Raw genomic sequence first — 57,671 nt, 5'->3', positions numbered from 1 at the left:
GCCAATGCTTGAAGCATTCCGTGAAGCAGACAATGTCTTGCGTCAAGGGGTTCAAGGGATCTCAGACTTGATCACTGCACCTGGCTATGTCAACTTAGACTTCGCTGATGTGAAAACAGTGATGGAAAATCAAGGCACCGCTTTGATGGGAATCGGCGTTGCTAGCGGCGAAGAACGCGTGATCGAAGCAACGAAAAAAGCAATCTCTTCACCATTGCTAGAAACATCGATCGATGGTGCTGAACAAGTGCTATTGAACATCACTGGCGGATTGGACATGACTTTATTTGAAGCACAAGATGCTTCTGATATCGTCGCTCATGCGGCAACAGGTGATGTAAATATTATTTTAGGTACATCAATCAATGAAGACTTAGGCGATGAAATCCGTGTGACTGTCATTGCAACCGGCATTGACCCTTCTAAAAAAGAACGTGGGTCTCGCTCTAGCAGACAAAGTCAAAGCCAAATTCATTCTATCCCACAAAAACCAACCTTAGATATGGACCAAGCGCGTCCTGCACAAGCAGAAGAAAGCAATGGTTTTGGTGATTGGGATATCCGTAAAGAACAAAATGTACGACCTAAAGTAGAAGAAAACACATTTGAAAATGTAGAAAAGAAAGAATTCGACACCTTCAGCCGTGATGAAGTACGCTCGAATGATGACGACGAATTAAGCACACCACCATTTTTCCGTCGTAAACGCTAGGGGGCAGAGCACATGATTTCTGAGAACTTGCACAAGATCCAGCAAGAGATACAGGACTCCTGTGCTCTTGTTTCTAGAAATGCCAGTGAGGTCTGTTTGACAGCTGTGACAAAATCCGTCGATACAGAAACGACAAGAGAACTTCTAGAAAATGGTGTGCGTGATTGTGCAGAAAATCGAGTAGAAAAGCTACTTGAAAAAAAGGCAGCATTAACTGATTACCCAGATGTCCGTTGGCATTTTATTGGTAATTTACAGCGCAGAAAGGTAAAATCAGTTATAAATGAGATTGATTTTTTCCATGCGTTGGATTCAATCAAACTGGCACAAGAAATTCAAAAACGAGCAGAGCATCCGATCAACTGCTTTGTGGAAGTGAATGTTTCGCAGGAAGCAACGAAACAAGGGATTTTCGTAGAAGAGGTGGTGGCTTTTATTGAAGCACTCGCTTCGTTCGACAAAATTCGTGTTGTTGGATTGATGACGATGGCCCCGCTCACTGCTTCCAAAGACGAGCAGCATCAGATTTTCAAAGAATTAAAAAGGATTCAACAACAGATCGCTGACCTGCATCTTACACATGCCCCTTGCTTAGAAACGAGTATGGGAATGAGTAATGACTTTCCCATTGCGATTCAAGAAGGCGCAACATTTATTCGTGTAGGAACAGCATTATTTCAATAAAAAAGGAGGTTGACCGATGTCGCTCAAAGAGAAACTGACCAATTTTTTTGGATTGACTGACGAAGAAGATTATTATGAAGAAACATTTGCCACTGAAGAACCTGCACGCACGGCAGCGAAACCAGCTGTGAACCAAGGAGGAGCTTTTACCGCCCCTAGAACAACAGCGAGTACGCGTGCTTCTAGCCAAGCGGCTTCTTATACAACAAGTCAACCACAAAATCAAGCCTATCAATACAGACAGCAGCCTCAAACTGCTACCTATCAACAATCCTCAGCGGCGGCTGAACGAGTAAGATCGGTGCCTAAGACGGAAGAAAAAGTCGTTCCAATGGCGCAACAAAGAACTAATACGAGAGTCAAAGACACAAAAGCAAAAGAAACCTCTCCACAAATGGCTGGAAAAATAACGATCGTAGAACCACGCGTTTATTCAGAAGCTATGGGGATTGCGAAGCAAGTCATCAATGGAGATGCTGTACTTGTTAATTTTCATTTAATTGAAGAGTACCAAGCTCGTCGAATAGTTGATTTTTTAACAGGAACAGTGTACGCTGAAGATGGTGATATCAAGCGTGTTGGCGATGAAATTTTTCTTTGCACGCCTAAGGGTATGGAAATTGAAGGCACTGCCCAAACATTAGCAGATACCAATTTTTTTGATATCTAAAGTGAGGAGGAACGCCAATTTTATTCTTGAGATTCGTTAAATTACTGAGTGATGCTGTTTATCTGTATACCATTTTATTAGTGATCTATGCACTTTTGTCTTGGTTTCCAGGAGGGTATCAGTCCGCTTTTGGCCGTTTCTTAGCAAAAGTGTGTGAACCGTATTTGAGTTTATTTGATCGATTGAAATTAAGTTTTGCTGGTATCGATTTTACGATTGCATTTGCAATTATTGTCTTACAGCTAGCATCACAAGCATTGATATTGATCCTACAGTCAATTTTATTTTAACGTAAGGGGTGGTTATCGGTGAACGCAAATGTCTATCAACATTTTCGAAACGATGAACGCCCTTTTATTGATTCCGCTCAAGGATGGATCGAACAAGTGCAAATGCAGTATGCGCCTTACTTGACTGATTTTTTAGATCCGAGACAAGCGTATATCTTAGAAAGCTTGATTCGTCAATCAACGGATTTAAGTTTCCGCTTTTTTGGTGGATATGAAGCTGCTGAGAGACGACGTTGTTTGATTTATCCCGATTACTATGAGCCCACCACCGATGAGTTTGACATGACTTTATTTACGATTCAATACCCGAAAAAATTTACGGTGTTGAGTCATGGAAAAGTTTTAGGCACATTAATGGGGACTGGAGTCAAGAGGGAATACTTTGGAGACATTCTTTCCGATGGTGAAATATGGCAAGTATTCGTTGCCACTGAAGTCAGTCATTTTATTCAACTCCAAGTGGATAAAATCGGCAACGTATCCGTTCGATTGGAAGAAACAAAATACACCGAGTTGATCGTGCCTAAAGATGGCTGGACCGAGGAAAGAGAAACGGTTAGCTCATTGCGTCTTGATACAGTGATCTCTGCCGTATACAACATCTCACGCCAGCGTTCGAAACAGTTGATCGAATCAGGAAAAGTAAAAGTAAACTGGACAGAAGCATTACGACCAGATTTTGTTCTGGATTTACTGGATATCATTTCGGTAAGAGGATTTGGTCGGATTCAAATACAGGGGTTAGAAGGAACCACGAAAAAAGAAAAAGTTAGATTGTTATTAGGTGTATTACGTAAATAAATCAAAGAGGTGTATAGAATATGGCATTAACTCCATTAGACATTCAAAATAAAAACTTTTCAGTAAAAATGAGAGGCTACAACCAAGATGAAGTCGATGACTTCTTGGATATGATCGTTCGTGATTATGAAGAAGCCGTTCAACGCAATCGTGAGTTAGAAAAATCGTTGAAACACGCAGAAGAAAAACTTGAATATTTCAATGAATTGAAAGATGCCTTGAATCAATCCATTATCGTGGCTCAAGATACGGCGGATAAAGTAAAAACAAGCGCAAGCAAAGAATCAGAAGTAATCGTTACTTCTGCTCAAAACCGTGCGGATGAAATGGTTGCTACTGCAGAAAAACATGCGCATGCCTTGATGACCTCAGCGGAAGAAAAAGCCAAAGAGATTTTGACGGATGCAACCGACAATGCCCGTCAATTGGCAACAGAAACAAATGACTTGAAGAAGAAAACCAGAGTCTTCCACAACAACTTATTGGTTATGTTACAAACCCAATTAGAACAAGTGAAGAGCCCCGAGTGGGAAGAGATTTTGGCGCCATTTTCAAGCTACGTGCAAGATTCCCATCAAGTAATCAGAGAAGTTTTATCAAAAGAACTTGACAGTGAAAATGGTTCTGGAGTAAACTCAGAAGCAGTGGACACATTTGATGTGGACGTTGTTGAATCAGATGAAAAAATCGTTGATGTAAGCGAAAGCCCTGAAGTGAAAACATTAGATGATGCGAGAAACTTATTAGACGAATTGAACAAAACAGATAACAACTAAGACACAGAACAGAAAAATTTCTTATATTTTTCAAGCGAGTTTGGGAGAGTGGAAGCCAAATAAAACCCTGTAAGAAATCAGATCATCTGTGAGTTGCGTTCTTTAAAGAGCCGATTATCCAAAGACTCAAGTAGAGAACGACGCCTGATCCCGTTACCGATCATCAAAGAATTGTCTAACGACAATAAAAATTTGGGTGGTACCACGAACACGTTCGTCCCTTGCCAGGGACGGACGTGTTTTTTGCTGTGAATCACTATGATTGGCTTGCGAAGCAAGACAGAATAGATGATGAACAGTACTAGGCGACCATAAGGAGCGTAGTAACCCTACTAGGAATCACTAGGATTGATTTTTAAAATCAGTGAGACCTAAACACAAGGAAGTCATGGCAACCAATCCATTTTGATACGTTCAATAGAAGCAATTGATTGGTCGAGTCAATGGATTTAGAAATTATACGGAAACGTAGTGAGACGAAAAGGAGCGAAACAAGAATGAAAATGAAAGAAACACTGCATCTTGGAAAAACCGCTTTTCCAATGCGAGGCAACTTGCCGAACCGCGAAGTGGATTGGCAAAAAGAATGGGAAGAAAATCGATTGTATCAACGCCGTCAAGAATTAAATGAAGGCAAGCCAACCTTTGTCTTACACGATGGTCCTCCTTATGCAAATGGGAACATCCATATCGGACACTCATTGAACAAAATCAGTAAAGACATTATCGTACGTTCCAAATCAATGTCAGGTTTCCGTTCCCCTTATGTACCTGGTTGGGATACCCATGGTTTGCCGATCGAGCAAGTGTTGACAAATAAAGGAATCAAGCGCAAAGAAATGAGCTTGGCAGAATACCGCAAAAAATGTGAAGAATATGCTTTGACACAAGTGGATACACAAAGAGCTGACTTCAAACGTTTAGGGGTTTCTGGTGACTGGGAGCACCCATACATCACACTGACGCCCGATTATGAAGCTGCAGAAATTCGCGTGTTCGGAAAAATGGCAGAAAAAGGCTATATCTACAAAGGATTAAAACCAATCTACTGGTCACCATCTAGTGAATCATCACTAGCAGAAGCCGAGATCGAATACAAAGATGTGAAATCACCATCGATCTATGTTGCTTTCCCAGTCGCAGATGGCAAAGATTTGCTTGATTCAGATACATCTTTTGTTATCTGGACGACGACGCCATGGACCTTGCCAGCGAATCTAGGAATCTCTGTGAATCCAACCTTTGCCTATGTTCAAATCTTGGCTGATGGTCGTAAATTTGTCGTGGCAAAAGATTTATTAGAAACCGTGACGAATGAGATTGGTTGGGAATCTGTCGAAGTATTGCAAGAATTGGCAGGCGATCAATTAGAAAAAATGACGGCGCAACATCCTTTCTATGACCGTACGTCTCTGTTGATGTTAGGGGATCATGTGACATTGGATGCCGGTACTGGTTTGGTCCACACTGCACCAGGACACGGGGAAGATGACTACATCGTCAGCAAAAAATATGGACTGGATGTCTTATCACCAGTCGATAGCCGTGGGGTCTTCACAGAAGAAGCACCAGGATTTGAAGGGGTCTTTTATGACAAAGCCAATCCAATGATCACTGAGCTTTTAGAAGAAAAAGGGGCGCTATTAAAACTAAACTTCTTTACTCACAGCTATCCACATGATTGGCGGACGAAAAAACCAGTCATCTATCGGGCAACGCCACAATGGTTTGCTTCAATTGATAAGTTCCGTCAAAACATTTTGGATGAGATCGAAAAAGTAGATTGGATCATTCCATGGGGCAAAACCCGTTTATACAATATGATTCGCGATCGCGGCGACTGGGTGATCTCTCGTCAACGTGCGTGGGGTGTACCATTGCCAATCTTTTATGCAGAAAACGGCGAAGCCATCATCACGCCTGAAACGATCGAGCATGTGGCAAACTTGTTTGCTGAACATGGTTCAACGATTTGGTTTGAAAAAGAAGCCGAAGAATTGCTACCGGCTGGCTTTACGCATCCAGGCTCACCAAACGGTAAATTCTCGAAAGAAACTGACATCATGGATGTTTGGTTTGATTCAGGTTCTTCTCACGAAGCCGTGTTACGTCAACGTCCAGAATTGACGTTCCCAGCTGACATGTACTTGGAAGGTTCTGATCAATATCGCGGGTGGTTCAACTCAAGTATCACAACTAGTGTTGCGATCAATGAAGTCGCACCATACAAAGCCGTCTTGTCTCAAGGCTTCACCTTAGATGGCGAAGGCCGTAAGATGAGTAAATCTCTTGGAAATACCATTGCACCAGAAAAAGTGATCAACCAAATGGGTGCGGATATTTTGCGCCTTTGGGTCAGCAGTGTTGACTACGAAGCGGATGTTCGAGTGTCTATGGATATCTTGAATCAAGTATCAGAAGTCTATCGGAAAATTCGCAATACCATGCGTTTCTTATTGGCTAACACGAATGATTTTGATCCAGCAAAAGACAGCGTACCATTTGAAAACTTGCGTTCTGTTGATAAATACATGATGGTTCGTTTGAATCAAACGATCAAAACGATCCGAGAAGATGGTTATGAAAAATACAACTTCTTGCATATTTACCGAACAGTCATCAACTTCTTGACAGTCGATATGTCATCCTTCTATTTGGATTTTGCGAAAGATGTCGTTTATATCGAAGCTGAAAATGATTTCCAACGTCGCGCCATGCAAACCGTCTTTTATCAAACAGCGGTTGCGTTGACGAAATTACTAACGCCGATCATTCCGCATACTGCAGAAGAAATCTGGTCACATTTGAAAGAAGAAGAGGAATATGTCCAATTAGCGGAGTTCCCTGGCTATGATACATTTGCTAACCAAGAAGAGCTGCTTGATTTATGGCGTGCTTTCCTTGATTTCCGTGACAATGTCTTAAAAGCATTGGAAGAAGCGCGTAATGCAAAACTGATCGGGAAATCGTTTGAAGCAAAAGTGACTGTCTATTCAAGCGAACCGGTTGCAGCATTACTAAAAGCCATTGATTCAGATATCGCTCAGTTGCTGATCATTTCACCGGACTTCTTAACGATCAAAGAAGCAGGTGAAGCAGCACCAGAAGCGGCCTATCAATTCGAAGACGTGGCGATCTTAGTGGAAAAAGCTGAAGGTGAAGTCTGCGAACGTTGTCGTCAAGTCCGTGTGGATGTCGGTGTAGAAGAGCAACTACCAACACTTTGCGGCCATTGCGCAGCTATTGTCAAAGAAAACTATCCTGAAGCGGTTGCAGAAGGCTTTGAAAAATAAAAAAACGGAAAAAGATGATCCCATTGCGGGTCATCTTTTTTTTTGAAATCAATCAAGCTTGTTCCTTGAAAATGGGACATAAGCAGCTATTTGTGACATCCAAATGAGAAAATCCGCGTTAATTGATAACGATTCTCATTTGTTTGCAATAATTTTACGATAGTTTATTGTATAATAAAAAAACCTTATTAGACGAAGACTCCTGCCTGTGATTTACAAGTAACTACTTGTTCAATGGATGTAAGTAACCCTTGAAGGAAGAAAGCAACGAGATCGGATCAAGTAAAAAAAACTTGCCAGATAGAAAATCAGGTTGTAAACTGTTAAAAATCGGAATATTCAGAAAATTGAAAGAAAGTGTGATTCCATGAGTGATTTAGAGATGATGAAAACAACGAACCAAACGATGTACGATGCCGCTTTTGAAAAAGATGCTTGTGGGATGGGGTTCATTGCTCAGAAAAATGGTCATTATTCCCGAGAGCTCGTCCAAAATGCCTTAACGATGTTAGAACGGATGAATCATCGAGGGGGAACAGGCGCTGAACCTGACACGGGGGACGGAGCAGGAATCTTGATGGCGATGCCAGATCCTTTTTTTCGGCAGCGGGCAAAAGAGGCAGGAATCCCATTGCCTGAAAAAGACGCCTATGCTGTTGGGATGTTTTTTTTACCGAAAGAAAAGCTCCGAGCAGCACAGGTCCAAGAAGAAGTAACTAAAGACATTCAACAAATGGGTTTTACGGTTTTATGGCAGCGCGACGTTCCATATGATTATTATCAGTGTGGGCCGGGGGCGCAAAAAGTCATGCCATCTTTTGTGCAAGTCTTTATTGAAAAGCCTGTCGATGTAGCTGCTGGCCGTCCCTTTGAAGATCAGCTTTATCGGCTACGGCGTAAACTGGAAAAAACATATCATACCGATGAGCTGTCTATCTGCAGCTTGTCCAGTAAGACAGTTGTTTATAAAGGGATGCTGCATGCCTATCAAGTTGGCTTGTTTTTCAAAGATCTTCAAAGCCCAGAAATGACTTCGAGTATTGCTTTGACTCATTCTCGTTTTTCAACGAATACCTTTCCAAGCTGGAGTCGGGCGCAACCTTTTCGTTTCTTAGCCCATAATGGCGAAATCAACACGTTACGCGGGGCGGAAAATTGGATGCATGGACATCAGATCGAAGTCTACGATGACGAAAACTCCGATTCTGCGAAGCTGGAAAATTGTATGGAATACTTGTATCGTCAAGGTCGAGACATTCCCCAAGCACTGTTGATGATGGTGCCAGAAGCGTGGTCTAAAGAAGCTGGCTTGACGCCAGAACTGACGGCTTTTAATGAATACAATGCAAGCTTTATGGCTCCTTGGGATGGACCAGCAGCTTTATGCTTTACCGATGGGGAGATGGTGGGAGCTGCCCTTGATCGTAATGGATTGCGACCATCTCGCTACTCAATCACGAAAGCTGGTTTTGTTGTCGTGGCCTCTGAGTCAGGAGTGGTGGATTTACCAGCGTCAGAAGTGATTGAAAAAGGGGTGCTTGGACCAGCAAATATGTTTTTGGTGGATACCCAAAAAGGGATGATCTTACGAAATCAAGAAATCAAAGCGCATTATGCGAATGCCCATCCTTACCAGGAGTGGCTAGCGGAACACCTATTGACACCAGAGCTGCTTCCTGGGACTGAGAAGCAGGAGGAAACAGCAGACGATGCGATCCAGACCCTTTGGAAACGAAATGGCTACACGGATGAGATCATACGCACGTTGATTTTACCAATGGCTCAAACGGGAGAAGAACCAGTGATCTCCATGGGGTTTGATTCACCCTTAGCTATTTTGAGCGAACGTCCCCAATCCTTGTTTACGTACTTCAAGCAACAATTCGCCCAAGTGACCAATCCACCCATTGATGCGATTCGCGAAAAATTAGTAATCGGTACCGAGCTGTTTTTAGGTCGAGATGGGGATGTTTCAAAGGACATCCGAATCAATTGTAATAAGCTGAAGATTGCTAGTCCTGTGTTAAAAACGAGTGAATATGAAAAGATCAAACAGTTAAATCAAAATGGTCAAAAAGCGGTTTTACAGTCGATTCTTTATGATTATGTACCAGAAAACGGGGTAGCTTTGCAACAAGCGTTAGAAGCGCTTTTTAAAGAAACGGAGCAAAAAATCGATGCTGGGGCAACGATCGTCATTTTAAGTGATCGGGAAGTCATCCAAGCGCAAGAAGGAAAAGTGGCGATTCCGATTCTCTTGGCGGTATCAGGCCTGCACAATTATTTGGTGCGAAAAGGCAAACGTTCCTTGGCATCGATCGTTGCGGATACAGCGGAAGTCTGTGAGGTCCATCATTATGCCATGTTAGTCGGCTACGGAGCAAGTGGGGTCCATCCTTATGGGGCTTACCAGACATTGGCGCATTTTGAGCTTTCAGAGAAGATCGAAAGTTACCGCAAGGCATGTGAAAAGGGCATTGTCAAAATCATGTCACGAATGGGAATCTCAACGATCGCCGGTTACCACGGGGCACAATTGTTTGAAGCGGTTGGCATCTCTGAGAAAGTCATCGCTGAATATTTTACCGGCACGGTTACCCGTATCGGTGGTCTCTCGTTAGCGCAAATCGAGCAAGAATATCTGACGCGTTATGAGGCCGCATATGGTGAAAAACGAATGGATTATCTTGATTCTGGCGGTAGTTTCCAGTACAAAGCCGATGGGGAGCATCATTTGTTCAATCCAAAAACGATCTATGGGTTCCAAAAAGCCGTTCGCACAGGCAGTTATGAGCTTTATAAAGAATATGCGGCGGAAATGAATCAAGAGGCATTGGACAATCCAACGACGTTACGGTCTATGTGGACCTTTGCGAACACAAGACGCAGTATTCCGTTAGCTGAGGTGGAGCCTGTCGAAACGATCGTCAAACGATTTAAAGTCGGGGCGATGTCCTATGGCTCACTAAGTGAAGAAGCGCATCGCTGTATTGCTGAAGGAATGAATGCGATCGGGGCAAAATCCAACAGTGGAGAAGGTGGAGAAAACCGAAATCGTTTCAAACCAGTGGATGGCATTAATTATAATAGTCGCATCAAACAAGTAGCTTCTGGCCGTTTTGGTGTCAACGCCGAATATTTAATGAGTGCAGATGAACTCCAGATCAAAATGGCGCAAGGGGCGAAACCTGGAGAAGGCGGTCAATTACCAGGCAATAAAGTCTTCCCGTGGGTCGCCGAGATTCGAGGGTCTACGCCTGGTGTTCGATTGATTTCACCGCCACCACATCACGACATTTATTCGATTGAAGATCTAGCCCAGCTGATCTATGACTTAAAAGCCATCAATCCATATGCACGGATCAATGTCAAATTGGTTTCTAGTACGGGCGTGGGTACGATCGCTACCGGTGTCGTCAAAGCCGGCGCAGACGTAGTCGTGATCTCAGGCTATGACGGTGGGACCGGTGCTTCTCCGAGAAATTCGATTCGGGATGCTGGCTTGCCTTGGGAGATGGGGCTTGCAGAAGCCCATCAAACGTTAGCTATGAATCATTTGCGGCAGCGAATGACCTTAGAGACAGATGGAAAATTGATGACGGGGCGTGACATCGCCATTGCTGCTCTTTTAGGAGCAGAAGAATATAGCTTTGCCTCTTTAGCGCTAGTTGCGATTGGTTGTGTCATGATGCGGGTATGCAGTATCAATACATGTCCTGTTGGCATTGCTACACAGAACCCAGCGTTGCGAAAATTTTTTGCTGGAAAACCTGAGCACATCATCAACACGATGTACTTTTTAGCAGAAGATCTACGGGAAACGATGGCTGAGTTAGGATTTCGTACCATCGATGAGATGGTAGGACATGCGGAATTGTTGACACCACGCTTCGTTGCTAAAGGCAAAGCAAAGTCATTAGACTTTTCGAAAATGATTGGGACGACGATCCCAATCGAACGCAAAGTGACCGATCCATTCCTTGAGAAACGTCAATGGCCAGAATTAGATGCTTTTGCACAAGCTGCTATCGACAACAATCAAGAAATCGTGACGAATCATACGATCAATAATGTTCAACGCTCAGTCGGCGCGCGTTTAGGAGGCTGGATCGCGGAACGTTTTGGCAATTATGAAGTTACCCCAGGTCTGTTGCAGTTTACGTATCGAGGTATTGCTGGACAAAGCTTTGGGGCTTTTGCCACCCAGGGCATCCAGTTGAAACTGATCGGTGAGGCCAACGATTATGTAGCCAAAGGGTTAAGCGGTGCCCGCTTGATCATTGTGCCACCTGAAGATGCCGCTTATGACGCAGAGCATTCACCAATTGTTGGTAATGTAGCGTGCTTCGGGGCAAATCGAGGCGAAGGCTATTTCCGAGGCATTGCTGGCGAACGCTTTTGTGTTCGTAACAGTGGAGCCAATGTCGTTGTCGAAGGTGTTGGCGATCATGGCTGTGAGTACATGACTGGCGGTGTCGTGGTGATATTAGGAAAAACCGGCCGCAACTTCGGTGCTGGAATGTCCGGTGGCGTGGCGTATGTTTACGACCCCGATCAAACCTTTGCCGATAAATGCAATCGGGAAATGGTTGATTTATATCGGATTGGCGAAAGCGGCGATGACCACCAACTAAAAGAGATGATCCAGCAGCATTTCGCCTATACAGATTCATTGAAGGCGGCTGAGATCCTAGAAGATTGGGAAAATCAGCAGCACCATTTCATCAAAGTCTATCCGACAGAATACCATCAGATGATCCAAGCGACGGAGACCTTGGCGGACCAAGGGTTTGTCGGAGATGAACTTGTGACGAAAGCCTTCGAAGCTGTCGTCGGTCCACAATTGACCATCCCAGGAAAGGAGCGTGACTAATATGGCAGATCCATTTGGTTTTTTAAAGTACCCAAGAGTAGAAAATCCTACCCGACCAGTGGCAGAACGAATCGAAGACTGGCAAGAATTACAGACGCCATTGCCTGAAAATGAGCGTCAAGAGCAAGCAGCACGCTGTATGAACTGCGGGATTCCTTTTTGTCATACCGGTTCTTTTTACGGGGGGCAACGAGCGGTTTCAGGTTGTCCCAATGACAACCTGATTCCTGAATGGAATGACTTGGTTTATCAAGGGCGTTTCCAAGCCGCTTTTGAGCGTCTTGCCAAAACCAACCCATTACCTGAAATGACTGGTCGTGTTTGTCCAGCTCCTTGTGAAAAAGGCTGTACCGAAGCACTGAATGGCTCGGGTGTCACGATCCACGACAATGAACGCTTTATTATCGATACTGCTTTTGAAAATGATTGGGTCAAAGCCTCGGGATTGCCTCAAGAAGCGACTGGGTTCAAAGTTGCCATCGTCGGCAGCGGACCAGCTGGTTTATCCGCTGCATGGCGCTTGAATCAACTAGGGCATCAAGTGACGGTCTATGAACGCAGTGATCGCTTTGGCGGTTTACTGATGTACGGTATTCCAAATATGAAATTAGATAAAGACGTCATTCAGCGACGGATTGACTTGATGGCAGAGCTAGGCGTGACCTTTGTCGCTAATACGGAGATCGGTCGTGACTTGTCAGCAGAAGAATTGGCCGCTCAGTATGATCGGGTCATCTTGGCAACAGGAGCTAGTGTTCCTCGTGACTTGAAGATTCCAGGGCGTGAATTGACTGGGGTGCAATTTGCAGTCGATTATCTGACGGAAGCAACCAAAGATGTGTTAAAGCATGGCAAAGCGGCAACAAGTAAAAAACTTGCTGGCAAACATGTTATCGTGATTGGTGGCGGCGACACTGGAAATGACTGTATTGGTTCAGCGATTCGGCAAGGAGCCGCTTCTGTGCGTCAATTGGAGATCACGCCCCAACTGCCATTGACACGGACCGACAGCAATCCTTGGCCAGAATACCCAATGACAGCTCGAACAGGATATGGGCAAGAAGAAGCGGCTGAAGTGCTACAAACACAAGTGACGTATCATGGAGTGTCCACAACGGCCTTTATCGGCGCCGAACGCGGCCAGTTGATCGCCATCGAAACGGTCTCAGTGGATCAACAGTTTCAGCCGATCCCTGGCACAGAGCAAGTGATCAAGGCGGATTTGGTCTTGTTAGCAATGGGCTTTGTTGGTGCAGAGACCCAACTCTTCGATGCCTTTGGTGTGCGAGAAGTGTACGATGATTACACGACGAACAATGAACGAGTGTTAGTCGCAGGAGATGCCAAACGAGGACCGAGTTTAGTTATCTGGGCGATTCGTGAAGGACGCTTAGCGGCAGAAAAAGTCGATCAAGCATTACGATCTTTGGTGTATCAATAAGCAATCAATAAAAAACAACCTGAGCAGCTATTCCTCCTTCTGAATTAGAAGGGGAGCAGCGAAATGCTCAGGTTGTTTGCCTGTTAAGCGGTTGGTTCAGATGGATGGGGCTTAGACAGCTGTTCATTTTTTTCCATTGCTGCCTTCGGTAGGCGAATCGAAAAGATGATGGTTTCATCACGGCTTTCCGCCCAGATCTTTCCACCTAATGCTTCAACGATTTCTTTGGCGATCGGCAAACCAAGACCCGTCCCACCCGTCGCTGTTGCTCGGGAAGCATCCATGCGGTAGAAAGGCTCAAAAATCAAGCCGATCTTTTCAGCTGGGATCGTTTTTCCTTGATTGGTCAAACGAATCAGGATATCATCAGACTCGCTGATGGCTAATCGCAAAGGGGAGTTAGGATAGCTATAATTGATGGCATTGCGGATCAAGTTGTCAAAAACGCGTTCCATTTTCTCCGTATCAACGGTCGCAAAGACTTTTTTCTGTAGCTGAAGTTGCCAATGGAGATTTTTTTCTTCTAACAGCGGCAAAAATTCAAACGTCAACTGTTCCAGCATCAAGCTCAGATCCGTGGTTTCAGTTTGCAAGGCGATCGTTGTAAGATTAAAGCGGGTGATTTCGAAAAATTCGCTGATCAATAGTTCCAGCCGTTGGGCTTTTTGCAAGGCGATCTTCGTATAGCGTGCGCGTAGTTCGGTAGAAAGCTGCGGTTCCTCTTCTAAAAGCGTCAAATAGCCGATCACACTGGTCAAAGGCGTTCGTAAATCATGTGCGAGATAGACGATCAAATCATTTTTTCGTTGTTCCGCTTCTTTGGCGGCTCGTTGATCCTGTAAGTTTTTCTCCCGCAACTGGTTCATTTCTTCTTGCACATCAATCATATTGCTGGAAAGAACGATTCGCTTCGTGGGTTCGGCAATCAGTTGGTTTGTGGCTTGGATCGTTTCATTCAAATAACTGATAGCTTTACTCATATAATAAATCGTTGTACTCACCCAAATCAGTAAGGCCCCGATGGCTAAGCAAAGAAGCCAATAGTCAGCAAAAAGTCGTAAAATTTGATAAATGGGTTCATAGCCATACCAGACCCTCATTCCAGCAACGAAGCGTACTGCGAAAGGAATGATGATCAAGATCGCCATCAAGATGCCCGTGGTGATAAAGTATTGGGTCAAGAGCTTGCGGATCAATGGACTTCTATTTTTCAATGATATAGCCGACCCCCCATACGGTTTTGATTAATTTCGGTTTGCGGGGTTGTTCGTTCAGTTTTTCCCGCAAACGGGCGATATGTGCCATCACTGTGTTATTGTTGTCTAAATACTTTTCTTTCCAAACTGCTTCAAAAAGGGTTTCCGAGGCAACGACCGATCCTTGGTGTTCAAATAAGTAAAGCAAGATTTTAAATTCGATGGGGGTCAAGAAAACCTCTTTGCCATAAAGAAAACATTGGTGGCTGTTGATTTTCAACAGTAAGCCTTCCTTTTCGTATTCTTCAATCTTCTGGGGATTCGCTGACTGGTTGTAACGCTGGTATCGCCGCAGCTGCGTTTTGACCCGAGCAACGACTTCTAAAGGATTGAAGGGCTTGGTCACATAATCATCTGCCCCAAGGCTTAGACCGGTGATTTTATCCAAGTCTTCCCCTTTTGCCGTGAGCATCAGTACTGGGAAAAAGTGGGTCTTACGAATTTGCTGCAACAGCTGGAAGCCGTCGATATCCGGCAGCATCACATCTAAAACCGCCACGTCGACCGTTTCTTTTTCAAGATAGGCCAAAGCGCTCGTTCCATCATAAAAAGGTTCTACTTGGAAGCCTTCATTCCTTAGAAACGTCGTGACTAACTCCGCGATTTCTTTTTCATCATCAACAACAATTATTTTTTCTGCCATCCTTGATTCACTCCAACTATCTACGATCATTTTTCATTTACACTACCATTTACTCTACACCCATCATACCGTAATCGGTAAGCGAATGCATTCGTTTTCTACTTTGAACTAGAGGTGATGCGGGAACCTAGGCGGCTGATCAATTCATTGGTAATGGTTTGTGCTTGATCAGCGGTAGTCGTCCAATCGCTGATTACTTCGAGCGAACTTTCGACCGCCAGTTCTGGATAGTCCGTTAAATCGATCAAGAGCATATCCATACAAACCAACCCAATCTGCGGGAGTAAAGCACCCTGATAAGAAAGTTGGAACCCTTGGTTTGATAGGGCACGTGGAACCCCGTCGCAGTAGCCGATGCTAACGATCCCGATCGTGGCTGGTCGATCAAAAACAGTGCCTAATCCATAGCCGATCGCTTCACCAGCGGCAACTGTTTTTTTGTCTACCAGTAAGGCTTTGAGTGTCAAAATTGGCTGTACGTTTATCTTCTGCTTCGTTGGTTCGTTCGGGACGCTCAATGAACCAGTTAGAAGAATACCTGGACGTACATAATCATAGTGTTTCTCTGGGTAATTTAATATTCCGTAGCTGCTTTGCAGATGTGTCAGTCCATAGGCGATATTTCTAGCGGATAAGCCAGCCAACAGATCATCAAAACAAGTGATTTGGGCTTGTGTCCGCAAGATACTTGTCGTATCCAGCTGATCTGAAGAGCCTAGATGGGAAAAAATGCCCGTGATCTCGAGAGATGGCAAGGCGTAAAGTCCAGTAACTGTCTCAAGATCAGGTGCAACGCCTAAGCGGTGCATACCAGTATCTACCGCTAAATGGCATTCGATCGGAATGGTTGTTTGGGCTAAAGCATGCCCATGGGCCTCACTAACGATGGTTTGAATCAAGGAATAATGTTTCAGCTCTTTGGCACTTTGGGCAGAAGTGTACCCTAAAATCAGTAAGCGACTTTTGATGCCAGCTCGCCGTAATTCAATGGCTTCTTCAAGGGTAGCAACGGCAAAGAAATCAACGCCGGCTCTTTCTAGGGTACTGGCGACCGTCTTCGCATCACAACCATAAGCATCCGCTTTAACCACCGCCATCACTTTTGTTGTTGCTGGGATCAATCGCTTGATTTCCTGCAGGTTGTGCAACAAAGCGGGGGCGGAAAATTCTTTGGCTGCTCGCTGCAATTTGGGCGGCGTTTTTTTCGAAAACGGGAACAGCTTTTGCAAAGCAAAGAGACCTTGCACCACCCCAATGGTCAGTCCTAAGACCACGAAGAAATTGATCAGATTGTTTTGCAGCAAGGGCAGCTTTTGACTAAGAAAATGGGTCACTGCAATGGTATAAGGATGGAGCAAATAGAGCCAAAGGGACAGTCGACCCGCTTGTTTCCAGATTATGGGTGCTTGCCATTGCTGGATGATCGGAAATAAAAACAACAGGACGAAGGGCAAAAAAACATACATGCTGTCATGTTTCGGCGTGGTAAAGTGATGCAAAAGGTAACTTTCCAAAAGCAAGCAAATCAGACTGATCAGCAGATAACTATAGCGATGGGGAGAAGCTGGTTTCTTGGCAAATCTTCTGGCTAGTACCCCTAAGATCAAAAACAAAGGAGCAAAGAAAATGCCGTTGCGAGTTCCATCCAATAGTTGAAAAATCAGTGAATAGAGTGGCGTAATGGGTGTTTGTGCAGCCAGGCCAGACCAACTGTCCCCACCTAAACCAACCACATACAAACCGACAGCAATGAAAAACACCTGCTTGAAAGAAAGCCGTGTCAAGAGGCCCATCACTAGTAGACTGCCGGTAATGATCGCAGGAAAATACCAAAGATGGTAAAGAATGCCAGTGACCAACAATGTTTGGATAAAGGTGCCCAGCGGCATGTTCAACCCAAGCATGCCGCTGTACCAAGCAAGCGGCCAAAAGAGCAGTGTGGCTATGAGGTAGACTTGCAGCTGCTTTTTAATAAACTGCCAGACACGCTGTCTGGCAGGATAGCTGTTTTGGGTGGCTAAGTCGCTGAACACGTAATATCCGCTGATCATAAAAAAGAAGGGAACGGCAATTCTGAAGAACGTCAACGTGATCAGGATATCGCCGTCAGGCCATAAGCGGTGAAGAGGCAGACAGTGGATCGCCACCACCATCATCGCCAAAATCACCCGGAATTGCTCGATTCCTGGATTCTTCTTCATGCGAACTGCCTCGCAGTTTGTTCAAGGTATTGATGGTATTCTTCCAAGGTCCACTGTTGACTGGCGATGATTTGACTATGAGGCAGACCGACATAACGAAAATGCCATGGTTCATAGCCAATCCCTGTAATTTCCTGTTTGTCTGCGGGATAGCGTAAAATAAACCCATAGTTCATCATTTCCTGGGTAAATAAATCAGCGGCTGCGCTGTCACGAAATCGTGGGCAGATCAAATCATCCTGGCTGCCCTTTAAACCAACATCGATCGCTAAGCCTAACTGATGTTCACTGCAACCGGGCAACGCCACAAATTGTTTCGTATAGGCTAGCCCATTTTCTTTCAAGGAATATTCCCATAAATACCGTTGCTGCTTATCGGTTCGGTAGCCATCTAATAAGCAGATCTCGTCTTCAAGCTTTAAAGCTTTGACGAGCCGTTCCCATTGTTTGGCTGCTTCTGGCTGCAAGTAAACCTCGTCTTCGCTGAAGGCAGCAAGGACTAAATGAGGGGGTTCTTGGTTTTTTTCTAACGGAAATTCTTTGCTAACTAACTGTAGATAGGGATTCATTTGACTTCCTCCTTTGCTAAGACAAGCAGTTTTTGTAGTAGTTCTTGATAGGATAAGCCGACCGCTGCCATCATGGCAGGATAGCGGGAGTGACTCGTAAAGCCCGGCATAGTATTGATTTCATTCAAGTATAGTTCTCCTTGATCCGTGACAAAAAAGTCGATGCGAGCAAGACCTTTAAGACCAAGACTACGATAGAGCAGCTGAGCTTGTTCTTTGATCTTGGTTTCAATCGTTTCAGGCAATGGCGCAGGGACGGTGATTTTGGCGCTGATCAGCTGGTACTTTTCTTCAAAATCGAAAAAGCCGTCTACTAATGAAATGGCGTCACAAGCACCGACAGTCAAAGAGTCGTTGCCCAAAATACCGCAACCGATCTCAACACCGGCAATATTTTTTTGTAGGAGCACTGCGGAACAATAAGTAAAGGCTTCTTTTAAGGCAGAAGCGATTTCTTCAACGCAGGTGACTTTAGTGATCCCTTTTGAGGAGCCCGCTTCATTAGGCTTAAAGAAAACTGGAAAGCCATGGGTCTGGATAAAAGCTTCGATTTGTTCTTGCTGGTTGGCTTGATTTGTCAAGAGAATCGTAGGAGCACTTTGTACGCCAATGGCTGCTGCAGCTTGATGCAGCAGCCATTTGTTCATACATAAGGCAGAACCTGCCACCCCGCAACCTACATAAGGCAGCTTCATCAATTCAAACAATCCTTGGATACTGCCATCTTCCCCATATTTGCCATGCATAATGGGAAATAAAACATCAGGTACCAACGTTTGCTGTTCTTCACTTAGCCAAAAGCCGTTTCCTTCAAATAGCGGCTGTATTTTCTGTTTATGTTTCGTATCCAACAACCACGTGTCTTGTCGGATGTTTTCCAGTTCTCCTGTATACAAGTACCAATCCATAGCATCTGGGGCGATCCCGATCAAAGAGAGGTCGTAGTCATAGGGAGATGATTGGAGTGCTTCGATTGCGCTAGTTGCTGAAGCTAAAGAAACGGTGTATTCCGGTGAATTGCCTCCAAAAATAATGGCGATTTTTTTCATGTTTTTCTTCCTTCCGCTTTTCGATTCTTACTACATTCAGTCTATCAAGGAAAGAAAAAAGAAATTTGCGGGCTTACTGGTATCTTTCTTTTCTTTTTGTGATGAAATTCTGACGAATTTATGACAAAAGGAAAGCGACAGCTGCCGCTCCTTTTACACCAGAAAGAAACTTGCCTTTGAAGTAGAAAAAGCTGCCATAAGATGGAGTGGAAAAAATAGTGAAAAAAGAGCACTCTGAAGGAAAGGGGGAGGCAATAGCAGGAACGGTGACACAAAAAAAGCACGCAAAAGCATGCTTTTTCTTTTTGATGAGGGCTTTTCGATTATTATACGATTCGCTTATTGTGCGTAATGCGCACGAGGACCACCAATATATTTGGGCCGTGATCCCAGAGCTGTGACATGGGCAGCGCCGAGGGACTTGATAGAGGGACGGATCGGGATTTGAACATGTTTGACATGCATGCCGATTGCTGTGTCGCCAATATCGATGCCAGCTTTTGCTACTATGTGCTCCACTTCAATAGGCTCATCGAACAGCTGGAAAGCGGCAACTGAGCAAGCACCGCCTGCATGCAACTGGGGCACTACTGCGACTTCTTCTAATTGATATAGTCGAGCCGTTTCACGCTCAACAGCTAAAGCCCGATTGAGATGTTCACAGCCTTGAACGGCTAAATGAATATTTTTGGGACGCAAGATCGCTCGTAGTGTTTCAACGATAACCATGCCTACTTCTTGACTGGAATTTTTGCCAATCAAGCCGCCCACGACTTCACTTGTTGAACAACCAAGGACAAAAAGATCATTTTCACCAACATTCGCTGTCGTAATGACTTCTTCAACGATCGTAGTTAAATCCGTTTTTAATTGATTGATATCTGTCATAAGAATCACCTTTCATTTAAAGAAAACTTTTTCGTGCGGCGCAAGGCATGCGTCAGGGGTAAAGCAACGATGCTGCCAAAGACCGTTTGGATCAAATTACTTGGGATCGAGGCGATCCCAGCGCCTAAACCGAATAGCAAAACCGTTGCTGCTGCATAGCCGGCGATCATGATTAAACTGCCGACAATGACGGCTGCTAGTGGCCGATGGCTCATTCTACCTACGATCCAGCCTTGCACACCATGGATCACGATGGAAAAGAAGGCCCATTCAGGGTAACCTGATAGAAAATCAATGATGCCGCCGCTCATTCCACCGACGAAGGCACCCGCGCTAGGTCCGAACAAAAGGGCCGAGATATAGATCCCTGCTTCACATAAGGTCACAAAGCCCTTCGTTTGCGGAACAGGAATGATAAAGGTCAAAGAAAGTGCACACGTGAGTGCCGTCAGCATAGCGATCGTCGTTAGGTTTCTTACTTTCATAGGTGTTCCTCCTTTTTAAAATAGGCGAGCTGATTGACGTTGCCAGAGGTACCTAAAGGCAAACCGTCTTCAATCCCTGCCCAAACAAATGCTTTTGCGGTTTGGTTAGCTGCTTCCAACGAAGTGCCTTTAGCAAGCATTGCGGCAATCGCTGATGAGAGGGTACAGCCAGCACCGTTGGTTGTGGTTCGCGTACTTTTTTCTGCCTCAAAAACGGTAAATTGTCCTTCTTGATACAAAACATCATAGGCTGTTTCCCCAGTTAGTCGACTGCCACCTTTGATCAGAACATTTGGGGCACCAAGCGCATGGATTTTTTTTGCCGCCGTTTTCATCTCTGCTAAAGAGGTAATGCTTTGTCCAGATAAGTGTTGTGCTTCGAGCAGATTAGGTGTCACTAATGCTGTGTAAGGAAACAATGAGATCAATCCTGCTTGATAGGAGTGGTTAAAGGCAGTATCTCCTTCTTTGAAGGCGAGAACGGGATCGAGCACGATCGGTCCGGTAAATGTTTGTAAAAAATCTCGCAGCAATTCAATGATGGCCGTTTGATGAAGCAGCCCGATTTTGATTGCATCTAGGGATACGACCGAACGCAGTGAATCCAGCTGTGCTTGGATCACGGGCTCAGGGAGATCATGGAACATAAGATCATCCTTGATGGCGACCACACATGTTAATAGGGCATGGCCAAACACCCCGAATTCCTCAAATGTTTTCAAATCAGCCGTCATGCCGCCACCTGCCAAACTGTCGAGACCGGCGATCGATAAGACTTGTTTCATGTCTGCTGCTCCTTTCATTTCTCATTTCTTTCTATTATAAACAGTCGGTAAAAAAGAAAAACGGCCAATTGGATGTTTTTTCCTCATCCAATTGACCATTTGCTTATTTCTCATTTAGTAAATCTCGCTCACGATACCATTCATCGGGACGCCAGATCCATTCAAAGCCATCGGCAGCTAAGAGATCATAGGCTGCTTGGGGGCCCATCGTTCCTGCGGCATAGTTTGGAAAATCAGGTGTTTCTTGGTCCCAAGCGTGACGGATCACATCAACGATGCGCCAAGATTGGGCAACTTCATCCCAGTGGGTAAAATTAGTGCCATCACCGTTCAAGGCATCTAGAATCAGTTTTTCGTAAGCTTCAGGGGTGTTTTCGACGATTTCAGTACTATTTCGGTAATCGAGCTTCACTGGCAATGTCTCAAACCCTTGACCAATTTCTTTTCCGTTCAAGGAAAGAGAGAAGCCTTCCGTCGGTTGAATGTAAATCGTCAGCACATTCGGTGCCAAACTCTCGATTTGCTTTTGTTCATTCAGGTCTTGCTTAAAGACATTGACTGGGACTTGTTTAAAGACAATGTTGATGCGAGTGCCTTTTTCCGTCAACCGTTTCCCAGTGCGCACATAAAATGGTACGCCGGACCAGCGGAAGTTATCGATCAAAAATTTCCCAGCAACGAAGGTTTCCGTTGCCGATTCTTCATCCACATTGGCTTCTTCACGGTAGCCAACAAATTTCTTGTCTTCTAATTGTCCTTTATCGTATTGCCCACGAACGAAGTGTTGTTTCACTTCTTCTTCGGAGTAGATACGGATCGCATTTAAGGCTTTGATTTTTTCTGTCCGTAATTCTTTTTCAGAAAAAGCCACTGGCGGTTCCATGGCTAATAAGGAAAGAATCTGCAGAATATGATTTTGGACCATATCCTTCAAGGCACCGCTCTTATCATAATAGCCGCCGCGTTCTTCTACGCCTAAGTTTTCTGCGATATTGATCTGAACATTGTCAATGTAACGATTGTTCCACATTGACTCAAAAATATTATTGGCAAAACGAATCGCAGAAATATTTTGGATCATTTCTTTTCCTAAATAGTGATCGATTCGGTAGATTTCTTGTTCCGTAAAGACTTGATTGATCTCTTCATTCAATTCTTTTGCTGAATTATAGTCGCTTCCAAACGGTTTCTCGATGATCACCCGATGGTAGCCGTCAGTATCCAGCATTCCTTGGGATTTCAAGTGAGAAACGATCGTCCCAAAGAAATTAGGGGACATTGCTAAGTAAAAAATCTGATTGCCTTCTAAATGGTATTTCTGATCTAAGGTTTCCGCCAAATCCTTTAATGAATCATAATGGCTCGTATCTGTTACATCATGTGATTGGTAGTAGAAATGAGAAGCGAATGTCTCTGCTTGTTCTTGTGAGTCACTCAACTCTTTGATTGTACCTATCACCACTTCACGATAGTGTTCATCCGACCAAGGACGGCGTGCAGTACCAATGACTGCAAAATCTTCTTTCAAATCGCCTTTTTTGTACAACCGAAACAAAGAAGGATATAGTTTGCGTTGGGCAAGGTCGCCCGTACCGCCAAAAATCGTAAAAAGGACCTTTTTTTCCATCATCTTCACTCCTTACAGTTTATCGACAAAAATCGTGCTGGCGGCTTTGTAGCTGACAGCAATTTCTTTTGTGTCATTTTTGATCGTAATCGGACCCTCGTATGCTGCCGCATCGATGATCTCGTATTCTTCATGAATATTCAATTTGATCGAAACGAGATAATCCAGCAGTTCTCGTTCGTCAAGGACACGGGCGATACGAATCTTGGTTCCTACCGGATAAGAACTCATGGTGTTTTTTTCGCCTTCGTGAATGAGTTCTCCTTGTTCAGGAATCATTCCCCCATGTGGGCAATACCGAGGATGATCAAGGTAGGCTTCTAAGCGGCTCGCCAACGTTTCTGAGGTGACATGTTCTAAAACTTCTGCGTCATCATGAACTTCATTCCATGAATAATGCAGGTGCTCCACAAGAAAGACTTCCCATAAACGATGCTTACGAATGAGGGCACTTGCAGAAGCTAAACCAGTTTCAGTCAACTGTACCCCTTGATAAGGTGAATGTTCCACTAAGCCTTCTTTTAATAATTTTGAAATCATTTCACTTACTGAAGCTGCTGAGACGTCCAGACCTGACACGATTTGTTTGTTATTGATCTTCTTTTGGTCACCACCAAGCTCTAAGATGAGCTTTAAATAATCTTCACGATTTGGTGTCATCGGATCCATCCTCTCTTATCAAAGACTATCAAAGTAGATTTTATCAAAAAAGCCAGCTGATTACTATGAAAAAAGCCGCCGGTTCTCAATATTCTATGTAAAAAGAAGACCGAGGGGAGCTACTCCACCTCAGCCTTTTTTTATTAAGCCCAATCACCATTGCGGAAGACAGGAACTGTGGTGCCATCTTCTTTGATGCCATCGATGGACATTTGGTCAGAGCCGACCATGAAGTCTACGTGGGTTTGGCTGCGGTTTAAACCAGCCGCTGCCAGTTCTTCTTCACTCATCTCAGTGCCGCCTTGTAAGCTGAAGGCATAAGCAGAGCCTAAAGCCAAGTGGTTTGAGGCATTTTCATCAAACAACGTATTGAAGAAGATGATGCCAGATTGTGAGATAGGGGAAGGGTCAGGGACTAAAGCGACTTCACCTAAAGATTTCGCTCCTTCATCGATCGCTAGCAATTTGCCTAACACTTCTTCGCCTTGTTCTGCAGAAAAGTCCACGACTTTACCGTCTTTGAAGGTGAATTTCATGCCAGAAATAATCGTTCCTGCGTAGCTCAATGGTTTCGTACTTGAAATATAGCCATCGATGCGACGATTATCTGGGGCAGTAAAGACTTCTTCTGTCGGCATGTTCGCCATGAATTTTTCATTGCGGGTGTTGTAGCTGCCAGCACCTTCCCACAAGTGATTTTTTGGTAGGCCGATGATCAAATCGGTACCCGGTGCTGTATAGTGTAATGCGCTGAATTGTTCTTTGTTCAATTCTTCTGCCTTGACTTGCAGTGTTTCATCATGTTTTTTCCAAGCAGCAACAGGATCTTCTTCGTAGATACGCGTCGTTTTGAAAATTTGATCCCATAGCTTGTCTTGTGCTTCTTCTGGGGAAGCATCAGGGAACACTTTTTGTGCCCAATCTTGACCTGCAGCAGCAACAACGGTCCAGCTGACTTTGTTGGCTTGTGTTGCTTGACGCAGTTTCATCATCGCCTTACCAGAAGCTGCTTGGAAAGCGGCGACCCGATCTGAGTCAACGCCCGCTAACGCATCGGGATTGGCAGAAACGACACTGATGCGGCTCGCACCTTTTTCGACCCAATCTTCTGTTTGATCAATTTTGTGTTGAGGGATCGTAGACAAACGATCCTCAGCTGCATGCGCAAGAAATTCTTTTTGAACCACATCGTCGGTCCATTGAACGATTACTTCATCAGCGCCTAGCTCATACGCTTTTTTTGTCAATAGTCGAGCTAACGGTGCTTGGTCCACGGCGATTTGGATGACGATGGTGTGCCCTTTTTGGACATTTACACCAACTTCTGTGATCAGTTGGGCATATTTTTCAAGGTTCTGATTAAAGTTTGGTAAAACCATTAAAATTCCTCCATTTATTCTAAAATTATAACTGTCTTCATGATAGCACTAAGTATTTTTGAAAACAAACGAAAAAGAGAGCAAAAAAACAGAGGTCTTCAAATTGAAAAACTGGAAACACTAGGGGCAATAATTTTAAAAGTTTTTTTGCAAACTTAAAAAAACATGATACAATAAGTAAAAGGTATTTCTGAAAGCGATGTATAGCAGAATTAAGGAGATTAAAAAATTATGGCAAGAAAGAAAACTATTACTAGAGACCAGATTTTAAAAGCTGCCTATGAAGTTGTCGCAACCGAAGGATTTACACGTTTTACCGCACGCAATATCGCAGCGAAGATGAAATGTTCAACGCAACCGATCTACTTAGAATTTAAAAATATGGATGACTTAAAAAATGCATTGATCAATCAGATTTACGACTACTTAGCGACAGAAGTTTTTCCAGTTGAAAGACGGGGAGATGTCATCGTTGACTTAACGTTAAATTATATTGGCTTTGCAAATAAAGAAAAACGATTATACCGAGCGCTATACTTAGAAGAGCATGGTGGTGGGGATTCCATGCAGCAGTTTTCATTTGACCTTTTTGTGAAATCAGTGAAAAAAGAACCAAAGTATCAAGATCTATCGGACGTGAAATTACAGTCCTTGCATACTGGTGTCTGGATCGTCGCTACTGGCTTAGCGGCATTGATGTCTTCGGGGATCATTCATCCCACAGAAGATCAGATTGCTAAGCTGATGACGGAAACCACCGATAATATTTTAGCAAGAGAAACACCCATCGATATCAGTTATCATTAAGCAAACAAGAAAACCTCCGACAGAATCAAGTGATTTTGTCAGAGGTTTTCTTGTTTTATTCTGCAAATGCTTCCGCTAGCTTTTTGGCAAAGGCTTCTAAGTTTTGAATATCGTCTTCTTCCGCAGCCAAGTCGACCTTGACGCTATCTGCCCCTTTTGTTGCACCTGTCTTACTAAAGACGGCTTCAAAGTCATCGACGGACTTACAAAAGTCATCATAAAACGTATCGCCAGAGCCACAGACCCCAAAGATTTTGCCACTTAAATCAAGTTCTTGCAAATCTTCGTAAAAATCGACGATCTCATCAGGCAATTCACCGTCACCGTATGTATAGGTTGCGACGATACAGATATCGGCGTCTTCAAACTCATCGGCATCCACTTGGGTACACTCATTCATTTCAACTTCCATGTCAAGATTTTCAAGGGCTTCAGAAACGATATCTGCAATTTCTTCCGTATTCCCCGTCATACTCGCATAGACGATTTTTGCTAAAGCCATGGGCTTTTTCCTCCAATCTCATTCCTATTCTCAAGGAAAACTCTCTTACAGATTATAGCAAATGCACGAAAGATTGAAAACAAAACTTGAAAAACTCTTTACAATGTCTGTGAATTTTGTAAAATAAGGGATTTCTATGGTAAAATAAGAGGAATTTAATTAAGGGAGACGAGAACATGATTACATTAAAATCTGCCAGAGAAATAGACCGCATGGCCGAATCCGGCGCGCTGTTAGCAGATGTCCACAAACAATTACGCAGCTTCATCAAACCTGGTATCACCAGTTGGGATATCGAAGTGTTTGTCAGAGATTATATTGAAAGCCATGGCGGAATTGCCGCCCAAATTGGTTTTGAAGATTACAAATATGCCACTTGCTGCAGTATCAACGATGAGATTTGTCACGGGTTCCCCCGAAAAAAACCATTGAAAGATGGCGATCTGATCAAAGTTGATATGTGTATTGATTTAAAAGGCGCCATTTCTGATTCTTGCTGGAGTTATGTGGTAGGAAACTCGATGCCTGAGATCGATCGTTTAATGGAAGTAACCAAAAAAGCGTTGTATCTAGGAATCGAACAAGCCCAAGTTGGCAACCGAATCGGTGACATCGGTCATGCCATTCAAACCTATGCGGAAAAAGAAGGCTACGGTGTCGTGCGCGATTTCGTTGGACACGGCATTGGTCCAACGATCCATGAAAGTCCGATGATTCCTCACTACGGAGAAGCCGGCAAAGGGTTACGTTTAAAAGAAGGAATGGTTATTACCATCGAACCTATGATCAATACAGGGACGTGGAAAATGAAAATGGATCCTAACGGCTGGACCGCCTATACTCTAGATGGTGGCTTAAGTTGCCAATACGAACATAGTTTGGCGATCACCAAAGAAGGGCCACGCATTTTGACTTCTCAAGGAGAAGAAGGAACCTACTAAATTTTGGCGGTAGGAGACTTCTGATTGTTACGTATGACAAAGAAAAAAAGGCAGATGATTCGCTGGCGGAGGAAGAAACATGAAAATCGTTGATAAAGTAAAAAGCAATCAAAAGCTGATGCGTTTCATTGAAACAACGCAAAATAGAATAACCGATTCAGAGATGGGGACCACATCGGTCGTCGTCGCCTACTATTTATTGCTTTCACTTTTCCCGTTAATGATTGCGCTGGGAAATCTGTTGCCTTATTTATCGATTGATCCGAACACGGTTTTATCTTATGTACAAGAATTGATCCCTAGTCAAATCTATGACTTTATCGGACCAGCGATCGAAAACCTCCTCACCACAAGCTCTGGCGGGTTGTTATCGATTTCCGCCTTGGCTGCGTTGTGGTCTGCGAGTCAAAGTATCAATGCCTTGCAAATTGCGATGAACAAAGCCTTCGGTGTGGACCAACGTTCCAATTTTATCGTGGTGCGCGCAGTATCATTTGTGATCATCCTGCTCTTTATGATTGCGATCGTTGGTGTTACGATGGTATTTGGGCTTGGAAAAATCATTCTTGATTTTTTGCAGCCGATTTTTAAGTTTCAAGACAATCTGATCGATACGTTCCAAACAGTCAAATGGCCAGTCACGATCGTTGCTTTGCTGTTTATCATGATGCTGATCTATTGGTTAGTGCCGAATGCAAAGGTCAAGTTGCGTTCGACTTTGCCAGGGGCGATCTTTGCAACGATTGGCTGGATGTTGCTGTCACAAGTGTTTGGCTTATACGCCCGTTACTTTGCTGCGAAAATCATTGGCTATCAAATTATTGGAAGTTTTATTGTTTTAATGATCTGGTTGAATCTTGCTGCGACGATTATTATCTTGGGTGGAATCATCAACGCAGTGGTAGAAGAGTATGTGTCGGGACAAGAGATCAAAGAACGAACAGATCCTGTTCAGCGGATTTCTTCGAAAATCGAAGATACATTTACCAATAAAGAGAAATAACGGAAAGCGAGAATAAACGATGGATTTTGCATTCAAATTTGTAATGCGCTTATTTATAACAATGATCGTGTCTTTAATCCTAACACCGATCATTAAATTGATCTCTTTTAAGATCGGCGCAGTCGATCGACCAGGAGATCGCCGAATCAACACCAAGACAATGCCGACCGCAGGGGGACTGAGTATTTTTCTTTCGTTCTCTTTTGCATTGCTTTGGGAATTCCGTGCAATGATTCCTTTTGACTATGTCTGGCCGATGCTTTTAGGTGCAGCCATCGTCGTAGTTACTGGATTATTGGATGATATCTTTGAGTTGACGCCCCTGCAAAAAACACTGGGTTTGACGTTAGCGGCTTTGGAGATCTATTTTGTTGCTGGTATCAAAATCAGCACGGTTTCGATCCCTTATCTCGGGGTTTTTGACTTGGGCTGGTTAGGCTTACCTATGACGATCCTATGGATTTTGGCGATCACGAATGCGGTCAACTTGATTGACGGTTTAGATGGTCTAGCGAGTGGGGTCTCCATTATCAGTCTGACAACGATTGGGATCATTAGTTACTTCTTTTTACCAAACTCCGTTGAAGTACCGATGGTGATTTTTACATTGATTGCCGCGATCGTAGGCTTCTTTCCTTACAATTTTTATCCAGCCACGATTTTTTTAGGCGATACTGGGGCACTTTTTCTAGGTTTCATGATTTCCGTCCTATCGTTGCAAGGCTTAAAAAATGCGACCTTCATTACAGTGATCACCCCAATGTTGATTTTAGGGGTACCCATTACCGATACCGTCTATGCGATGATTCGTAGAAAATTCAATAAACAAAAGATCTCTTCAGCAGATAAGATGCACTTGCATCATCGCTTACTTTCATTAGGGTTTACCCACCGTGGCACGGTCTTGACGATCTATGCCTTGGCGATGGTTTTTTCATTTATTGCATTATTGATGAATTATGCCAGTAACACCGCAATCATCTTGCTGATCATTAGTACAGGTTTTGGCATCGAATTGTTTATCGAGTTGATTGGTTTGGTGGGAGAAAATCGTCAACCACTCATGTGCGCGCTGAAGTTTCTTGGAAACCGTCGATTCAGGCAAAAAGTCTTGAAGGCGCGAGCGGAAAAGAGAAAAGACAAGCAAGAAGAGGAAAGCGAAGATTTAGCTGCTAGCGCTTCTCAAATCAAGGAAAAGCGACGAAAGAGAAAACATTACCAAGCAAAACACAAAAAATAAACGATACAGTTGCGGCAAAGGTGTCCAACAGGTGAGATGAATACGAGTGATCGTTGAAGGTCAGGAGGAGTCAGTGCTTCTTCTAGCGCGTTCTCTTACGATCAGCTGTCGATGATTCGATCAATCCGTTGGCGATGCTTGCCGCTTTTTGTTTGTTTGAAAATGGTCAGACAAACAGTATTTCCTGTCGAATTCTTCCGTCTTGAATTGACGGATCTAGCCCTAAACGTCTATACTTAAAAAGAGCAGCAGACTAATCAAAGAAAGAAGGATATGAACGAATGCCAAATGTGAAACAACTGACGTCAGAAAAAATGGGAACAATTTATGAGCTTTCCAATGATAGCGGTACCATCGTAAGGCTAAGTCCTGAAGGCGCACGCTTATTGGATTGGGTCGTTCCAGTAGAAGAAGGTCGCGACATCGTGGTCGGTTATGACACGATCGAAGGACATCGCCAAGCACGTTATTATGGCGCAACGATCGGCCCTGTGGCGGGAAGGATCGCAGGTACTCGCTTTGAGATCGACGGACAAGAATACCAAACGGAAGACAATGATGGCGGCAATACGCTTCATGGCGGTTCAAAGGGGCTGGATACTGATACATGGATCACTGAAACCTTTGAAGAAGCAGACAAAGCTGGGGTGATTTTTACTACCACACGGCAAGATGGCGATGGCGGGTTTCCTGGGAATGTTCGTTATCAAGTCACCTATACGTTGACGAATGACAATGAACTATTGCTTGCTTATGATGCCAACACTGACAAAGCGACTTTATTTAACCCAACGAACCACGGTTATTTCAATTTGACAGGTGATACCCAACAGCCGATCGATGACCACTTGGTTCAAATCAATGCCGAACATGTGGCTGAAACGAATGACGATGTGACGACGACCGGTGAAAAAACGCCTGTCGCAGGCACAAAGTTTGATTTTAGACAAGAACGCCCGATGGGAACGACGATGTTGGATGATCCGTTCTTATTAGACCATACGCAAGAGCGGGATCTAAAAGTAACCAGTCCCGATCAAAAAGTGCAGCTGACTGTAACTACTGACCGTCCTGCCGTTGTTATTTACACAACGGGTGAGGGAGAAGCTGGTGCATCAATGAAGACTGGTCCTTTTGCCAATCATGGCGGGATGGCGATCGAAACACAAGGTGTTCCTGGCTCTGAGAAATTTACCCACTTTGGTGAGATCGTGTTGCGTCCAGAAGAACCCTTCCACTCTGTGACGACGTATCAGGTCCACTTTTAAGCATAGGAACCAAATCATTTTTAATGAAATAGAAAAAAGCATTGTCAAAACGCAGAAAGTTTGGCGATGCTTTTTTTTGACAAAATCCGATTACAGATGTAAACTTAAAAATGTGAATCACTTATGAAAGGAAGTGGACAAATGCAATCTGTGGTCGAATCAATCAAAATCAGCGATTCTGAATGGGAAGTCATGCGTGTGATCTGGACATTAGGACAATCCGACGCAAAAGAGATCACCGCTTTATTGAGCGAAAATAAAAATTGGAAAGCAGCAACGGTCAAGACGCTTTTAGGACGACTCGTCAAAAAAGGCGTATTGAAAACAGAAAGCCAAGGGAAAAAATTTGTTTATTCGCCGCTTGTTTCCGAAGAAGCAACCGTTCGCAGCGCAGCTGAGAATCTTTTTTCTCATATTTGTGCCAAAAAAGTTGGGCAGACATTAGCAGAAATGATCCAAGAAGCAGCATTGACGGCAGAAGATTTGGCGATGCTCCAAGCAGCAGTCGACCAAAAAGTGCCAGTAGCAGCGATCTCATGTAATTGTATTCCTGGTCAGTGCCAATGCAAAACCCATGCAACAAAATAAGTAGCCAACGAACTGTTAAAAGAAATGAGGAATCGTAATGAAAAAAAACATGCAAATCAGCGGAATGAATTGTGCCCATTGTGCCGCAAAAGTTGAAAAAGCGCTTAGTGAAGTACCGGGTGTGAAAAAAGCCAAAGTGGACTTGAAAAAAGCTCGCGGAACAGTCAAGTTTGACGAGTCGCAAGTGACAGAAACAGCCTTAGTCAATGCGGTCACCGAAGCGGGTTATCAAGGGGTATTTGAGTAAGCAATGGAATTGCTAAAGTGAAAATGAAAAATCAAAACAAATGAAAAGTGTCCAGCCGCTTGAAGCTTTTGTATGAAGGAGCAAGACTGTACGCACATTCAGTGAAATAGGAAGGGGAATACTAGGATGAATCAGAAAAAAACGTCTTCCGCAAGTAATAGTCAGACGTCAAGCCATCATAGGCATGAACCTGCTTTGAATGAGCGGGATAATGGTACACAGGGAAAAGAGCAACATGCGCAATCACAAGTGACAGAAGTCCCTGAGCCTAGCCATGAGATGAATGGGATGGATCATCACAAGGCGACATCAAAACAGCAGGAGCATGAAAGTTCCGATAGTAACCATGGTCCTATGGATCATGAAGTGTCTGGCATGGATTATAGCCATAAGGGTAATGAGATGTCTGGCATGGATCACGGCCACAAGGGCCATGAGATGTCTGGCATGGATCACGGCCATAAGGACCATGAGATGTCTGGTATGAATCATAGTCACATGAATCATGAGATGTCTGGTATGAATCATAGTCACATGAATCATGAGATGTCTGGTATGGATCATAGTCATATGGATCATGGAATGGGTGGCATGGATCATAGTATGCATATGGGAAATTTTAAGCAAAAGTTTTGGCTATCCTTGGTTTTGGCGATTCCAATCGTCATTTTATCACCAATGATGGGCATCGAATTGCCCTTTCAGTTCACGTTTCCTGGCTCAGATTGGGTCGTATTGCTTTTAGGAACGATCCTGTTTTTCTATGGAGGGCAGCCGTTTTTAAGTGGTGCGAAAATGGAATTGAAACAAAAAAGCCCAGCCATGATGACGTTGATTGCTATGGGGATCACGGTTTCTTATTTTTATAGTCTTTACGCATTTATCGCCAATCATTTTCTTGCTGTTCCTCATGTAATGGATTTCTTCTGGGAACTAGCGACTTTGATCGTGATCATGTTGTTGGGGCATTGGATCGAGATGAATGCCATTTCTAATGCTGGCAATGCATTACAGAAATTAGCAGAACTATTGCCAAAAGAAGTGATTCGGAAAAATGCGGATGGATCAGAAGAACAGATTCCATTAGAAGAAGTGACCAACAAAACACAGTTGATCGTTCGCTCAGGAGATAAGATTCCTACCGACGGAACGATCCTTGAAGGAGAAACAACAATCGATGAGTCGGCAGTGACTGGTGAATCCAGACGGGTACCTAAAACCGTCGGCAGTACTGTCATTGGAGGATCTGTCAACGGCAATGGTACCATCACGATGGAAGTCACAGGAACTGGGGAAGACAGCTACTTAGCGAAAGTCATGGAAATGGTGCGAAAAGCCCAAGCAGATAAATCCCGCTTAGAAGCACTTTCGGACAAAGTGGCAAAATGGCTGTTTTATATTGCGTTAGTTGCTGGTGTCTTGGCATTTGCTGTATGGCTGTTTGTTGCTGATCTACCGACTGCTCTTGATCGAATGGTCACGGTATTCGTCATTGCCTGTCCCCATGCGTTAGGGCTAGCGATTCCCCTCGTAGTTGCTCGTTCGACATCGATCGCTGCCAAAAATGGCTTGCTCTTAAAAAATCGTAACGCACTGGAGAATGCGCATCATGTTGATTATCTGATCCTCGATAAGACCGGTACGTTAACAGAAGGAACGTTTACCGTAACTGGCATCGAGGCGACAGGCAGTCTTTCTGCATCAGAAGTACTAGCTTACCTAGCAGGTCTTGAGAAAACCGCCAATCATCCGATCGCAGAAGGTATTTTAGCCCAAGCTGAAAAGGAAAACATCACAGCCAAAAAGGCGACTGATGTTCAAACAAGGACAGGGATTGGTCTGGAAGGCGTGATCGATGGACAGAAGTGGTTGATCGTCAATCAAAAAGGATTGGAGCAATTAGCCATTCAGTATCAAGGGAACTCCTTGGAAAATTATCAAGAACAGGGCAATACCATCAGCTATTTGGTTCATGACGGCAAAGTGGAAGGAATCGTCGCATTAGGGGATAAGGTGAAACCAGAAGCGAGTCAATTTATTCAAAAAGTGAAAGACTTAGGCATCACACCAGTTATGGCTACTGGAGACAACCAAGAAGCGGCGCAAGCCGTAGCCGATTACCTAGGAATCGAAGCCTTCCATGCGGCAATGTTGCCAGACGATAAAGAACGTCTAGTCAGTGACTATGTCAAAGAGGGCAAGCGCGTCGTAATGGTAGGCGATGGGATCAATGACGCCCCAAGTCTTGCAAGAGCGACGATCGGGATTGCGATCGGAGCGGGTACCGATGTAGCGATCGATTCAGCCGATGTCGTTTTGACGAATAGCGAACCTCAAGACATCTTGCACTTCTTGACTTTGGCGAAAAAAACAAGACGCAAGATGATTCAAAATCTCTGGTGGGGCGCAGGATACAATATTTTTGCCATTCCTTTGGCAGCTGGCGTCCTCGCACCGATCGGGATCATTTTGAACCCAGCAGTCGGAGCTGTCTTGATGTCTATGAGCACGATCATCGTTGCCATCAATGCAATGACCTTATCAATCGAAAAAAGCGGCGATTAGCCGCTTTTTTGTTTCTTTTCCTAGGAGCAGTGAAATACCTCTATAATCTGCTTCTAAATTTATGCTATAATGTGTTCGTTGAGACAAGGAGGACGTTGATTATGGAACTGAAGAAATTGGATGTTCCCACTACTTCAATTACTGAAGTAAAAAAATCTCCGATGGATGTATTTAATCAAGCGCGAGAAGCAGGAACAGCAGTATATGTATTCAATCGTGAAAAAGTGGCGGGGGTCATGTTGACACAAGAGCAGTATGAAACGTTATTGCAGGAATTAGATTATTTGCGTCAGCGACCGATGATGGAAGAAGAACCCGAACAGCCGCCAGTGGCAGGGCTAGAGGAATTCTTACAAATCATGCGGCAAGCGCTGATCACCGGTGCGAGCATCTCGGCAAAAAATTTAGATGAGCGAATGGTGGCGTTAGGGTTCATCACTCGTAAAACTGGTTTTGGCGGTGTCGTTGACATGGTGAACGAATTGAAAGAAACAGGCAAGATCGTTTACCAGCTACGTAAAAAACAAGATGGTAAATCGGTGACCGCTGAAGTCATTGGAGAACAAGACAATCAAACGCAATTATTTGATAAATTGATCATCAAAAAAATCTTTCTAAAAGAAAAATAAACGCTGGAACTTGTCCCAGCGTTTCAGACGGTAGACAAAGTACGGATGTGTTCGTACTTTGTCTTTTTTTCTATAAAATACTGGAGCTTGTTAATTTTTTTAAAACTGTGAAAGATATTGCTCATCCAACCAACAAAAGTTCCAGCCAGTTACAGACTAGGTTTTAAGTCAGCCAGTAAGTTTTCCCGTCTTTCGTCCGTTGCATAAATCCGTATTCGATCAAATAACGTCGGACAGTGACGTAATCGGTGATCGCTTGCTTTAATACATCGTTGACGGCAGCTTCTGAATAATTTTTCTTCGGATCAAATTTTTGTGCCAGTACACTCAAGACAACGATCTTGCGCTTTTCTTTGCTGGGAAACTGTTTGATAAACCCCGTTTCATCAAAATAAGTAGCAATGATCTTTTCTCTTTCACTAGCCGTAATGGCATAGCGATCATCAAGCATCGTCGCCCCTTTGTGAGGCGGCAGCAACGGGGTATCTTGCAACAAGGACATGATACTTAAAAAAACAGTCGCTTGTCGCTGTTTTTCTTTTAGTTTAAAGCGATGATTCCTGACAGTCGAAGAAGAGATACCTAAGCGCTGGGCAATCACAGTATCGCTAACATCTTGGGCAAACAGTTGTAAAATCTCCTGCTGGCTTTCTGATAGGCCTGTTTGTTCTTTGGGTAAAGCCAACAATGCGGTCAAAACGGTTCCGTGATGCTCAGTGATATGCTGCACCATTCGTTTTTTTGCTGTAAAAAAGGCGCCATCAACGGGATAGATTTCTTCTTTGTCGAAGGTCTCCTGACAAAAGACGCAACAATAATCCGTTGGTGTTGCGACATATCCTTGCTGATAATCAGAAATGGTAAACTCTTGATAAGGTTTCATTTTGGGTTCTCCTTTTATTGTTTAGATATATACTAACATAAGTTGATTTCGTTTGTAAATAAACAAACGAATTTATCGTTAGTAGATAAATTTCATCCGTTGCTTAAAATCGTCGCCTTTTTGTGTTAGGATTAACAACAATAGCGAATGAATTTGCTTAATTCAAAGGAGTGATACTATGGCAGACGTAAGCCAACGCTTCAATCACGAAGTGTACAATATAGCTGTTTCATTGATTCGTAAATTTGATGAACGGGTTTCTTCAATTCCTGATATTTTAAAGTTAACGTTAGGCGAGCCGGATTTCAACACACCGGAGCACGTGAAAAAATCGGGTGTCCAAGCAATCGAACAAAATTTCAGCCACTATTCTGGAATGGCAGGCTTAGCAGATGTTCGGCAAGCAGCCAGTCTCTTTTTGAAAAATAAATATCAGCTTGATTACGACTTTCAATCAGAAGTATTAGTGACGATCGGTGCAACGGAAGCAATCTCAGCTTCTTTATTAGCCACGTTAGAACCTGGTGATAAAGTGATTCTACCAGCACCAATTTATCCAGGCTATGAACCAGTCATCCATTTAGCTCATGCCAAACCGATTTATCTTGATACGACGGATAATGACTTTGTTTTAGCGCCAGAAGTTTTGGAAGCAGCCTTAAAAGAACATGGGAACCAAGTCAAGGCAGTCATTTTAAATTATCCTAGCAATCCAACAGGGGTCGTTTATACCCGAGAACAAGTCAAAGCATTGGCAGAAGTTTTAGAAAAATACCCCGTTTTTGTTATTAGCGATGAAATTTATAGTGAGTTGACTTATGATGAAACCCATGTGTCCATTGCTGAATACTTGCGGGATCAAACGATCGTGATCAACGGCTTGTCGAAATCACACGCGATGACTGGTTGGCGCGTCGGCTTCATTTTTGCACCAGCAGCGTTGACTGCTCAGATCATTAAGGTCCACCAATACTTAGTGACCGCGGCATCAACGATTTCTCAAAAAGCCGCAGTGCGGGCATTGATCGAAGGCATCAACGATGCAGAAGTCATGAAAGCCGATTACCGTGAACGCCGAGATTACTTGTTTGAAAAGATGACTGCCCTTGGTTTTGAAATGGCGAAGCCATCTGGTGCATTCTACATTTTTGCCAAAATACCAGCAGGTTTCAACCAAGATTCCATGGCTTTTTGTGTCGACTTAGCCGAAAAGAATCAATTAGCAATCATTCCTGGGATCGCCTTTGGTCCCGAAGCAGAAGGCTATGTTCGTTTAAGCTATGCGGCAAGTATGGAAAACTTGGTGGAAGCGATGGATCGCTTGACACGCTATATGCAAAGCAATTGATTCTACAAACGTTTCTTTAGTTCATAAGTGTTAGATAAAGTAAGCCCCCTCTGAAGGATGCAGCGGGGGCTTTTTTAGGCAATCGACGAACTTTACAAAAGATTTACATCGCTTTATCGATTCTTTACATGAAATCCATCAAGGGTTTACACCGCCTTGCTAAACTAAGCATATAACGAAAGGAGATTTACTAAATGAAAAAATTGGGACTTTTATTTTTTGCAACTGGATTATTATTAGCTGGCTGTGGGAGCGGTGGCGCAAGCACTGAGAGCAGTCAAGCATCAGGCGGATCTTCATCAGGTGCCGCATCAAATGAAAATGTAGAAATTTTAGCTGTGGGCTCAACGGCATTGCAACCCTTGGTTGAAGCAGCAGGTGAAAGCTTCTCAGCAGACAATCCCAATTATACAATTACGGTTCAAGGTGGCGGTAGCGGAACTGGCTTAAGTCAAGTAGAAGCAGGCGCGGTGACGATCGGCAATTCCGATGTGTTTGCGGATGAAAAAGATGGTGTGGATGCTAGCAAATTAGTTGACCATAAAGTAGCCGTAGTTGGTATGGCACCAGTGGTAAATAAAGACGCAGGCGTTACGGACCTTAGCCAACAAGATTTAATCGATATTTTTACAGGCAAAGTGAAGAATTGGTCTGAACTAGGCGGAGCAGATCAAGAAATCTCTGTAATCAACCGCGCATCAGGCAGCGGTACGAGAGCGACCTTTGAAAAATGGGGCTTAGATGGTGCAGAGACGATCCAAACACAAGAGCAAGATTCTTCTGGAACAGTCCGTAAAATCGTTGCTGAAACACCAGGAGCAATCAGCTACCTTGCTTTATCCTATTTGGACGATTCGATCCAAGCGCTATCTCTTGATGGGGTAGAAGCGACTCCTGAAAATATTGCAGATAACAAATGGCCAATCTGGTCTTACGAGCATATGTACACGAACGGCGAGCCAGATGCAAACGTCAAAGCCTTTCTTGATTACATCATGACAGACGATGTCCAACAAGGAATCGTTATTGAATTAGGTTACTTGCCAATCACTGATATGAAAGTAGAACGCAGTGTAGACGGCGAAGTAACGAATGTTGAATAGTGAAATGATCGAAGAAGGAGAATGCTCCTTCTTTTTTTGTGTTTAAAGCATCAAGAAGATGCTATTGGCTGGTGCTTCATTTGGTAATGAAAAACAACTACAAAAACAGCCGATAACAATTATTCACCTGTTATCGGCTGTTTTTTATCAATAATCATCTTTTTCATGAAGCGGCAAAGTCACCGTAAAGGTAGAACCAATTTTGGGGAAACTGTCAACCTTGATGCTGCCGCCTAATAATTTGGTATAGTCTTTAACGATAGCCAGCCCAAGTCCAGTGCCGCCAGAATTGCGGGCGCGGGCTTTGTCCACCCGATAAAACCGCTCAAAAATCCGTTCCTGATCTTCTTCATCGATGCCGATGCCTTGATCCTGCACTTGAAATAACAGCTGGTCGTCTTGCTCTGAATAGGATAATGTGATGACACCACCAGGTTTTGAATAGGTGACAGCATTTTCTACCAGATTTTTTACGATGGGCTGCAGCAGCTCTTTTTTGGTAGATAAAATGAAGGGTTCGGGTCCTTCAAATTGAAAGGTCAATTGCTTCTTAGCAGCTGCGGGACCATAGGTTTGAACGACTTGTTGCAGCAGCTCAGAAAAGTTGATCGGTTGGTCGACATACTGGAAAGAATCACTGTCTTGAGACAGTTGGATGATATCTTGTATTAGATTTTTCAAGCGATAAGCATCTTTTTGAATGATCTCTAAAAAGGTCTGCAATGTTTCTGGGTCTTCTTTGGCGCCGTCCAGCAGTGTTTCGGTAAACCCAATCAAGGAAGTTACCGGCGTTTTTAATTCATGGGAAACATTGCCGACAAAATCTTTTTGCATTTTTTCTAATTGTCGGATGCGCGTCAAGTCATAAGAAATACCAATCAACTGGTTTTCTTGGAAGCTTCGCAAGGTAACATCCAAGACTTTTGAACGTTCTCCGCTAAGGGTGGTTTCCGCATGGAAAATAGGGGTCTCGTCGTTAAATTGATAGATCAATTGGATCAGTTGTGTGTCATGAATCACTTCAGTGAAGGGCTGCGGCAAGGTTGGCGCAGTTTCCATCCCCAACTGTTCTTGCATCGTCGGATTCAACAGCAGCAGTTGATTTTCTTCATTAATGATAAAGACACCGATCATCAGTTCACTGAGCAAGCCGTACAGCTGTTGTTCAGATGCCGCATAGGCACGATAGGTCTGGCTCATTTGTTCGCTCAGCTGATTGATCAGTTGATACAACTCATCATGTTCAGGGGTTTCTTGCATAATGATTGCTTGTTGATCGGGCGAGGTGATCATTTTTTTTACGACGGGCAGAATCGTTTGGATTGGACGATTCCGCTGACGCAGCGTGTGAAAAATCAGCAGGCTGATCAAGAAACAAAAGACAAGATAGACAATCAAGATCGATTGCTTGATTCCTTGGTTTTTCGCAAAAAAAGCAGCAGTCGGTTCTGCGATCCGCAAGATTTGAGTTAAGTTTCCATCTTCTTTGACAGGAATCGCCACGTAAAGCAATTCTTCATGCAAGGTGTCGCTTTCCCGCAACGATTGACCAACGGCGCTTCCGCGCAAAACGGCTTGAACTTCTGGACGATCGGAGCGGTTTTCATGGAGGGTATGATCATAAGTATCGAAAATGATTTGGCCTTGATCATCTAACAAAGTGATGCGGCTATTGCTGTCTTGAACATAGGCATCGGCAAATTGTTCGAGCGCTGCGGTTTGGTTATCTGAGAGATTCAAAAATACAGCGGCTTTCTCTTGCAGAAAATCCACTTGCTGGGCGATGACTTGCTGACGGTAAAAACTGCTTAGAACTTGCCAACACAGGAAAAAAATCAGCAATAGACCGATTGACCATAAACCATAGCCATAGCGTTTTTTCATTGGGTCGGCTCCTGAAATTTATACCCAAATCCTCGAACGGTCACCAAGTATTCTGGACGCTTGGGATCAGCTTCCAATTTTTCTCTTAAATGACTGATGTGAACATCCACGATGCGACTTTGTCCATCAAAGTCAAAATTCCAAATACGATTGAGTAAGGTATCGCGATCGATCACGCGGCCTTTACGTTTCATAAAGTAAACCAGCAGCTCGAACTCTTTCGGGGTCAGGAAGATTTTCTCCCCATCCACACTGACCTGGAAATTGGTCAGATCGGCTTGAATTCCGCCGATTTGCAAGATTTCTGCAGGTTGATCTTCTTCTCGTGCTTGTTGACGAGGTTCTAAGCGACGGAAGATGGCCTTCATTCGAGCCAATACTTCTCGAGGGCTGAAGGGTTTCGTCAAGTAGTCGTCAGCCCCGATCTCTAAACCCAAAATCCGGTCGATCGGATCATCTTTTGCGGTCAAGACGAGGATCGGTGTCTCGATTTTTTCTTGCCGTAATTTCTTTGTGATTTCGATGCCGTCCAAATTCGGCAGCATGACATCCAAGATGATAAAGTCAAAAGGTTTTGACAACGCCAAGTCGAAGGCTTTTTGACCATCTGAGGCGGAAACGACTTGGTAGCCCTCTTTTTCTAAATTAAAGGTTAAAAGTGTGACGATTGAAGGTTCATCATCGACAACGAGTATTTTTTTCATGATAGACTCCTTTCGTTTCTTTTTTTCAAGAAACGATTAAATTTCAACGAACAAGTCCTATTTTAGCATGAATAGACAATTGGTACTATTGCAACCACTAAATAAATGCTATAATAAAGGACGATTTCATAGGAAAGCTGAGGGTGCTAAATGATTGGAATCAGTGCGTGTCTAGGCGGTGCCCTTTGCCGCTACGATGGAAAACATCAAGCAGTACCACAATTGATCGAACTTGTTCGTGCGGGTCAAGCAATGATGGTCTGTCCAGAAGTTCTTGGCGGCTTGCCGATTCCACGCGAACCGGCCGAAATCGTCGGTGGCGATGGGGTGGATGTTTGGGCGCAACGAGCGAAGGTCGTCACCATTTCAGGAGAAGACGTGACGGAACAATTTACTAAAGGCGCGAAAATTGCTTATCAAAAATTACAAGAGCAAGGCATCACCCAACTGATCTTAAAAGAGAAAAGTCCCTCTTGTGGCAGTCAGACGATTTATGATGGCAATTTTTCTGGAATCAAAAAAACAGGGGTCGGTGTCGCTTGTGCCTATTTTCGACAACAAGGCATGACTGTTTTGTCCGATGTCGAATGGCTTGCAAAACAGGAGGAAGCAAATGGAAATTGAAAAGACCAATCGCATGAATGCGTTGTTTGAGTTTTATTCCACGTTATTGACGGAAAAACAGATGAATTACATGGAATTGTATTACGCAGATGATTTTTCTCTAGGAGAAATCGCTGAAGAGTATCAAGTTAGCCGTCAAGCAGTCTATGACAACATCAAACGCACCGAACGTATTTTAGAAGACTATGAAAAAAAACTACATATGTTTTCGGATTATATCATGCGGGAAGACTTGCTGGATCAGCTAAGCGAGTATACGAAAACCCACTATCCAAAAGACGAAACCTTACAGGGGTTTATTCAACAGCTCCAAGAAATTGAAGAATAAAGGAATGAAAAAAAATGGCATTTGAAAGTTTAACTGAACGCCTCCAGCAGGCAATGAGCAAACTGCGCAGAAAAGGAAAAGTATCTGAAGCAGATGTAAAAGAAATGATGCGTGAGATTCGTCTAGCTTTATTAGAAGCCGACGTCAATCTGCAAGTTGTAAAAGAGTTTACCAAAAATGTCCGTGAACGGGCAGTGGGGGTAGAAGTATTAGAAAGCCTATCTCCAGCGCAACAAATCGTTAAGATCGTTGATGAAGAATTAACCAAAACATTAGGATCAGAAACAGTTGGGATCGAAAAATCACCGAAGATCCCAACGATCATCATGATGGCTGGTTTGCAAGGGGCAGGGAAAACCACCTTTGCTGGGAAATTAGCCAACCATTTGATCAAAACCGAAAACGCACGTCCATTAATGATCGCTGGTGACGTGTACCGCCCAGCTGCGATCGACCAGTTGAAAGTATTAGGGCAGCAATTGGATGTACCTGTTTTTGATATGGGAACTGATGTCAGCCCAGTTGAAATCGTCCGCCAAGGATTGGCTTTGGCTCGGGAAAAGAAAAATGACTACGTTTTGATCGATACGGCGGGTCGTTTGCATATCGACGAAAACTTGATGGAAGAGCTAAAACAAATCAAGGACTTGGCACAACCAAATGAAATTTTACTGGTAGTAGATGCGATGACAGGACAAGATGCTGTCAACGTGGCGGAAAGCTTCAATCAACAACTGGGGATCACAGGGGTAGTCATCACCAAGCTAGATGGCGATACTCGTGGCGGGGCGGCATTGTCGATTCGTCAAGTTACGGGCGCTCCAATCAAGTTCACTGGTACCGGTGAAAAATTGACCGACCTTGAAGTATTCCATCCAGATCGGATGTCTAGTCGGATTCTCGGTATGGGTGATATGCTGACTTTGATCGAAAAAGCACAGCAAGATTACGACGAGAAAAAAGCAGAAGAACTTGCTCAAAAAATGAAGGAAAACTCCTTCGATTTCAATGACTTTGTCGAACAGATCGATCAAGTTATGGGCATGGGCCCAATTGAAGATCTCTTAAAAATGATTCCGGGAATGAGTCAAATGCCTGGTATCGAAAATGTCAAAGTTGATCCGAAACAAATTGCTCGACAAAAAGCCATGGTTTATTCTATGACACCAGCTGAACGGGAAAATCCTGATTTGTTGAATCCAAGCCGTCGCCGCCGTATTGCTGCTGGTTCTGGAAACAGTGTCGTCGAAGTCAACCGTATGATCAAACAATTCAAAGAATCTCGCAAAATGATGCAGCAAATGAGTAAAGGAAATATGAACATTCCTGGCATGGATCAAATGTTTGGCGGTGGGGTCAAAGGGAAACTTGGAAAAATGGCCATGAACCGCATGGTCAAGAAACAAAAGAAGAAAAAGAAAAAACGCAAATAATCGTTTCACACTGATAGGAACTGAGAACTGAACCTTATCTTTGTGTAATTTAAAAAACATGATCTGAAAAGGCACCAAATCGAGAAGCTGTACCTGCTAATTCTAGCAACTGCAGCTCCTCAGATTGCCTTCTTCAGGTCATGGTTTTTTATGCTCACAGCGTCCTCTTTAAATGAACTTCTTCAAAGAACATCAAATAGAACATCTAGAGAACATCCTTTTTTATAGAGAAAGCCAGCTTTCTACCGAATATCTCAAATCGTCCAAGAGTCAAAAATAGCGATCAACTATCGTTGCGAGCACCTCTAAAAATAGGATAGAAGCAGAACATTCGTGCTTTCTGTTAAATGGTGCTACTATTAATTTATAGCAAGTATGAAAGGAGTTTTTTACGATGACAAACAAAGATCGCATTGAAGGAAAAGTAACCGAAACAAAAGGGAAACTTACAGGAGATGACTCCGAAGAATTAAAAGGCAAAACCCAAAATAAATATGGGAAAGCCAAAGATAAGGTTGAAGATTTTGCGGATGATGTTTCTCGTAAAGTAAATGACTTCTTTGACAAAAAAGACGACGACAAACCTAGACATTAAACTTAAAAGCATCCCTGCAACAAGAACATGTTGCAGGGATGCTTTTTTATATTCCACTGATTTGTTTGTTTTTTCGTTTGTACCACCAATTCATCAGCGCTTTAGGATAGACAAGCAGCAAACTGATGAATAAGCAGGCAACCAGTAATAAACCGAGCCGAAGGGCGATGTTCCAAAGACTGACATCATACCCCTCATAGAGATTACGGTAAAAAATTTCTAGTGGGTAATAAGAAATCATGGATAAATAGAACCAGGTTCCCAAAGAAAGCAGCCAATAAACTGGTGCGCGCAATTTAGGGATCGTTAAATAATCACCGTCATTTTCTAAAGAGATTTTCGAGAACACTTTTTCGGCAGCAAGAATCAGCAAGCCGCTCAAGCCGAGGTAAAGGAGCAGCAGCCACCAAGGGTAGACATATCCTTGCGGCCAATCGATCCACGTTTGAAAAGGAATCAGAAAATCCCCATGACCAAGAAACACAAAACTAAAAAACTCGCGGGTACATTGGAAAAAGCTATACCCCATTGATCCTAGAGAAATAGTGAAGAAGACCGAGAGCATGCCAGTAAACAGATTCCCCAGCAAAACGCCTAACAAGAGACCTGCAGCAAATACTAGCAGATTCGTTGCCAAGGTACTAAGGGCAGAAAGCAGCACGTCTTGAAGCGGCACAGCGAGATAGCGAGCTGGGATCATCGTGTATTCGATCAGGATATGACCTAACAGACCCAAGACTAAACAAGCGGTCAAGGGTAAGCCGATAAAAAGCAGTTTCTTGTGAAAGACGTGCTTTCTGCTAAAGGGTAAAGCAAATAAAAAGCGATTGAAATTGGTGCGGCCATCGACAAAAAAGGACAAGAAGCCCCAAATAAACAGGAAGACAATCACAAATTGATTCATGGTGGTCATATAAGGGCGATTGTAATAAATCTCATCAGGGGACTCATTGCTGATCGTCAATACAGCATCGCGGTACTCTGTTGCCGAATCAAAGTAAACCGGGGTTTCACCCTTGTAGCTTTTGACATAGTACTCTCGATTTTCGTTGAAATCTTTGATAAATTCTTCAGATGTCAAATAGCGTTCTTGCTGATGCCAGGCTTTTTGTGATTGCCAGCCATCACCAAGATACATTAAGAGTAAGACAAAACAAAAGCCGATCAGCAGCTTGCCGTAGCGTTCTTTAAATATATTGCTTAACATCGTTTTCCACCTCTATCCTTCCACTAATGCCTCTTGTCGTAAATTTGCTTCAAACAGATCTTCCAAAGTCAAAGGTAATTCTTCGAAAACCAAAGGATCAAGTTGATGGATCTCAGCCGCCAGCTCCTCTGTGTAATTGTCAAACAAAGCGGTCAGAACCCGTCCTTGTTTTTGAATCAGCTTGGAGTGCTGCTTGATAAGGGGAGGAATCTGTTTGCTGCGAAAGACGAGTTGGAGTTTGCGAGATTGTTCGCGAATTGTTTCCAAACGGTAGTCTCCTTCAATCGTTTTCCCTTTGATCAACAAGGCACGATCAATAATATGCTCTAATTCATTTAGATTATGGGAAGCGATCAATGCGGTACGATTCGACTCGCTGAGGCTTTCCAGCAATAGTCCGATCACTTTTTTACGAACGATCACATCAAGCCCATCAAAAGGTTCGTCTAACAGTAAGAACGTCGCATTTGAGGCGATCGCTAGAATCATCTTATAAAGACCTTGCATTCCTTTTGACATTCGCCGGTAAGAAAGCGTTAGCGGCAGACCATGGCTTTGCATCAATTCTAAATAAAGATTTTGATCAAAATTCGGATAAGCAAGCCGATAAAATTGATTGATTTTTTTTAACGAGTAGGCAGCCAGAAAGTTTTCTTTTTCATCGATATAAAAAAGCTGTTCTTTTAATTCCGGGTGCTGATCTAGGCGTTGGTTATCGATTGAAATCTCGCCATCATCTAGTAAATAATGTCCAGCGACCGTCCGAAACAACGTGGTTTTCCCAGAACCATTGCGGCCGATCAATCCTACGAGTTCTCCTTTTTCCAAAGAGAAGTTCACGTTTTCTAAGATAATTGTTTGTTCCATTTTCTTGGTCACATGTTCGATCTTCACTGTGGATCGCCTCCTAACTCTTGTTCAAAGCCATTCATCCAATCGCTCAGCTCACGCATGCTGATCTGTAGATGGCGTGCTTCGATCACCAATTCTTTCAAACGTTCTTTCACTTGTAAGATCCGAATCTCATCGCGTGGCAGATCCTCAGTAACTTTCACAAAGGTGCCTTTTCCTTTGATGGTGACAAGCACTTGCTCATTTTCCAATACTTTGTAGGCTTTGCTGACGGTATTTGGATTCATCAACAGGTGCTTGGCCATTTCACGAACCGAAGGCACTTGGTCTCCAGCGGTTAGAACACCGTTCAGAATATCTTCTTTGATACTTAAAACCAATTGCTCATAGTAAGGTTTGCTGCTGGCTTTGTTAATACGAACCACAAAATCAGCTCCTTTCATTTATGTGTACTAGTATACGTAGTACACTAGTGGAAGTAAAGTCTTTTATGATAAAATAAACAAAAAGGAGCTGATGAGGACAATGGAACGATGTGAGTGGGCCAACAGTACACCAGCGATGCAGGAGTATCATGATACAATCTGGGGGAAACCTGAGTATGAGGATCAGCAGTTGTTTCGAAAATTGGTGTTAGATATGAATCAAGCAGGGTTGAGCTGGCAAACGATTTTAAATAAAATGGCGAATTTTGATGCGGCGTATGATCAGTTTGAAATCACCAAAGTAGCGAACTATACGGAAGAAAAAGTGGAAGAACTGATGATGAATCCAGGAATCATCCGCAATCGGCGAAAGATTGAAGCGGCGATCAGCAATGCCCAAGAAGTTTTAAAAATCCAGCAAGAATATGGTAGTTTCTCCGCATTCTTGTGGCGATATGTCGATCATCAGCCGATCATTAATGAATTTGAGCAGCAATCCGATGTACCGACCCATTCGGAAATCTCTGATCAGCTAGCGAAAGATTTGAAAAAGCGAGGGTTTAAATTTGTCGGAACGACAACTATTTACGCGTTTATGGAAGCGGTCGGCATGGTTAATGATCACTTAGTCACTTGTGTTTGTCGAAGGTCAGAAGCAATCGTAAAAATAAAGGAGTGAGCCTAATTGGGAAAAGTGGTATTTTATGGTGCAATCAGCCTCGATGGCTATTTAGCAGGTATGGAGGATCAACTGGACTGGCTGTTTCAAACTGATACCGGTGTTGCAACGACCTATGAAGCATTTTTTGCAACCATCGACGCGACCGTGATGGGAAGAAAGACCTATCAAGAAGCAAAAAAACTGATGGATGATGGACTGCTATATCCTGAAAAGACCAACTATGTTTTTTCTCGTACCCGAAAAGAGCCGCTGCCGGATGCAACCCTAGTGTCAACGGATCCAGTTGCATTTGTTTCAGCATTAAAACAAGAGGAAAACGTATGGGTAGTAGGGGGAGGTTCCTTACTAAAACCATTGCTGGAAGCTGATTTGATCGATGAATGGTTTATTCAAATCGCGCCGGTGTTTTTAGGAGAAGGCAAGCGACTGTTTGAACCGGGGGATTACTCGAGACGCTTGACGTTTGTTGAAACAAAACAGATGGGGGAACTGACAGAACTCCATTTTGTCCGAAAGTCTGTGTCAGGCAGCGAGTAAAAAGCGCAAACGATTATTCTTCACAGTAAAAAAGACCAAGAAACTCAGTGCCGAGTTTCTTGGTCTTTTTGTATGGATTCTTCATTAGTTGAATCGTTGAAAGAATTCAATATATTTTGCAAGGATCGTTTCGAAGAAGCTTACTGTATCTGGATTGATCTCATTGTTTTCATCGATCAAGTTTGTGATACCGCCAATGTAGGCTTCTGGTTGTTGCAGAGTAGGCATATCCAAAAAGACTAATGATTGACGCAAATGATGGTTCGCACCAAATCCAGCGATCGCTCCTGGAGAAACGCTGACGACTAAGGCTGGTTTGCCACCCCAACTGCTCGCACCGTAAGGGCGAGAACCAACATCTAAAGCATTTTTCAAGGCTGCAGGAACAGAGCGGTTGTATTCTGGTGTAAAGAAGAAAACACCATCAACGGCGCTTAATGCTTCACGAAATGCTGTCCATTCAGCAGGAACTTTTCCTTCAACTTCCAAATCTTCATTGTAAAAAGGCAAGTTGCCGATCTCGATGAAAGATGCTTCAAAACCTTCTGGTAATAGTGATGCGAATTTTTTCGCTACGAGTTTATTGTAAGAACCTTCCCGCAAGCTGCCGACGATAAAACCGATTTTTTTTGTCATGTAAAATTCCTCCTTGTTGTTTTCTACTCATTTAGCTTACCAAAAGTAAGTGAATGGTGCAAATAAAACGATTTGACCTTAAAAAGGTTTCTCTAATATTCATGATACGCGTCCAGATTCATTCTGGCAAAAGATAACCATGCCGAAAAAACAGGAAAGAAAAACTTTTTTCAGCTGTAAAGAAAAAACTCTTTACACCATCAGAAAAACCTGTTAAACTAGCTCTTGTGATTAAATCAATGGAGGTGTAAATAATGGCAGTAAAAATTCGTTTAAAACGCATGGGTTCTAAAAAGAAACCTTTTTACCGTATCGTCGTAGCAGATTCACGTTCTCCTCGTGACGGACGTTTCATCGAAACAGTTGGTACTTACAATCCTTTACTAGACCCAGCTGAAGTAACAATCAAAGAAGATCTAGTTCTTGATTGGTTATCTAAAGGTGCGCAACCTTCAGATACAGTTCGTAACATCCTTTCTAAAGAAGGCGTTATGAAAAAACACCACGAAGCAAAATTCACTAAGAAATAAGGTGACTTTGGATGAAAGATTTGCAAGAATTAGTCTTAACGATCGTTTCACCACTTGTTACCAAACCTGAGGATATCAAGCTTGAGCTGGTAGAGTCAGATGATTTCTTGGAATATAATCTTACTGTGGCACCAGAAGATATTGGTCGTATCATCGGTAAACAAGGTCGGGTTGCCAAAGCAATTCGAACGATCGTTTACAGTGTACGGACAAATGGACCGAAAAAAGTTCGTTTGAATATCATTGATGGTAAATAAGCAAGAGTGTAAAGCATTTCTCAAAGAGAAATGCTTTTTTTGGTAAAATTCATGCTTAAGATGGAGGACAAAAAAGGATGGTTTTGAGATAATCAAAAATGAGGAGGTGCTTGTATGTCTCAACTAATCGCATGGATCGTCGTTCTTTTGATTCTCGTCTTTATTTATAAAATCGGTTCTTTTCTTTGGCGAACGCTAGGGATCTTGTTGTTGCTCTTTTTAATTTGGGTCTATCGTGAGGAGATCATGACCCAATTGAACCAATGGACACAAAACTTTCGTTGGGGCGACCTATCGACGATCGCCAATCAAGTTTGGCAATGGATCAAGGACGGCTTTCAATCACTGCAAAATTGGGTGACAAATCTTTAAAAAATCAACAAAAAAATGACAGACAATCTGACTTGTTTGTCATTTTTTTTATTGAGGGGTATCCTTTGTATAAGGAGGGGAACATCATGAAAAAAGAACTAGGATTATTTGTTACGCTGCTAACGATTGGAACCTTGGCTGGCTGTAATAATCAAAAAGACCAAGAAACCAGTCAAGCCAGTACAGCTGAAACAACAGCAACGACTATGGTGGAAAGTACCCAAACACAAAAAAGTAGTCAATCAGAAACCAGTCAATCAACTGCATCGACTAGTCAGGCGGTTTCTGAGGATTCTTCAAATACGAGTAGCACCACAGACATCTATAGCCAAATACAAGCGGTATTCCCTGATCTTGTCTTGCCAAAGGACGTTCCGCTTGCTTCGGGTAAAGTGTTGAATGCTGCCACAGCTGGCAGTCAATCCGATGCCTCGATTCTTTATTATGGACTTGATCAGCAATTGTCTCTCAATGACAAGGCTTTGAACGAGGAAACACCGCTTGCTGCTTTTCAATCAAAAGAGTATCAATCAGCGGATGAAGCGGCTGCAGCGGTCAATGTAACAGCGGATGATGGCGGACAAGCCGTTGATCTCGGATATGGGATTACTGGGCATATGCAAGGAGCTGCTGGCTCCAGTTATTTAAGTTGGCAAGAAGGGAATTGGACGTTGACTGTTCGAGCGGTCAACCAAGAAGAACAAGATCCTGTGCCGGTTGCCAAAGAAGTGGTGGCGTATCTGGAAGATGCCATGCTCCCAGCGCCTGAGGTCGGTCAAATCACCATTGATATGGGAAAAAATGACCATACAGCAACTACCGTGGTCTGGCAACAAGAAAAGATGCTTCGAACGGTGCAACATCAAGATGCACGTTCAGCTTTGGAAATGGCCGTTTCAATGAATCAATAAGTTTCAGATTAGGACATTGCCCCTTTGATCAAGCGTCGAAGGGGTGTTTTTCGCGCGATGCTTTTGAGGAAAACAGGGGGCGCTAGGAAACGGCTAGAATTCGCTACTTTGCTATGCTAAAATAGAACAGAAGTTAGAAGAAATGGGGAACGAACGTGACAGAATATTTAAACGTAGGGAAAATCGTCAATACACATGGGATCCGTGGAGAAGTACGAGTGATATCACAAACGGATTTTCCAGAAGAACGCTACCGTAAAGGGGCTGAATTGACACTTTTTCGTGAAAATAAAGAGCCATTACCATTGATTGTTTCAGGTCATCGCAAACATAAAAATTTTGATTTGTTAACGTTTGAGGGCTATCCCAACATCAACGACGTTGAACCGTTTCGTAACGGCATTTTAAAAGTTACCAAGGATGATTTGGTGGATCTAGCAGAAAATGAGTTTTACTACCATGAAATTATTGGTCTGGAAGTCGTCGAAGAAGATGGCACAGTCATTGGTAAAGTCAAAGAGATCCTTTCACCAGGCGCCAATGATGTTTGGGTGGTTCAGCGAAAAGGGAAGAAGGATGCCTTGATTCCTTATATCGAATCTGTTGTTCATACCATCGATCTTGAAAATGGTCAGGTCATCGTTGAGATCCCAGAAGGGTTGTTAGACGATGAGAATTGATGTGTTGACACTATTTCCGCGAATGTTTGAAGGGCCTCTTGGAGAATCGATCATCGGTAAAGCACGGGAAAAGGGATTATTAGAAATCAATGTCTCTAATTTCCGTGATTATTCTGACAACAAGCATCAAACAGTGGATGACTATCCTTATGGTGGCGGAGCAGGAATGTTATTAAAAGTCCAACCTGTCTATGACAATATCAAAGCGATCGAAGAAGCGACACCAGAAACGAAAAAGCGGGTGATCCTATTAGACCCAGCGGGGAAACCTTTTGATCAAAAAATGGCGGAAGAATTCTCTACCGAAGAGCACCTTGTTTTTATTTGCGGTCACTATGAAGGCTATGATGAACGAATCCGTTCATTGGTCACTGATGAAGTGTCACTGGGCGATTACGTCTTGACTGGCGGCGAATTGGGGGCAATGGTCATGATCGATGCGACGGTCAGGCTATTACCAGAAGTTTTGGGCAATCAAACCTCCGCACAAACTGATTCTCATTCCACTGGTTTATTAGAGCATCCGCAATATACACGCCCGGCAGAGTTCAAAGGCATGAAAGTGCCGGAAGTTTTGATGAATGGCAATCATAAATTGATCGAGCAGTGGCAATTAAAAGAATCCTTGCGCCGAACGTATCAGCGACGTCCAGATATGCTGGAAACTTATCCGCTGACCGCTGAAATGCAGAAGCTTTTAAAAGAAATTGAAGACGAAGCGAAGACTGGCAAGTAAAATAGTGCCAGTTTTTTTGATATTCTGTGCCATGACAAGAAAATTCTCTTTACAGCCTATGGTCGACTGTGGTAAGATATCTCAGTGAGTGTAAACTCAACTATTACGATGTTCCGCTGGAGCTTTCATGCTTTAAGAATGTTTGGGAATAAGGAGAATGATAAACATGAATCCATTGATTCAAGAACTAACTCAAGAACAATTACGTACTGACATCCCAGCTTTCCGTCCTGGGGACACTGTTCGCGTTCACGCGAAAGTTGTCGAAGGAACTCGCGAACGTATTCAGTTATTTGAAGGTGTTGTCATCAAACGCCGCGGTGCTGGTATCAGCGAAACTTATACAGTTCGTAAAGTATCAAACGGTGTAGGTGTTGAACGTACCTTCCCATTGCACACACCACGTGTTGCACAAATCGAAGTTGTTCGTTACGGTAAAGTACGTCGTGCAAAATTGTACTACTTACGTGCATTACACGGAAAAGCAGCTCGTATCAAAGAAATTCGTCGTTAATCATTTATTATCAGATGAAGCAAAAGCCCTTGATTTCAAGGGCTTTTTTCTTTTGTTTGGCGTTATGTTCTATCATTTTAAAGTTCTAGAATTGATTAATTGTGGAAAAAGGGTAGGCTGTTACAGTGTTTTCTTTCTTCATAGATAAAAAGACAAAGTACTGGTTATAGTACTTTGTCTATCGAGAGGCTGTCCATTGTTCGGACGAGCTTTTTTTAATTAGCTTTGTCTATTCATCCCTTGAAACAACAACCATAGATTTGATCGTTTTTCGTTCCTGCATATCGGCATAGGCTTGGTTGATATCATCTAAATCATAGGTTTGGGTGAAAACGCGGCCTGGATTGATAGTACCATCAAGCACCGCTTTTAACAGGATTTCCTTATCATATGTTGTGACCGATGCAGATCCTCCCGCAATGGAAATGTTTTGAGCAAAAGTGGAACCGATTGGTCGATTGTCATAGTGAGGGACGCCGACATAACCTACACGACCACCATTATGCAATACACCAAGGGCTTGTGTAATGGCAGCTTCTGTACCAACACATTCAAGAGCAGCATCCGCGCCTCCGCCAAGGATCTCGCGTACCTTCGCGATTCCCTCTTCACCACGCTCAGCCACAACAGCTGTAGCACCTGATTGAAGAGCCATTTCTTGTCGATCTTTATGACGGCTCATTAAAATAATTTGGGAAGCCCCACGCATTTTTGCCGCGATGACAGCACATTGTCCTACGGCACCATCGCCAATCACGACGACTTTATCCCCTTTTTCTACATGTGCACAACGTGCCGCATGATATCCTGTGGGCATAACATCTGCCAAAGTTAAAAGAGACTTGATCATACCTTCCGTATAATCAGCTGGCTGACCTGGAACTTTTACAAGGGCCCAGTTGCCGTAATGGAAGTTGATATACTCAGATTGGAAACCGTTAGACCAATTCGTTGTGCCTTGATGACGGTCGCATGTGCCATCAAAACCGGCACGGCAAGCATCACATTCACCACAACCATGGGTGAAGGGGACGATGACAAAATCTCCAGGTTTCACAGTCGTAATGTCTGGACCGATTTCTTCAACGATGCCTAATGCCTCATGACCATCATTAACTGAATGAGGTTCTTTACTATCGCCATGGGCATACGACCAAAGATCAGAACCGCAAACACATGCTCGGACAACTTTAATAATAACATCATCGGCTGCTTGTAAAGTTGGCTTTTTTACTTCTTCCACTTTAACTAATCCTGCTTTTTCAAAAATTGCTGCTCTCATATAAATCCTTCTTTCTTAAGTTAGTATTGTTAGTATAAATGTTGAAGTTAACTTTAGGTCAAGAAAACGACACATCAAGAAATGACGTTCTCTAAAAAATTCCATTCAGGTTTTCCTTCAAGAGCAAACGTAGTGCTAACAAAAATAATTATTTCTATTCGTTAGCCGTTTCTTACGATGTTTCAAGTGGAGCATGCGCAAATGACGCCTGGAGACGGTTTGTCATTCAAACCGCCTGCCGTTTCTGAAACTTCTATCCAACTTCCCTCAATGCTTCATTTGGCGCAACAAAAATTACATGTACGTCAGAGTAACTTTTTTCATAAATGATTTTAGCTTATCTAGCAGAGGATACCATGAAATGATCGTCTAAAGTTTTGCGAAGACAGAATACTTTCTTCAGATTCAAGTTTATTTCCCTCTCAACAACTGTTACTGATCAGCAGTTTTTTATAAAAAAGGCAAAGAGGCAATAAACGGAGATTTTAATTAAACGTTCACTACACATGTAGGCTATAGAAGTTCATTTTGAGTGATTAGGTAGTTGCTGATTGATTACTATGTTTTTCCGTATTATGTGCCGATCGTAGTTGGGGAGCCTTTTGGGCTTTTTTATTTTGACACAGTAAGGCCAGGAAGCAGGTTATGGGATGTTTCTTATGCTGCGTACCGCTGGGTACCCTTGTATTTTGATGGGAACAGTCATCTGAGTGAAACGCAATGCCATCGATTGAAACTTTTTGTGGATACTTATCGGCTGTCCAATAATGACAGAGTACAGATTGTCGATTGTTTGATCGACCGCCTTTGTGCACTAGTTGCTTTTATGAGTAGAAAAGGAGAAGAAGGGAATGGAAATTTTCAGAAAAACATTGACGAGGGACATCTTGCTAAATACCAATAGGACATTCAGCGCCTGAAAGAAAATAAATCGCAAGTCATCGAAGGGATAAAAATAGAAGGATAGAAGAACAGTGAGTACAAATCATCCTACAGTCTTCTATCAGATCGTCTTGATGTTTTTTATTGAAACGATTGTTATTTATAGAGATGAATTTTCTCTATCTTTTTAATTTTTACTTTTATGTAATCTGGAAATAAAGAAAAAATTTTGAATGATTTCATTATTGTTTTCTAATAAATGATTACAGAAAAAAAGCAATAAATTCCCCTTTTTTTGATGACTTCTATGGTAATCTTCTCGATAGAGAACTTTCTTTTATCTAGCTATTACTGACCTCTATGCGTTAGTTAACTACTTCACAAATAAAAGGAAGTTCTTTATTTAATCGAATTGAAAGAGGTGTCTTTGTGAAAGCAGCTGTAGTATCAAAAGATAAGGTTGTAAAAATCGAGGAAAAAGAATTAAGAGCGCTTCGTCCGAATGAAGCATTATTGAAAATGGAGTGTTGCGGTGTCTGCCATACTGACTTGCATGTAAAAGATGGCGACTTTGGAGATGCATCTGGGATCGTACTCGGACACGAGGGAATCGGTAAAGTGGTTGCAATCGGTGATGATGTTACTTCTCTAGCAATCGGTGACCGTGCAAGTGTCGCTTGGTTGTATGAAAGCTGTGGATCATGCGAATACTGTGTGAACGGGAATGAATCATTATGCCGTTCGGTTAGAAATGCCGGCTATTCTGTAGATGGTGGTATGGCTGAAGAATGTATCGTTGTAGCTGACTATGCAGTGAAAGTTCCAGAGGACTTAGGTTCTGCTGAAGCCAGCAGCATTACTTGTGCAGGTGTAACCACATATAAAGCGGTAAAAGTTTCTGACATTAAACCAGGTCAATGGATCGCCATCTATGGTTTAGGGGGACTAGGAAACCTAGCCTTACAATATGCTAAAAATGTCTTTAATGCAAAAGTGATTGGAATCGATATCAACGACAAACAGTTGGACTTCGCAAAAGATCACGGCGCTGATCTTGTAATCAATCCTGCGAAAGAAGATGCGGCAAAAATCATTCAAGAAGCAACCGGCGGCGCACATGCAGCCGTAGTAACAGCTGTTTCAAAAGCAGCCTTCAATTCTGCTGTTGATGCTGTTCGTGCGGGCGGTACGATTGTAGCGGTCGGTCTCCCACCAGAAAGCATGGACTTGAACATTCCTCGACTTGTATTGGATGGGATTAAGATTGTCGGTTCCCTTGTTGGAACACGAACTGATTTAGCAGAAGCTTTCCAATTTGCAGCGGAAGGGAAAGTCGTTCCTAAAGTAGTCATGCGTCAGTTAGAAGAGATCAACGATATTTTTGATGAAATGCTTTCAGGAAAAATCAAAGGACGGATGGTCATTGATTTTCAAGAGAAATAAACGAAAATAGAGAAACCGACTATGAATTTTTAGCGAAGGAGAAAATTTCGTGTGTAATTTATTGATCATTGACAGCGAAGAGCGAAGAGCAGTTAGCGAGATGATTCGTTTGATTGATCGTCATTTCCCAAATGTCATCTTGCTTCCAATGGTTGATTCGAAAAAAGCACTTCAGCGTACCTGTCTTGAGCAGATGGTTGACATTGCAGTGATCAATGCGGATGGCGAAGAGGACTGTTTTGAATTATACAAAGAGTTGCTTTCTTTTTATCCGAATGCAAAAGCAATTTTGTATTCTGCAGTAGAAAGCTTTGCGATCGCTCAAAAAGCGTTGCGATACGACTTGATCGATTATTTGGTCGAACCGATCACCAATGATTTTGTTTATGCATTGGACCGAAAGATTCAATCCATCAATCAGATTTCCTTGCTGCACGTCGAGAAAAACAATGTAGCTTCTCCTTCGCTTTCTTTAAGACATAAGATATTGCGCTATATTCATGAAAATTATAGAGAACATATTACGTTAGACACTTTAGCAGATCACCTGCATTTAAGTCGGTATCACACTAGCCGTTTGATCAAGAATACATTAGGAATGACCTTTTCATTGTACTTGATGATTTATCGTATTGAAGTTGCCAAAAAAGAACTCTCAACAAGTGATCGATCGATCAGTGAAATTTCTGTTAGAGTAGGATTCAATGATCCAAATTATTTTAGTAAGAAATTTAAAAAAGCAACTTCTTATACGCCCAAAGAGTATCGAAAAATTTATCGTGGGAAAGTAACCGTGATCGACTCAAGACTTGAGCTTTGAGTATTAAATAAAGTAGTTTGGGCTGATTGTATTAGCGAAAACATGATTCTTTGCTAATGCTTATCAAGTTACTTTTTCATAGATGAGAAAAGCTAAAAGGCCTATGTGTGCAAGGCCTTTTTTTACTTGAAAAAAATTTTGGATCAGGTTATTCAGACTAGCAGCAGAGGACAAAGACTGATGTTTTTGTGAATGAACCGATAGGTGCTATAATGAGAACGGATTCAGCAGTGCAGCTTACCAAAGAAAGGGAGCAAGAAAATGGCGAACAAAATGGTGTTTATTAACTTGCCTGTCACTGATATCAAACGTGCAACATCCTTTTATGAAGCGCTGGGGTTTGTAAAAAATGAAGAGTTCTCAAACGAGACCAGCAGTGGAATGGTTTGGAGTGAATCGATTTGGTTAATGCTGTTAGAACATGCGTTTTACCAACAATTTCTAAATGGTAGAAGTATTGCAGATACAAAGAAGACGAGTGGCGCATTGATCGCGTTTAGTTTTGACACACCAGAAGAAGCAAAAAATTTTGCAAAAACTGCTGAAGAAAATGGTGGACAGTCGTTCCAAGTTGATATGGGGATTCCAGAGGACATGATGGTCGGTTATGAAATCGTTGATCCTGACGGCAATCAGATTGAGTCTGCTTGGATGAAGGGCTATTAGCAAAGTGCTCGTTTAAATAAAAAGGAAAAAAATGGTTCAGTATGCAGTTCCCTCAAGAAGTTAGGCTTTTGTGCTAACTTTTTGAGGGCTGCTTTTTCTTGATGGGATCCTCGAGTTTTGTAAGATTGGTCAGTACCCTTTGTCTAAATCTGAAAAAAGAGGTATGATACAAGAAAAAGGAGTGGAGACGAAGTGAAATATTCAACGAAATACAGCGACGCCATTCACATCCTCGCTTACATCCACCTCTTTAAAGGAACTGATCTATCAAGTGATCGGATCGCCCAGAGTGTTGAAACGAATCCTGCTTATGTTCGCCGGATTATGAGTGATCTGCGTATTGCCGGATTGATCGAAAGCCAAAGAGGAAAACCAAACCCTAAACTAACGAAGGAACCATATGAGATTTCTTTGTTGGACATCTATGCGAGTGTTGAAAAAGATCAGCATCTTTTACATGCGGAC

At 43.1% G+C, this 57,671-nt stretch carries 57 protein-coding genes (2 of these 57 only partly in view); 37 read left to right on the top strand and 20 right to left on the bottom strand.

What is annotated here, in order from left to right; all coding sequences use genetic code 11:
* The 9 genes from ftsZ to IGI82_RS13175 all read left to right on the top strand — a co-directional run.
* Positions 1–712 carry the 3' portion of a cell division protein FtsZ gene (gene ftsZ / locus IGI82_RS13215; RefSeq protein ID WP_005237278.1) on the top strand. It extends 533 nt beyond the left edge of the window, so only the last 712 of its 1,245 coding nucleotides appear in the window; its start codon lies off the left edge, out of view; the stop codon is at positions 710–712.
* A gap of 12 nt (positions 713–724) precedes the next feature.
* Positions 725–1,396, top strand: a complete 672-nt coding sequence (locus tag IGI82_RS13210) for a YggS family pyridoxal phosphate-dependent enzyme (protein ID WP_008377340.1) — start codon at positions 725–727, stop codon at positions 1,394–1,396.
* A 16-nt stretch (positions 1,397–1,412) separates the two neighbouring features.
* The gene (locus IGI82_RS13205) at positions 1,413–2,066 is read left to right on the top strand and encodes a cell division protein SepF (protein WP_008377341.1); all 654 of its coding nucleotides are present in this window, start codon (positions 1,413–1,415) and stop codon (positions 2,064–2,066) included.
* A 26-nt stretch (positions 2,067–2,092) separates the two neighbouring features.
* Entirely contained in the window at positions 2,093–2,356 is a 264-nt protein-coding gene (locus IGI82_RS13200) for a YggT family protein (RefSeq protein WP_005228822.1), read from the top strand.
* An 18-nt stretch (positions 2,357–2,374) separates the two neighbouring features.
* Complete coding sequence (locus IGI82_RS13195; protein ID WP_438842320.1) at positions 2,375–3,157, top strand: RNA-binding protein; 783 nt, start codon at positions 2,375–2,377, stop codon at positions 3,155–3,157.
* Positions 3,158–3,177: 20 nt separating this feature from the next.
* Positions 3,178–3,933, top strand: a complete 756-nt coding sequence (locus IGI82_RS13190; protein WP_005228824.1) for a DivIVA domain-containing protein — start codon at positions 3,178–3,180, stop codon at positions 3,931–3,933.
* Between the two features lie 497 nt (positions 3,934–4,430).
* Positions 4,431–7,226 (top strand): isoleucine--tRNA ligase, encoded by a 2,796-nt coding sequence (gene ileS, locus IGI82_RS13185; protein WP_438842319.1) that lies wholly within the window; start codon positions 4,431–4,433, stop codon positions 7,224–7,226.
* Positions 7,227–7,593: 367 nt separating this feature from the next.
* Positions 7,594–12,099 carry a glutamate synthase large subunit gene (gene gltB, locus IGI82_RS13180; protein ID WP_438842318.1) on the top strand — a complete coding sequence of 1,502 codons (4,506 nt, stop codon included), beginning with the start codon at positions 7,594–7,596 and terminating at the stop codon, positions 12,097–12,099.
* 1 nt (position 12,100) lies between these two features.
* Positions 12,101–13,540 carry a glutamate synthase subunit beta gene (locus tag IGI82_RS13175; protein ID WP_438842317.1) on the top strand — a complete coding sequence of 480 codons (1,440 nt, stop codon included), beginning with the start codon at positions 12,101–12,103 and terminating at the stop codon, positions 13,538–13,540.
* 83 nt (positions 13,541–13,623) lie between these two features.
* Here IGI82_RS13175 and vanS read toward each other — a convergent pair whose 3' ends face one another.
* The 11 genes from vanS to IGI82_RS13120 all read right to left on the bottom strand — a co-directional run bounded on the left by vanS (position 13,624) and on the right by IGI82_RS13120 (position 25,082).
* The gene (gene vanS / locus IGI82_RS13170; protein WP_307723812.1) at positions 13,624–14,754 is read right to left on the bottom strand and encodes a vancomycin resistance histidine kinase VanS; all 1,131 of its coding nucleotides are present in this window, start codon (positions 14,752–14,754) and stop codon (positions 13,624–13,626) included.
* Positions 14,744–15,439 carry a vancomycin resistance response regulator transcription factor VanR-C gene (gene vanR-C, locus IGI82_RS13165; protein WP_005228837.1) on the bottom strand — a complete coding sequence of 232 codons (696 nt, stop codon included), beginning with the start codon at positions 15,437–15,439 and terminating at the stop codon, positions 14,744–14,746. The genes vanS and vanR-C overlap by 11 nt, the downstream gene beginning before the upstream one ends.
* A gap of 98 nt (positions 15,440–15,537) precedes the next feature.
* Entirely contained in the window at positions 15,538–17,640 is a 2,103-nt protein-coding gene (gene vanT, locus IGI82_RS13160) for a membrane-bound serine racemase VanT (RefSeq protein WP_438842316.1), read from the bottom strand.
* Entirely contained in the window at positions 17,637–18,209 is a 573-nt protein-coding gene (vanXY, locus tag IGI82_RS13155) for a D,D-carboxypeptidase/D,D-dipeptidase VanXY (protein WP_438842315.1), read from the bottom strand. The genes vanT and vanXY overlap by 4 nt, the downstream gene beginning before the upstream one ends.
* Entirely contained in the window at positions 18,206–19,258 is a 1,053-nt protein-coding gene (gene vanC / locus IGI82_RS13150; RefSeq protein ID WP_438842314.1) for a D-alanine--D-serine ligase VanC, read from the bottom strand. The genes vanXY and vanC overlap by 4 nt, the downstream gene beginning before the upstream one ends.
* 339 nt (positions 19,259–19,597) lie before the next feature.
* Complete coding sequence (locus tag IGI82_RS13145; protein ID WP_015510154.1) at positions 19,598–20,146, bottom strand: TIGR01440 family protein; 549 nt, start codon at positions 20,144–20,146, stop codon at positions 19,598–19,600.
* A 5-nt stretch (positions 20,147–20,151) separates the two neighbouring features.
* Complete coding sequence (locus tag IGI82_RS13140) at positions 20,152–20,631, bottom strand: ECF transporter S component (RefSeq protein ID WP_015510153.1); 480 nt, start codon at positions 20,629–20,631, stop codon at positions 20,152–20,154.
* Positions 20,628–21,416, bottom strand: coding sequence for a bifunctional hydroxymethylpyrimidine kinase/phosphomethylpyrimidine kinase (thiD, locus tag IGI82_RS13135; RefSeq protein WP_438842313.1), 789 nt, complete (start codon positions 21,414–21,416; stop codon positions 20,628–20,630). The genes IGI82_RS13140 and thiD overlap by 4 nt, the downstream gene beginning before the upstream one ends.
* 103 nt (positions 21,417–21,519) lie before the next feature.
* Entirely contained in the window at positions 21,520–23,046 is a 1,527-nt protein-coding gene (zwf, locus tag IGI82_RS13130) for a glucose-6-phosphate dehydrogenase (RefSeq protein WP_015510151.1), read from the bottom strand.
* Positions 23,047–23,055: 9 nt separating this feature from the next.
* Positions 23,056–23,703: a metal-dependent transcriptional regulator gene (locus IGI82_RS13125; RefSeq protein WP_015510150.1), complete on the bottom strand. Its 648-nt coding sequence runs from the start codon at positions 23,701–23,703 to the stop codon at positions 23,056–23,058.
* Between the two features lie 143 nt (positions 23,704–23,846).
* On the bottom strand, positions 23,847–25,082 hold the full coding sequence (locus IGI82_RS13120) for an aminopeptidase (RefSeq protein ID WP_015510149.1): 1,236 nt from the start codon (positions 25,080–25,082) through the stop codon (positions 23,847–23,849).
* 231 nt (positions 25,083–25,313) lie between these two features.
* Here IGI82_RS13120 and IGI82_RS13115 point away from each other — a divergent pair, with 231 nt between their 5' ends.
* Positions 25,314–25,889 (top strand): TetR/AcrR family transcriptional regulator, encoded by a 576-nt coding sequence (locus IGI82_RS13115; protein ID WP_005228861.1) that lies wholly within the window; start codon positions 25,314–25,316, stop codon positions 25,887–25,889.
* 55 nt (positions 25,890–25,944) lie between these two features.
* Here IGI82_RS13115 and IGI82_RS13110 read toward each other — a convergent pair whose 3' ends face one another.
* The gene (locus tag IGI82_RS13110) at positions 25,945–26,391 is read right to left on the bottom strand and encodes a flavodoxin (protein ID WP_015510148.1); all 447 of its coding nucleotides are present in this window, start codon (positions 26,389–26,391) and stop codon (positions 25,945–25,947) included.
* 176 nt (positions 26,392–26,567) lie between these two features.
* Here IGI82_RS13110 and map point away from each other — a divergent pair, with 176 nt between their 5' ends.
* The 8 genes from map to IGI82_RS13070 all read left to right on the top strand — a co-directional run bounded on the left by map (position 26,568) and on the right by IGI82_RS13070 (position 34,872).
* Positions 26,568–27,332: a type I methionyl aminopeptidase gene (gene map / locus IGI82_RS13105; protein ID WP_438842312.1), complete on the top strand. Its 765-nt coding sequence runs from the start codon at positions 26,568–26,570 to the stop codon at positions 27,330–27,332.
* A gap of 79 nt (positions 27,333–27,411) precedes the next feature.
* Positions 27,412–28,335 carry a YihY/virulence factor BrkB family protein gene (locus IGI82_RS13100; protein WP_005228865.1) on the top strand — a complete coding sequence of 308 codons (924 nt, stop codon included), beginning with the start codon at positions 27,412–27,414 and terminating at the stop codon, positions 28,333–28,335.
* Positions 28,336–28,354: 19 nt separating this feature from the next.
* Positions 28,355–29,575 carry a glycosyltransferase family 4 protein gene (locus IGI82_RS13095; RefSeq protein ID WP_015510147.1) on the top strand — a complete coding sequence of 407 codons (1,221 nt, stop codon included), beginning with the start codon at positions 28,355–28,357 and terminating at the stop codon, positions 29,573–29,575.
* 281 nt (positions 29,576–29,856) lie between these two features.
* On the top strand, positions 29,857–30,843 hold the full coding sequence (locus IGI82_RS13090) for an aldose epimerase family protein (protein WP_438842311.1): 987 nt from the start codon (positions 29,857–29,859) through the stop codon (positions 30,841–30,843).
* A gap of 141 nt (positions 30,844–30,984) precedes the next feature.
* Positions 30,985–31,431 carry a CopY/TcrY family copper transport repressor gene (locus IGI82_RS13085; RefSeq protein WP_438842310.1) on the top strand — a complete coding sequence of 149 codons (447 nt, stop codon included), beginning with the start codon at positions 30,985–30,987 and terminating at the stop codon, positions 31,429–31,431.
* Between the two features lie 37 nt (positions 31,432–31,468).
* Positions 31,469–31,678, top strand: a complete 210-nt coding sequence (gene copZ / locus IGI82_RS13080) for a copper chaperone CopZ (RefSeq protein ID WP_005228873.1) — start codon at positions 31,469–31,471, stop codon at positions 31,676–31,678.
* A gap of 126 nt (positions 31,679–31,804) precedes the next feature.
* Entirely contained in the window at positions 31,805–34,243 is a 2,439-nt protein-coding gene (locus IGI82_RS13075; RefSeq protein ID WP_438842309.1) for a copper-translocating P-type ATPase, read from the top strand.
* A gap of 101 nt (positions 34,244–34,344) precedes the next feature.
* The gene (locus IGI82_RS13070; RefSeq protein ID WP_010749742.1) at positions 34,345–34,872 is read left to right on the top strand and encodes a hypothetical protein; all 528 of its coding nucleotides are present in this window, start codon (positions 34,345–34,347) and stop codon (positions 34,870–34,872) included.
* A gap of 163 nt (positions 34,873–35,035) precedes the next feature.
* On the opposite strand, the gene IGI82_RS13065 is transcribed toward IGI82_RS13070, so the two are convergent.
* Complete coding sequence (locus tag IGI82_RS13065) at positions 35,036–35,755, bottom strand: DUF2087 domain-containing protein (RefSeq protein ID WP_016619828.1); 720 nt, start codon at positions 35,753–35,755, stop codon at positions 35,036–35,038.
* Between the two features lie 178 nt (positions 35,756–35,933).
* On the opposite strand from IGI82_RS13065, the gene IGI82_RS13060 reads away from it, so the two are divergent.
* Complete coding sequence (locus tag IGI82_RS13060) at positions 35,934–37,103, top strand: pyridoxal phosphate-dependent aminotransferase (protein ID WP_015510142.1); 1,170 nt, start codon at positions 35,934–35,936, stop codon at positions 37,101–37,103.
* 194 nt (positions 37,104–37,297) lie between these two features.
* Entirely contained in the window at positions 37,298–38,206 is a 909-nt protein-coding gene (locus IGI82_RS13055; RefSeq protein ID WP_016608721.1) for a phosphate ABC transporter substrate-binding protein PstS family protein, read from the top strand.
* Positions 38,207–38,353: 147 nt separating this feature from the next.
* Here the strand turns inward: IGI82_RS13055 and pnpS are convergent, their stop codons facing one another.
* A complete protein-coding gene (gene pnpS, locus IGI82_RS13050; RefSeq protein WP_087627809.1) occupies positions 38,354–40,090 on the bottom strand; it encodes a two-component system histidine kinase PnpS in 1,737 nt (578 codons plus the stop codon).
* Positions 40,087–40,794, bottom strand: coding sequence for a response regulator transcription factor (locus IGI82_RS13045; RefSeq protein ID WP_005228895.1), 708 nt, complete (start codon positions 40,792–40,794; stop codon positions 40,087–40,089). The genes pnpS and IGI82_RS13045 overlap by 4 nt, the downstream gene beginning before the upstream one ends.
* 150 nt (positions 40,795–40,944) lie before the next feature.
* Here IGI82_RS13045 and IGI82_RS13040 point away from each other — a divergent pair, with 150 nt between their 5' ends.
* From IGI82_RS13040 to IGI82_RS13025, 4 genes are all read left to right on the top strand, one after another.
* Positions 40,945–41,418, top strand: coding sequence for a DUF523 domain-containing protein (locus IGI82_RS13040; RefSeq protein WP_016608717.1), 474 nt, complete (start codon positions 40,945–40,947; stop codon positions 41,416–41,418).
* Positions 41,408–41,746: a putative DNA-binding protein gene (locus IGI82_RS13035; protein WP_005228897.1), complete on the top strand. Its 339-nt coding sequence runs from the start codon at positions 41,408–41,410 to the stop codon at positions 41,744–41,746. Before IGI82_RS13040 ends, IGI82_RS13035 begins: the two co-directional genes overlap by 11 nt.
* A gap of 14 nt (positions 41,747–41,760) precedes the next feature.
* Positions 41,761–43,179, top strand: a complete 1,419-nt coding sequence (ffh, locus tag IGI82_RS13030) for a signal recognition particle protein (protein ID WP_005228902.1) — start codon at positions 41,761–41,763, stop codon at positions 43,177–43,179.
* A gap of 394 nt (positions 43,180–43,573) precedes the next feature.
* Positions 43,574–43,774 carry a CsbD family protein gene (locus IGI82_RS13025; protein WP_005228904.1) on the top strand — a complete coding sequence of 67 codons (201 nt, stop codon included), beginning with the start codon at positions 43,574–43,576 and terminating at the stop codon, positions 43,772–43,774.
* A gap of 46 nt (positions 43,775–43,820) precedes the next feature.
* Here the strand turns inward: IGI82_RS13025 and IGI82_RS13020 are convergent, their stop codons facing one another.
* Genes IGI82_RS13020 through IGI82_RS13010 form a run of 3 tightly spaced genes read right to left on the bottom strand, consistent with a single transcriptional unit; the run spans position 43,821 to position 46,258 of the window.
* A complete protein-coding gene (locus IGI82_RS13020) occupies positions 43,821–44,981 on the bottom strand; it encodes an ABC transporter permease (protein WP_074536045.1) in 1,161 nt (386 codons plus the stop codon).
* 12 nt (positions 44,982–44,993) lie between these two features.
* Positions 44,994–45,875 carry an ATP-binding cassette domain-containing protein gene (locus IGI82_RS13015; RefSeq protein ID WP_087627808.1) on the bottom strand — a complete coding sequence of 294 codons (882 nt, stop codon included), beginning with the start codon at positions 45,873–45,875 and terminating at the stop codon, positions 44,994–44,996.
* Positions 45,872–46,258 (bottom strand): GntR family transcriptional regulator, encoded by a 387-nt coding sequence (locus tag IGI82_RS13010; RefSeq protein WP_005228910.1) that lies wholly within the window; start codon positions 46,256–46,258, stop codon positions 45,872–45,874. Before IGI82_RS13010 ends, IGI82_RS13015 begins: the two co-directional genes overlap by 4 nt.
* Positions 46,259–46,358: 100 nt before the next feature.
* On the opposite strand from IGI82_RS13010, the gene IGI82_RS13005 reads away from it, so the two are divergent.
* Positions 46,359–46,937, top strand: coding sequence for a DNA-3-methyladenine glycosylase I (locus IGI82_RS13005; protein ID WP_087627807.1), 579 nt, complete (start codon positions 46,359–46,361; stop codon positions 46,935–46,937).
* A 6-nt stretch (positions 46,938–46,943) separates the two neighbouring features.
* Complete coding sequence (locus IGI82_RS13000; RefSeq protein WP_438842308.1) at positions 46,944–47,477, top strand: dihydrofolate reductase family protein; 534 nt, start codon at positions 46,944–46,946, stop codon at positions 47,475–47,477.
* 84 nt (positions 47,478–47,561) lie between these two features.
* Here the strand turns inward: IGI82_RS13000 and IGI82_RS12995 are convergent, their stop codons facing one another.
* Positions 47,562–48,113, bottom strand: a complete 552-nt coding sequence (locus IGI82_RS12995; protein WP_005228916.1) for an NADPH-dependent FMN reductase — start codon at positions 48,111–48,113, stop codon at positions 47,562–47,564.
* A gap of 254 nt (positions 48,114–48,367) precedes the next feature.
* Between IGI82_RS12995 and rpsP the strand changes: the two genes are divergently transcribed.
* From rpsP to rplS, 7 genes are all read left to right on the top strand, one after another.
* Complete coding sequence (rpsP, locus tag IGI82_RS12990) at positions 48,368–48,643, top strand: 30S ribosomal protein S16 (RefSeq protein WP_005228917.1); 276 nt, start codon at positions 48,368–48,370, stop codon at positions 48,641–48,643.
* A gap of 11 nt (positions 48,644–48,654) precedes the next feature.
* Positions 48,655–48,900, top strand: coding sequence for a KH domain-containing protein (locus IGI82_RS12985; protein ID WP_005228918.1), 246 nt, complete (start codon positions 48,655–48,657; stop codon positions 48,898–48,900).
* Positions 48,901–49,014: 114 nt separating this feature from the next.
* Positions 49,015–49,272: a hypothetical protein gene (locus IGI82_RS12980; protein ID WP_005228919.1), complete on the top strand. Its 258-nt coding sequence runs from the start codon at positions 49,015–49,017 to the stop codon at positions 49,270–49,272.
* Positions 49,273–49,358: 86 nt separating this feature from the next.
* Positions 49,359–50,183, top strand: coding sequence for a hypothetical protein (locus tag IGI82_RS12975; RefSeq protein WP_087627805.1), 825 nt, complete (start codon positions 49,359–49,361; stop codon positions 50,181–50,183).
* 155 nt (positions 50,184–50,338) lie between these two features.
* Positions 50,339–50,863, top strand: coding sequence for a ribosome maturation factor RimM (gene rimM, locus IGI82_RS12970; protein ID WP_010749728.1), 525 nt, complete (start codon positions 50,339–50,341; stop codon positions 50,861–50,863).
* A complete protein-coding gene (gene trmD / locus IGI82_RS12965) occupies positions 50,853–51,599 on the top strand; it encodes a tRNA (guanosine(37)-N1)-methyltransferase TrmD (protein WP_115232613.1) in 747 nt (248 codons plus the stop codon). Before rimM ends, trmD begins: the two co-directional genes overlap by 11 nt.
* Positions 51,600–51,765: 166 nt before the next feature.
* Positions 51,766–52,113, top strand: a complete 348-nt coding sequence (gene rplS / locus IGI82_RS12960; RefSeq protein ID WP_002357176.1) for a 50S ribosomal protein L19 — start codon at positions 51,766–51,768, stop codon at positions 52,111–52,113.
* Positions 52,114–52,342: 229 nt separating this feature from the next.
* Here rplS and IGI82_RS12955 read toward each other — a convergent pair whose 3' ends face one another.
* Positions 52,343–53,395 (bottom strand): zinc-binding dehydrogenase, encoded by a 1,053-nt coding sequence (locus IGI82_RS12955; protein ID WP_074536033.1) that lies wholly within the window; start codon positions 53,393–53,395, stop codon positions 52,343–52,345.
* Between the two features lie 1,311 nt (positions 53,396–54,706).
* On the opposite strand from IGI82_RS12955, the gene adhP reads away from it, so the two are divergent.
* The 4 genes from adhP to IGI82_RS12935 all read left to right on the top strand — a co-directional run.
* Positions 54,707–55,720 carry an alcohol dehydrogenase AdhP gene (gene adhP, locus IGI82_RS12950; RefSeq protein ID WP_005229064.1) on the top strand — a complete coding sequence of 338 codons (1,014 nt, stop codon included), beginning with the start codon at positions 54,707–54,709 and terminating at the stop codon, positions 55,718–55,720.
* Between the two features lie 100 nt (positions 55,721–55,820).
* On the top strand, positions 55,821–56,540 hold the full coding sequence (locus IGI82_RS12945) for a helix-turn-helix domain-containing protein (protein ID WP_438842610.1): 720 nt from the start codon (positions 55,821–55,823) through the stop codon (positions 56,538–56,540).
* A gap of 261 nt (positions 56,541–56,801) precedes the next feature.
* Complete coding sequence (locus tag IGI82_RS12940; protein ID WP_195960891.1) at positions 56,802–57,206, top strand: VOC family protein; 405 nt, start codon at positions 56,802–56,804, stop codon at positions 57,204–57,206.
* A 192-nt stretch (positions 57,207–57,398) separates the two neighbouring features.
* Positions 57,399–57,671, top strand: partial view of an Rrf2 family transcriptional regulator gene (locus IGI82_RS12935; protein ID WP_005229076.1) — the 5' portion only. 153 nt of this gene lie beyond the right edge of the window; 273 of the gene's 426 nt are visible here — the first part of the coding sequence; its start codon is at positions 57,399–57,401; its stop codon lies off the right edge, out of view.

This window comes from Enterococcus sp. AZ067 (assembly GCF_051715005.1).
GTDB lineage: Bacteria > Bacillota > Bacilli > Lactobacillales > Enterococcaceae > Enterococcus_D > Enterococcus_D casseliflavus.
This window is presented reverse-complemented; position numbering and strand designations above follow the sequence as displayed.

Excerpts from the sequence above, each read along its gene's own strand:
- IGI82_RS13210 (WP_008377340.1), top strand. The coding sequence starts at position 725 with ATGATTTCTGAGAACTTGCACAAGATCCAGCAAGAGATACAGGACTCC.
- IGI82_RS13205 (WP_008377341.1), top strand. The coding sequence starts at position 1,413 with ATGTCGCTCAAAGAGAAACTGACCAATTTTTTTGGATTGACTGACGAA.
- IGI82_RS13190 (WP_005228824.1), top strand. The coding sequence starts at position 3,178 with ATGGCATTAACTCCATTAGACATTCAAAATAAAAACTTTTCAGTAAAA.
- ileS (WP_438842319.1), top strand. The coding sequence starts at position 4,431 with ATGAAAATGAAAGAAACACTGCATCTTGGAAAAACCGCTTTTCCAATG.
- gltB (WP_438842318.1), top strand. The coding sequence starts at position 7,594 with ATGAGTGATTTAGAGATGATGAAAACAACGAACCAAACGATGTACGAT.
- IGI82_RS13175 (WP_438842317.1), top strand. The coding sequence starts at position 12,101 with ATGGCAGATCCATTTGGTTTTTTAAAGTACCCAAGAGTAGAAAATCCT.
- vanR-C (WP_005228837.1), bottom strand. The coding sequence starts at position 15,439 with ATGGCAGAAAAAATAATTGTTGTTGATGATGAAAAAGAAATCGCGGAG.
- vanT (WP_438842316.1), bottom strand. The coding sequence starts at position 17,640 with ATGAAGAAGAATCCAGGAATCGAGCAATTCCGGGTGATTTTGGCGATG.
- vanXY (WP_438842315.1), bottom strand. The coding sequence starts at position 18,209 with ATGAATCCCTATCTACAGTTAGTTAGCAAAGAATTTCCGTTAGAAAAA.
- vanC (WP_438842314.1), bottom strand. The coding sequence starts at position 19,258 with ATGAAAAAAATCGCCATTATTTTTGGAGGCAATTCACCGGAATACACC.
- IGI82_RS13145 (WP_015510154.1), bottom strand. The coding sequence starts at position 20,146 with ATGACAGATATCAATCAATTAAAAACGGATTTAACTACGATCGTTGAA.
- IGI82_RS13140 (WP_015510153.1), bottom strand. The coding sequence starts at position 20,631 with ATGAAAGTAAGAAACCTAACGACGATCGCTATGCTGACGGCACTCACG.
- thiD (WP_438842313.1), bottom strand. The coding sequence starts at position 21,416 with ATGAAACAAGTCTTATCGATCGCCGGTCTCGACAGTTTGGCAGGTGGC.
- zwf (WP_015510151.1), bottom strand. The coding sequence starts at position 23,046 with ATGATGGAAAAAAAGGTCCTTTTTACGATTTTTGGCGGTACGGGCGAC.
- IGI82_RS13125 (WP_015510150.1), bottom strand. The coding sequence starts at position 23,703 with ATGACACCAAATCGTGAAGATTATTTAAAGCTCATCTTAGAGCTTGGT.
- IGI82_RS13120 (WP_015510149.1), bottom strand. The coding sequence starts at position 25,082 with ATGGTTTTACCAAACTTTAATCAGAACCTTGAAAAATATGCCCAACTG.
- IGI82_RS13115 (WP_005228861.1), top strand. The coding sequence starts at position 25,314 with ATGGCAAGAAAGAAAACTATTACTAGAGACCAGATTTTAAAAGCTGCC.
- IGI82_RS13110 (WP_015510148.1), bottom strand. The coding sequence starts at position 26,391 with ATGGCTTTAGCAAAAATCGTCTATGCGAGTATGACGGGGAATACGGAA.
- map (WP_438842312.1), top strand. The coding sequence starts at position 26,568 with ATGATTACATTAAAATCTGCCAGAGAAATAGACCGCATGGCCGAATCC.
- IGI82_RS13100 (WP_005228865.1), top strand. The coding sequence starts at position 27,412 with ATGAAAATCGTTGATAAAGTAAAAAGCAATCAAAAGCTGATGCGTTTC.
- IGI82_RS13095 (WP_015510147.1), top strand. The coding sequence starts at position 28,355 with ATGGATTTTGCATTCAAATTTGTAATGCGCTTATTTATAACAATGATC.
- IGI82_RS13090 (WP_438842311.1), top strand. The coding sequence starts at position 29,857 with ATGCCAAATGTGAAACAACTGACGTCAGAAAAAATGGGAACAATTTAT.
- IGI82_RS13085 (WP_438842310.1), top strand. The coding sequence starts at position 30,985 with ATGCAATCTGTGGTCGAATCAATCAAAATCAGCGATTCTGAATGGGAA.
- copZ (WP_005228873.1), top strand. The coding sequence starts at position 31,469 with ATGAAAAAAAACATGCAAATCAGCGGAATGAATTGTGCCCATTGTGCC.
- IGI82_RS13075 (WP_438842309.1), top strand. The coding sequence starts at position 31,805 with ATGAATCAGAAAAAAACGTCTTCCGCAAGTAATAGTCAGACGTCAAGC.
- IGI82_RS13070 (WP_010749742.1), top strand. The coding sequence starts at position 34,345 with ATGGAACTGAAGAAATTGGATGTTCCCACTACTTCAATTACTGAAGTA.
- IGI82_RS13065 (WP_016619828.1), bottom strand. The coding sequence starts at position 35,755 with ATGAAACCTTATCAAGAGTTTACCATTTCTGATTATCAGCAAGGATAT.
- IGI82_RS13060 (WP_015510142.1), top strand. The coding sequence starts at position 35,934 with ATGGCAGACGTAAGCCAACGCTTCAATCACGAAGTGTACAATATAGCT.
- IGI82_RS13055 (WP_016608721.1), top strand. The coding sequence starts at position 37,298 with ATGAAAAAATTGGGACTTTTATTTTTTGCAACTGGATTATTATTAGCT.
- pnpS (WP_087627809.1), bottom strand. The coding sequence starts at position 40,090 with ATGAAAAAACGCTATGGCTATGGTTTATGGTCAATCGGTCTATTGCTG.
- IGI82_RS13045 (WP_005228895.1), bottom strand. The coding sequence starts at position 40,794 with ATGAAAAAAATACTCGTTGTCGATGATGAACCTTCAATCGTCACACTT.
- IGI82_RS13040 (WP_016608717.1), top strand. The coding sequence starts at position 40,945 with ATGATTGGAATCAGTGCGTGTCTAGGCGGTGCCCTTTGCCGCTACGAT.
- IGI82_RS13035 (WP_005228897.1), top strand. The coding sequence starts at position 41,408 with ATGGAAATTGAAAAGACCAATCGCATGAATGCGTTGTTTGAGTTTTAT.
- ffh (WP_005228902.1), top strand. The coding sequence starts at position 41,761 with ATGGCATTTGAAAGTTTAACTGAACGCCTCCAGCAGGCAATGAGCAAA.
- IGI82_RS13025 (WP_005228904.1), top strand. The coding sequence starts at position 43,574 with ATGACAAACAAAGATCGCATTGAAGGAAAAGTAACCGAAACAAAAGGG.
- IGI82_RS13020 (WP_074536045.1), bottom strand. The coding sequence starts at position 44,981 with ATGTTAAGCAATATATTTAAAGAACGCTACGGCAAGCTGCTGATCGGC.
- IGI82_RS13005 (WP_087627807.1), top strand. The coding sequence starts at position 46,359 with ATGGAACGATGTGAGTGGGCCAACAGTACACCAGCGATGCAGGAGTAT.
- IGI82_RS12995 (WP_005228916.1), bottom strand. The coding sequence starts at position 48,113 with ATGACAAAAAAAATCGGTTTTATCGTCGGCAGCTTGCGGGAAGGTTCT.
- rpsP (WP_005228917.1), top strand. The coding sequence starts at position 48,368 with ATGGCAGTAAAAATTCGTTTAAAACGCATGGGTTCTAAAAAGAAACCT.
- IGI82_RS12985 (WP_005228918.1), top strand. The coding sequence starts at position 48,655 with ATGAAAGATTTGCAAGAATTAGTCTTAACGATCGTTTCACCACTTGTT.
- IGI82_RS12980 (WP_005228919.1), top strand. The coding sequence starts at position 49,015 with ATGTCTCAACTAATCGCATGGATCGTCGTTCTTTTGATTCTCGTCTTT.
- IGI82_RS12975 (WP_087627805.1), top strand. The coding sequence starts at position 49,359 with ATGAAAAAAGAACTAGGATTATTTGTTACGCTGCTAACGATTGGAACC.
- trmD (WP_115232613.1), top strand. The coding sequence starts at position 50,853 with ATGAGAATTGATGTGTTGACACTATTTCCGCGAATGTTTGAAGGGCCT.
- rplS (WP_002357176.1), top strand. The coding sequence starts at position 51,766 with ATGAATCCATTGATTCAAGAACTAACTCAAGAACAATTACGTACTGAC.
- IGI82_RS12955 (WP_074536033.1), bottom strand. The coding sequence starts at position 53,395 with ATGAGAGCAGCAATTTTTGAAAAAGCAGGATTAGTTAAAGTGGAAGAA.
- IGI82_RS12945 (WP_438842610.1), top strand. The coding sequence starts at position 55,821 with ATGATTCGTTTGATTGATCGTCATTTCCCAAATGTCATCTTGCTTCCA.
- IGI82_RS12940 (WP_195960891.1), top strand. The coding sequence starts at position 56,802 with ATGGCGAACAAAATGGTGTTTATTAACTTGCCTGTCACTGATATCAAA.